The organism is Thorsellia anophelis DSM 18579, from assembly GCF_900111395.1.
Classification (GTDB): Bacteria; Pseudomonadota; Gammaproteobacteria; order Enterobacterales; family Thorselliaceae; genus Thorsellia; species Thorsellia anophelis.
The window spans coordinates 57,672-115,342 of record NZ_FOHV01000001.1 but is presented as its reverse complement, the minus strand read 5'-3'; the positions used below and the strand labels follow the sequence as shown (position 1 = coordinate 115,342).

Annotated in this window: 51 protein-coding genes and 1 riboswitch (2 of these 52 cut by a window edge); of the genes, 24 read left to right on the top strand and 27 right to left on the bottom strand. The window is 36.0% G+C overall.

Annotated features, from left to right (window positions below):
* Positions 1 to 26, top strand: the final stretch of a protein-coding gene (locus BMW37_RS00505; RefSeq protein ID WP_093316585.1) for a YheV family putative zinc ribbon protein. It extends 211 nt beyond the left edge of the window; only the last 26 of its 237 coding nucleotides appear in the window; its start codon lies beyond the left edge, outside the window; the stop codon is at positions 24 to 26.
* Positions 27 to 82: 56 nt separating this feature from the next.
* On the opposite strand, the gene BMW37_RS00500 is transcribed toward BMW37_RS00505, so the two are convergent.
* The 4 genes from BMW37_RS00500 to BMW37_RS00485 all read right to left on the bottom strand — a co-directional run bounded on the left by BMW37_RS00500 (position 83) and on the right by BMW37_RS00485 (position 4,889).
* Positions 83 to 655: a UbiX family flavin prenyltransferase gene (locus tag BMW37_RS00500; RefSeq protein WP_093316582.1), complete on the bottom strand. Its 573-nt coding sequence runs from the start codon at positions 653 to 655 to the stop codon at positions 83 to 85.
* 8 nt (positions 656 to 663) lie between these two features.
* Complete coding sequence (rlmB, locus tag BMW37_RS00495; RefSeq protein WP_093316580.1) at positions 664 to 1,398, bottom strand: 23S rRNA (guanosine(2251)-2'-O)-methyltransferase RlmB; 735 nt, start codon at positions 1,396 to 1,398, stop codon at positions 664 to 666.
* A gap of 106 nt (positions 1,399 to 1,504) precedes the next feature.
* Positions 1,505 to 3,982 (bottom strand): ribonuclease R, encoded by a 2,478-nt coding sequence (rnr, locus tag BMW37_RS00490; RefSeq protein ID WP_093316577.1) that lies wholly within the window; start codon positions 3,980 to 3,982, stop codon positions 1,505 to 1,507.
* Positions 3,983 to 4,235: 253 nt separating this feature from the next.
* A complete protein-coding gene (locus BMW37_RS00485) occupies positions 4,236 to 4,889 on the bottom strand; it encodes a LuxR C-terminal-related transcriptional regulator (RefSeq protein WP_093316575.1) in 654 nt (217 codons plus the stop codon).
* Positions 4,890 to 5,218: 329 nt separating this feature from the next.
* On the opposite strand from BMW37_RS00485, the gene pckA reads away from it, so the two are divergent.
* Positions 5,219 to 6,841, top strand: a complete 1,623-nt coding sequence (pckA, locus tag BMW37_RS00480; RefSeq protein WP_093316572.1) for a phosphoenolpyruvate carboxykinase (ATP) — start codon at positions 5,219 to 5,221, stop codon at positions 6,839 to 6,841.
* Between the two features lie 60 nt (positions 6,842 to 6,901).
* Here the strand turns inward: pckA and plsB are convergent, their stop codons facing one another.
* The 6 genes from plsB to thiI all read right to left on the bottom strand — a co-directional run bounded on the left by plsB (position 6,902) and on the right by thiI (position 15,454).
* Positions 6,902 to 9,358 carry a glycerol-3-phosphate 1-O-acyltransferase PlsB gene (plsB, locus tag BMW37_RS00475; RefSeq protein ID WP_093316940.1) on the bottom strand — a complete coding sequence of 819 codons (2,457 nt, stop codon included), beginning with the start codon at positions 9,356 to 9,358 and terminating at the stop codon, positions 6,902 to 6,904.
* 169 nt (positions 9,359 to 9,527) lie between these two features.
* The gene (gene pyk / locus BMW37_RS00470) at positions 9,528 to 10,970 is read right to left on the bottom strand and encodes a pyruvate kinase (RefSeq protein ID WP_093316570.1); all 1,443 of its coding nucleotides are present in this window, start codon (positions 10,968 to 10,970) and stop codon (positions 9,528 to 9,530) included.
* Between the two features lie 168 nt (positions 10,971 to 11,138).
* Positions 11,139 to 11,669 carry a bifunctional 3-hydroxydecanoyl-ACP dehydratase/trans-2-decenoyl-ACP isomerase gene (gene fabA / locus BMW37_RS00465; protein ID WP_093316567.1) on the bottom strand — a complete coding sequence of 177 codons (531 nt, stop codon included), beginning with the start codon at positions 11,667 to 11,669 and terminating at the stop codon, positions 11,139 to 11,141.
* Between the two features lie 90 nt (positions 11,670 to 11,759).
* Positions 11,760 to 13,502 (bottom strand): AAA family ATPase, encoded by a 1,743-nt coding sequence (locus BMW37_RS00460; protein WP_177168544.1) that lies wholly within the window; start codon positions 13,500 to 13,502, stop codon positions 11,760 to 11,762.
* Between the two features lie 78 nt (positions 13,503 to 13,580).
* Entirely contained in the window at positions 13,581 to 13,982 is a 402-nt protein-coding gene (gene folB, locus BMW37_RS00455; protein ID WP_093316563.1) for a dihydroneopterin aldolase, read from the bottom strand.
* Positions 13,979 to 15,454, bottom strand: a complete 1,476-nt coding sequence (thiI, locus tag BMW37_RS00450) for a tRNA uracil 4-sulfurtransferase ThiI (RefSeq protein WP_093316561.1) — start codon at positions 15,452 to 15,454, stop codon at positions 13,979 to 13,981. Before thiI ends, folB begins: the two co-directional genes overlap by 4 nt.
* 468 nt (positions 15,455 to 15,922) lie before the next feature.
* Here thiI and ribF point away from each other — a divergent pair, with 468 nt between their 5' ends.
* From ribF to BMW37_RS00395, 11 genes are all read left to right on the top strand, one after another.
* A complete protein-coding gene (gene ribF, locus BMW37_RS00445; RefSeq protein WP_093316937.1) occupies positions 15,923 to 16,912 on the top strand; it encodes a bifunctional riboflavin kinase/FAD synthetase in 990 nt (329 codons plus the stop codon).
* A gap of 185 nt (positions 16,913 to 17,097) precedes the next feature.
* A complete protein-coding gene (gene ileS / locus BMW37_RS00440) occupies positions 17,098 to 19,902 on the top strand; it encodes an isoleucine--tRNA ligase (protein WP_093316559.1) in 2,805 nt (934 codons plus the stop codon).
* Positions 19,902 to 20,459 (top strand): signal peptidase II, encoded by a 558-nt coding sequence (lspA, locus tag BMW37_RS00435; RefSeq protein WP_093316556.1) that lies wholly within the window; start codon positions 19,902 to 19,904, stop codon positions 20,457 to 20,459. The genes ileS and lspA overlap by 1 nt, the downstream gene beginning before the upstream one ends.
* On the top strand, positions 20,449 to 20,940 hold the full coding sequence (fkpB, locus tag BMW37_RS00430; RefSeq protein ID WP_093316554.1) for an FKBP-type peptidyl-prolyl cis-trans isomerase: 492 nt from the start codon (positions 20,449 to 20,451) through the stop codon (positions 20,938 to 20,940). The genes lspA and fkpB overlap by 11 nt, the downstream gene beginning before the upstream one ends.
* Positions 20,941 to 20,943: 3 nt before the next feature.
* The gene (ispH, locus tag BMW37_RS00425; RefSeq protein ID WP_093316551.1) at positions 20,944 to 21,897 is read left to right on the top strand and encodes a 4-hydroxy-3-methylbut-2-enyl diphosphate reductase; all 954 of its coding nucleotides are present in this window, start codon (positions 20,944 to 20,946) and stop codon (positions 21,895 to 21,897) included.
* An 80-nt stretch (positions 21,898 to 21,977) separates the two neighbouring features.
* Positions 21,978 to 22,622, top strand: a complete 645-nt coding sequence (adk, locus tag BMW37_RS00420) for an adenylate kinase (protein ID WP_093316548.1) — start codon at positions 21,978 to 21,980, stop codon at positions 22,620 to 22,622.
* A 110-nt stretch (positions 22,623 to 22,732) separates the two neighbouring features.
* Entirely contained in the window at positions 22,733 to 23,710 is a 978-nt protein-coding gene (gene hemH / locus BMW37_RS00415) for a ferrochelatase (RefSeq protein ID WP_093316545.1), read from the top strand.
* Positions 23,711 to 23,901: 191 nt separating this feature from the next.
* A riboswitch (TPP riboswitch) is annotated at positions 23,902 to 24,012 on the top strand.
* Positions 24,013 to 24,080: 68 nt separating this feature from the next.
* Positions 24,081 to 24,713 carry a YkoF family thiamine/hydroxymethylpyrimidine-binding protein gene (locus BMW37_RS00410; protein ID WP_093316543.1) on the top strand — a complete coding sequence of 211 codons (633 nt, stop codon included), beginning with the start codon at positions 24,081 to 24,083 and terminating at the stop codon, positions 24,711 to 24,713.
* Between the two features lie 424 nt (positions 24,714 to 25,137).
* Positions 25,138 to 25,755: an ECF transporter S component gene (locus tag BMW37_RS00405; RefSeq protein ID WP_218139433.1), complete on the top strand. Its 618-nt coding sequence runs from the start codon at positions 25,138 to 25,140 to the stop codon at positions 25,753 to 25,755.
* Positions 25,745 to 27,577, top strand: coding sequence for an ABC transporter ATP-binding protein (locus BMW37_RS00400; RefSeq protein WP_093316540.1), 1,833 nt, complete (start codon positions 25,745 to 25,747; stop codon positions 27,575 to 27,577). Before BMW37_RS00405 ends, BMW37_RS00400 begins: the two co-directional genes overlap by 11 nt.
* The gene (locus tag BMW37_RS00395) at positions 27,561 to 28,358 is read left to right on the top strand and encodes an energy-coupling factor transporter transmembrane component T family protein (RefSeq protein WP_093316538.1); all 798 of its coding nucleotides are present in this window, start codon (positions 27,561 to 27,563) and stop codon (positions 28,356 to 28,358) included. The genes BMW37_RS00400 and BMW37_RS00395 overlap by 17 nt, the downstream gene beginning before the upstream one ends.
* Positions 28,359 to 28,433: 75 nt before the next feature.
* Here the strand turns inward: BMW37_RS00395 and ubiA are convergent, their stop codons facing one another.
* From ubiA to BMW37_RS15380, 13 genes are all read right to left on the bottom strand, one after another.
* The gene (gene ubiA, locus BMW37_RS00390) at positions 28,434 to 29,300 is read right to left on the bottom strand and encodes a 4-hydroxybenzoate octaprenyltransferase (protein WP_177168549.1); all 867 of its coding nucleotides are present in this window, start codon (positions 29,298 to 29,300) and stop codon (positions 28,434 to 28,436) included.
* 55 nt (positions 29,301 to 29,355) lie between these two features.
* Positions 29,356 to 30,138 carry an ABC transporter ATP-binding protein gene (locus tag BMW37_RS00385; protein WP_093316533.1) on the bottom strand — a complete coding sequence of 261 codons (783 nt, stop codon included), beginning with the start codon at positions 30,136 to 30,138 and terminating at the stop codon, positions 29,356 to 29,358.
* A gap of 37 nt (positions 30,139 to 30,175) precedes the next feature.
* Positions 30,176 to 30,892 (bottom strand): histidine ABC transporter permease HisM, encoded by a 717-nt coding sequence (hisM, locus tag BMW37_RS00380; RefSeq protein WP_093316932.1) that lies wholly within the window; start codon positions 30,890 to 30,892, stop codon positions 30,176 to 30,178.
* 54 nt (positions 30,893 to 30,946) lie between these two features.
* Positions 30,947 to 31,651 (bottom strand): ABC transporter permease, encoded by a 705-nt coding sequence (locus tag BMW37_RS00375; RefSeq protein ID WP_093316530.1) that lies wholly within the window; start codon positions 31,649 to 31,651, stop codon positions 30,947 to 30,949.
* A gap of 184 nt (positions 31,652 to 31,835) precedes the next feature.
* A complete protein-coding gene (locus BMW37_RS00370) occupies positions 31,836 to 32,630 on the bottom strand; it encodes a lysine/arginine/ornithine ABC transporter substrate-binding protein (protein WP_093316527.1) in 795 nt (264 codons plus the stop codon).
* Positions 32,631 to 32,914: 284 nt separating this feature from the next.
* Positions 32,915 to 33,664 carry a lysine/arginine/ornithine ABC transporter substrate-binding protein gene (locus BMW37_RS00365; protein WP_143047584.1) on the bottom strand — a complete coding sequence of 250 codons (750 nt, stop codon included), beginning with the start codon at positions 33,662 to 33,664 and terminating at the stop codon, positions 32,915 to 32,917.
* Between the two features lie 343 nt (positions 33,665 to 34,007).
* Positions 34,008 to 35,516: a glycerol kinase GlpK gene (glpK, locus tag BMW37_RS00360; RefSeq protein WP_093316524.1), complete on the bottom strand. Its 1,509-nt coding sequence runs from the start codon at positions 35,514 to 35,516 to the stop codon at positions 34,008 to 34,010.
* Positions 35,517 to 35,599: 83 nt separating this feature from the next.
* On the bottom strand, positions 35,600 to 36,391 hold the full coding sequence (locus tag BMW37_RS00355; RefSeq protein ID WP_093316930.1) for an MIP/aquaporin family protein: 792 nt from the start codon (positions 36,389 to 36,391) through the stop codon (positions 35,600 to 35,602).
* Between the two features lie 373 nt (positions 36,392 to 36,764).
* A complete protein-coding gene (locus BMW37_RS00350; protein WP_093316521.1) occupies positions 36,765 to 38,240 on the bottom strand; it encodes an inorganic phosphate transporter in 1,476 nt (491 codons plus the stop codon).
* A gap of 174 nt (positions 38,241 to 38,414) precedes the next feature.
* A complete protein-coding gene (envZ, locus tag BMW37_RS00345) occupies positions 38,415 to 39,749 on the bottom strand; it encodes a two-component system sensor histidine kinase EnvZ (protein ID WP_093316518.1) in 1,335 nt (444 codons plus the stop codon).
* On the bottom strand, positions 39,746 to 40,465 hold the full coding sequence (gene ompR / locus BMW37_RS00340; RefSeq protein WP_093316515.1) for an osmolarity response regulator transcription factor OmpR: 720 nt from the start codon (positions 40,463 to 40,465) through the stop codon (positions 39,746 to 39,748). The genes envZ and ompR overlap by 4 nt, the downstream gene beginning before the upstream one ends.
* A gap of 332 nt (positions 40,466 to 40,797) precedes the next feature.
* Positions 40,798 to 41,298: a transcription elongation factor GreB gene (gene greB, locus BMW37_RS00335; protein WP_093316927.1), complete on the bottom strand. Its 501-nt coding sequence runs from the start codon at positions 41,296 to 41,298 to the stop codon at positions 40,798 to 40,800.
* A gap of 309 nt (positions 41,299 to 41,607) precedes the next feature.
* Complete coding sequence (locus tag BMW37_RS15380; RefSeq protein WP_425441739.1) at positions 41,608 to 41,769, bottom strand: transposase; 162 nt, start codon at positions 41,767 to 41,769, stop codon at positions 41,608 to 41,610.
* Between the two features lie 471 nt (positions 41,770 to 42,240).
* Between BMW37_RS15380 and BMW37_RS00325 the strand changes: the two genes are divergently transcribed.
* From BMW37_RS00325 to rlmN, 3 genes are all read left to right on the top strand, one after another.
* A complete protein-coding gene (locus tag BMW37_RS00325; protein ID WP_093316509.1) occupies positions 42,241 to 44,574 on the top strand; it encodes a Tex family protein in 2,334 nt (777 codons plus the stop codon).
* Positions 44,575 to 44,889: 315 nt separating this feature from the next.
* Positions 44,890 to 45,315 carry a nucleoside-diphosphate kinase gene (gene ndk, locus BMW37_RS00320; protein WP_093316505.1) on the top strand — a complete coding sequence of 142 codons (426 nt, stop codon included), beginning with the start codon at positions 44,890 to 44,892 and terminating at the stop codon, positions 45,313 to 45,315.
* Positions 45,316 to 45,377: 62 nt separating this feature from the next.
* A complete protein-coding gene (gene rlmN, locus BMW37_RS00315; RefSeq protein ID WP_093316503.1) occupies positions 45,378 to 46,547 on the top strand; it encodes a dual-specificity RNA methyltransferase RlmN in 1,170 nt (389 codons plus the stop codon).
* 7 nt (positions 46,548 to 46,554) lie between these two features.
* Here the strand turns inward: rlmN and matP are convergent, their stop codons facing one another.
* From matP to BMW37_RS14875, 4 genes are all read right to left on the bottom strand, one after another.
* Entirely contained in the window at positions 46,555 to 47,004 is a 450-nt protein-coding gene (gene matP / locus BMW37_RS00310; RefSeq protein ID WP_093316924.1) for a macrodomain Ter protein MatP, read from the bottom strand.
* A 70-nt stretch (positions 47,005 to 47,074) separates the two neighbouring features.
* Entirely contained in the window at positions 47,075 to 47,695 is a 621-nt protein-coding gene (locus tag BMW37_RS00305; protein ID WP_093316500.1) for a TRIC cation channel family protein, read from the bottom strand.
* Between the two features lie 48 nt (positions 47,696 to 47,743).
* A complete protein-coding gene (locus BMW37_RS00300) occupies positions 47,744 to 48,109 on the bottom strand; it encodes a cell division protein ZapB (RefSeq protein WP_093316498.1) in 366 nt (121 codons plus the stop codon).
* A gap of 727 nt (positions 48,110 to 48,836) precedes the next feature.
* The gene (locus BMW37_RS14875) at positions 48,837 to 49,031 is read right to left on the bottom strand and encodes a hypothetical protein (RefSeq protein WP_143047578.1); all 195 of its coding nucleotides are present in this window, start codon (positions 49,029 to 49,031) and stop codon (positions 48,837 to 48,839) included.
* Positions 49,032 to 49,514: 483 nt separating this feature from the next.
* On the opposite strand from BMW37_RS14875, the gene aroK reads away from it, so the two are divergent.
* The 8 genes from aroK to rsgA form a co-directional block, all read left to right on the top strand.
* Complete coding sequence (gene aroK / locus BMW37_RS00295; protein ID WP_093316495.1) at positions 49,515 to 50,063, top strand: shikimate kinase AroK; 549 nt, start codon at positions 49,515 to 49,517, stop codon at positions 50,061 to 50,063.
* A 97-nt stretch (positions 50,064 to 50,160) separates the two neighbouring features.
* Complete coding sequence (gene aroB / locus BMW37_RS00290; RefSeq protein ID WP_093316492.1) at positions 50,161 to 51,258, top strand: 3-dehydroquinate synthase; 1,098 nt, start codon at positions 50,161 to 50,163, stop codon at positions 51,256 to 51,258.
* A gap of 208 nt (positions 51,259 to 51,466) precedes the next feature.
* Positions 51,467 to 53,068: an SPOR domain-containing protein gene (locus BMW37_RS00285; protein ID WP_093316490.1), complete on the top strand. Its 1,602-nt coding sequence runs from the start codon at positions 51,467 to 51,469 to the stop codon at positions 53,066 to 53,068.
* A 49-nt stretch (positions 53,069 to 53,117) separates the two neighbouring features.
* Positions 53,118 to 53,942: a Dam family site-specific DNA-(adenine-N6)-methyltransferase gene (locus BMW37_RS00280; RefSeq protein ID WP_093316487.1), complete on the top strand. Its 825-nt coding sequence runs from the start codon at positions 53,118 to 53,120 to the stop codon at positions 53,940 to 53,942.
* A gap of 17 nt (positions 53,943 to 53,959) precedes the next feature.
* Positions 53,960 to 54,625 carry a ribulose-phosphate 3-epimerase gene (rpe, locus tag BMW37_RS00275; RefSeq protein WP_093316484.1) on the top strand — a complete coding sequence of 222 codons (666 nt, stop codon included), beginning with the start codon at positions 53,960 to 53,962 and terminating at the stop codon, positions 54,623 to 54,625.
* Between the two features lie 25 nt (positions 54,626 to 54,650).
* Positions 54,651 to 55,340: a phosphoglycolate phosphatase gene (locus tag BMW37_RS00270; protein WP_093316482.1), complete on the top strand. Its 690-nt coding sequence runs from the start codon at positions 54,651 to 54,653 to the stop codon at positions 55,338 to 55,340.
* Positions 55,341 to 55,408: 68 nt separating this feature from the next.
* A complete protein-coding gene (locus tag BMW37_RS00265; RefSeq protein WP_093316479.1) occupies positions 55,409 to 56,626 on the top strand; it encodes an amino acid aminotransferase in 1,218 nt (405 codons plus the stop codon).
* A 37-nt stretch (positions 56,627 to 56,663) separates the two neighbouring features.
* Positions 56,664 to 57,671, top strand: partial view of a small ribosomal subunit biogenesis GTPase RsgA gene (gene rsgA, locus BMW37_RS00260; protein WP_093316478.1) — the 5' portion only. The gene runs 42 nt beyond the window's last position; 1,008 of the gene's 1,050 nt are visible here — the first part of the coding sequence; its start codon is at positions 56,664 to 56,666; its stop codon lies beyond the right edge, outside the window.

Sequence of the window (57,671 nt, the reverse complement as noted above, 5' to 3'; positions counted from 1 at the left end):
TTATTGGTCAATTTAAATTAGACTAAGTACTAAAACCCAATCAAACAAGAAGTTAATGAAAGAGTTTTACGACGGGTTTAAACTAAGCGCCCTGCCAACGCTTAAATAAATCGGTGGGCAATTCAATATCTAATTGATCGAGAATTCTATTAACCGTTTGTAGAATCACCTCATCTAATGTCACTGGCCTGTGATAAAAAGCTGGCATAGGAGGCATAATAATTGCACCAAGCTGAGCGGCGCTAGATAATAAACTCAAATGACCGGCATGCAAAGGCGTTTCTCGTACACACAATACTAACCTACGGCGCTCTTTTAAAATCACATCCGCTGCCCTTGTTAATAAATTATCGCTGTAGCTATGAACAATCCCTGAAAGGGTTTTAATAGAACAAGGCAAAATCACCATTCCATCTGTTTTAAATGAACCCGATGATATGCTTGCTGCAATATCACGCACATCATATTGGGTATGAGCTAATTCTTGTACGGATTTGGCTGTATAATCGGTTTCAAGTGCGATTGTCTGCCTAGCGGCATTGCTTAATATTAAGTGAGTTTCGACAAAATCGCATTTCTTTAGCACCTCTAGCAAACGAATACCATAAATCGCACCGCTTGCCCCTGACATACCAACGATAAGCTTTTTTTTCATAATTCTAGTTAACCTAAACGTTGTCTTAATGCTTCAAATAAACAGATACCCGTTGCAACAGAAACATTAAGAGAAGAAACCGTTCCTGCCATAGGGATAGTTAATAATTCATCACAATGCTCTCTAGTTAAGCGTCTCATACCATCACCTTCTGCTCCCATGACAATAGCAATTGGGCCAGTTAGCTTAGCTTGATAAATCGTTTTCTCAACCTCTCCCGCCGTACCAACAATCCAAATCTGTTCTTCTTGTAACATTCTAAGGGTACGAGCCAAGTTAGTTACTCTAACTAAGGGAATGGTTTCACCCGCACCGCAAGCAACTTTTTTAGCAATTGCATTAAGAGGTGCAGATCTATCTTTTGGGACAATAACTGCATTCACACCTGCTGCATCAGCACTACGCAGGCAAGCTCCTAAATTGTGAGGATCAGTGATACCATCAAGTATCAATAATAGAGGATTATTTACCCCTTTGAGTAAATCAAGTAAGTCATGTTCATTCCATTGCTTTCCTTCTTTGACTCTAGCAATGATACCTTGATGTACTGCACCATCTGATTTTTTATCTAGCGTCTGCTTATTTGCTTCTTGAATAACCACGCCTAAATTAGCAAGATTTTTTAACACAGGATCTAATCGCTTATCTTCTCGACCTTTAGCGACAAACACTTCAATAATCCGATGAGGCTCACGCGCTAAAATTGATTCAATTGCGTGAATACCGTAAATCATTTCACTCATAATTATTCCAAAACTTAAAAATGTGATAAGAACAGGGCGCTACGCTAGCAGTTATCGTAATCATAACGCCCTGTGAAATGTGAACAAACATTGTATAAGAAAGAAGCTAATCTTTTTGCTTACGACCTGAGGATTTTTTCACCTCTTTTTTTCCTGAAGGCTTGGAGCTCTCTTTTTTGGTAGTCGCTTTCTTATTCGTTTTTGTTTTTGGTGTGTTTGTCTTTTTTGACGCAGCTTTATTTTTTTTACCCTCTGATTTAAAAACTTCGTTAGGTTCAAAATTAGGATCAGCCGCTAATTTTTTAGCGCTTGTCGCTTTGCCAGCAGAGCGCCTATCCGTTGCTTGAGCGCTTTTTTTAATACGATCTTTCTCTGTCTTACCAGGATTACGTTTACTTCTAGTCGAGGAAATAAGCGTAAACTCAATCCTACGTTCATCCATATTAACTGATTCAACTTTAACTTCAACTGTATCACCTAATCGATAAACTGTCCCTGCATTTTCTCCAACCAATTTTTGTCCTACAGGATCATGCTGATAATAATCATTATCTAATGTAGCAACATGAACGAGTCCATCAATAAATAAGTCGTTTAAACGCACAAAAAAACCAAATGCCGTCACAGCCGAAATAATGCCCGTAAACACTTCACCGACATGATCACGCATAAAATCACATTTAAGCCAGTCTGCCACCTCTCGGGTTGCTTCATCAGCACGCCTTTCGGTCATTGAGCAATGCTCACCTAATAATAAAAATTCATCAAGCGTACCATGATATCCTCCTGTCGCGCTGGCTTTATCTGCATTACCATTTTCTTTAGCAACAAGATATTTAATAGCGCGGTGCAATGATAAGTCAGGATAACGTCTAATTGGAGAAGTAAAATGTGCATATGATTCAAGTGCCAATCCAAAGTGACCTCGATTATCTGGATCATAGACAGCTTGCTTCATTGATCTTAATAGCATAGTTTGAAGCATCTCATGATCCGGTCTATCTGCGATTGCATCCATCACATCGGCGTAATCTTTAGGTGTTGGTTTATTACCACCTTGCATAGTAATACCAAGCTCAGATAAAACACTTCTGACATTCGCTAAACGCTCATCACTTGGCGTGTCATGTACTCGATAAAGAGCAGGTTCTTTCGCCTTACCTACAAATCTTGCCGCAGCAATATTAGCTAAAATCATACACTCTTCAATAAGTTTATGTGCATCATTACGAACAGCAGCTTCAACACGCTCAATGCGTTTCTCAGCATTAAAAATAAATTTAGGCTCATCCGTTTCAAAACTAATACCACCACGTTCTTCACGAGCCTTATCGAGCGTTTTATATAAATTATGTAATTCTTCAATAGGAGTGATGATTGCTTTGTATTGCTGACGTAAAGTCTCATCACCTTGCAAAATCTCCCAAACTTTTGTATACGTCATGCGAGCATGTGAACTCATGACCGCTTCATAAAATTTATACCCTGAGAGTTTACCTTGCGCCGAAATAGTCATTTCTGCCACCATACACAATCTATCAACTTGTGGATTAAGTGAACATAATCCATTAGACAGTACTTCTGGTAGCATAGGAACAACTTGTGATGGGAAATAAACAGAGGTACCACGACTCCTCGCTTCTTTATCTAAAGCCGTGCCTGGTCTGACATAATAACTCACATCTGCGATAGCCACCCAAAGACGCCACCCGCCCCCTTTTTTCTTTTCACAAAAAACAGCATCATCAAAATCACGAGCATCTTCGCCATCTATCGTAATCAGTGGTAATTGTCGTAAGTCCACTCGATTTGCTTTGGCTTTTTCAGGTACGTGTTCTTTAATACCTTCTAGTTCTTTTAAAACTTGAGCTGACCAAACATGCGGGATATCATGAGTTCTAAGGGCGATATCAACAGCCATACTTGTACCCATTTTTTCGCCAAGTACTTCGGTAATCTTACCAATCGCTTTAGAACTGCGTGTTGAACGATGTGTAATTTCAACCACTACCATATGTCCCATTCTTGCACCCCCAACTTGTCCGTCAGGGATAAGAATGTCAAAATGTAACCTACTATCATCTGGCACGACAAATCCGATGCCTGCTTCAGTGAAATAACGACCAACAATCTGTCCTGTTCTAGGGGTCAATACCCTAACAATTCGGACTTCTTTACGGCCTTTACGGTCTTCTCCCATTGGTTGAGCTAATACAATATCACCATGCATGGTTAGTCGCATTTGTTCATTCGAAAGGTAATAATCTGACTTTAAACCTTCCACTCTTAAAAAACCATATCCATCTCTATGGCCTATTACAGTACCACGAACCATATCGATTTTATCTGGTAGGGCATAACATTTGCGGCGAGTAAAAATTAATTGTCCATCTCTCTCCATAGCGCGCAGTCTGCGCCTTAACCCTTCAATTTCTTCTTCAGTTTTTAATTCTAAGGCAATCTCAAGTTCTTCACGCGTGGCAGGTTTTTTGCGTTTTTCTAATAAATCTAAAATATATTCTCTACTTGGAATAGGTGACTCATATTTTTGAGCCTCTCTTTCAAAAAATGGATCATTTGACATCTTGTTTTCCTTTTTGATTATCATATATTGCGTATTTAAAGTAATAAATTCACTACTTGCAGTATAACCAATTAACAGGGCAATAAAAGTATTTTACGCACGATTTATCATTTTTCTGGAAAATTTTGCAATATTTTTACCAAAAATAAATAAATTAGCTCAATACATGAAAAAATATGATCGCATGATTACATTCAATTGTTTGAAATTTTGAAAAAATATACTTTACTTGTCATTTATTGTTTAATGTACATCACACATAAGGATGTGATGACGATAAGTGATAGGCCTCTGCTAAATAATAAGTTTTAATAATTTGCGCTAAATTAGGCGCTTCTAATTTTTGAAAAATATTTGCTCTATGGGTTTCTATCGTTCTTGGAGAAATAAAGAGTTGGCTGGCAATTTCCTTATTCGTTTTACCTTGTACTAAATGGCACAAAACATCTTTTTCTCGTGTTGATAATTTTTGTAGTATCGCTTGCCAGCGGCGTTGGTAAGCAAAATAGTCACAATTTCGCTCGTAGTGAAGAATTGCCTCATTAATTGAATCAACCCATTGTGATGGTGAGCTATGAGTAGTTAAAAATTCAAAAGCACCAAGCTTAAATACTTGTCTGCATAAGTCTGCTGTGGCTTTTTCACTTATGACGATAACCGGCATTAATCTATGATTTAATTTTAGCCACTCTAATGCATTAATATAATTAATAGAAGATTCTACTTGAATGATTAAACAGGATAGTTTTTCAATTAAGCTCGTTTTCTTTAAAGAACATAATTTAACTGCTTGCATATCTGTATAGGTTTGAAATTGCCATTGATTTTTTGATGCAAAAGGACTCAATAGTGTTATTACAGTGTTATGACCATCGACAATTCCTATAAAATTATTTTTAATCATCATATACAATAAAACCCTTCCTTAGGTAAGTTAAAACAATGTAAAATTAACTATATATATTCAATTTAAATCAACATCTTACAAATAAAAGCAATAGCATAATAACTCGTAATTTTTATTTTGCAAGCCAATATCATGAACTCTTTACCCTATTAAAAACCTCAATAAACTTAATTGTTAATTTGCGCTATGTAATCATCATAAAAAAGATACTTTTTTGTTAAATTCGTGATCAATGTTAAAGTAAAATTGTTTAATATCTTACACACTGCTAACGCTTATTTTTTAATCTACCTCACACTCATTTAACAACAAAAATTTAAGGATATTTTATGACACCTCAATCTTTGGATAAGATTAAATCTGCTTTAGCTCAATTAGGCATTACTCAAACTATAGATATAGCCTACAACCCAAGTTACGAACAACTCTTCATTGATGAAACAGCGACACATCTTCAAGGCTATGAAAAAGCTGTGTTAACAGAGCTTGATGCAGTCAACGTTGATACGGGTATCTTTACAGGTAGATCTCCCAAAGATAAATACATTGTTGATGATGAGCTGACACATGATACTTTTTGGTGGTCTACACAAGGTAAAAATGATAATAAGCCCATCAAACAAGAAACTTGGCATGCTATGAAAAATGCAGTAATTAAGCAACTTAACCATAAGAAACTCTATATTGTTGATTGCTTCTGCGGCGCTAATCCAGATACCAGGCTCTCAGTACGAGTCATTACTGAAGTCGCTTGGCAAGCTCATTTTGTCAAAAATATGTTCATTAGACCCTCTGATAAGGAATTAGAAGAGTTCACACCAGGCTTTACTGTTCTAAATGCCGCTAAAACAACTTTTACAGACTGGCAAAAACATAAACTACACTCCGAAAACTTTATTGCTTTTAACATTACTGAGCGCATGCAATTGATTGGAGGGACTTGGTATGGTGGGGAGATGAAAAAAGGCCTTTTTTCAATGATGAACTATTTCTTACCATTAAAAGGGATAGCATCTATGCATTGCTCAGCTAATGTTGGTAAAGAAAAAGGAGATGTCGCACTATTTTTTGGCCTATCTGGTACAGGAAAAACTACGCTTTCAACAGATTCAAAACGATTACTTATCGGTGATGATGAGCACGGATGGGATGATGACGGCGTCTTCAACTTTGAAGGCGGTTGCTACGCAAAAACCATTAAATTATCAAAAGAAGCTGAACCTGATATTTTTAATGCAATTAGGCGAGATGCATTATTAGAAAATGTTGTTGTAGACTCAAATGGTAAAATTGATTTTAATGATGCAAGCAAAACAGAAAATACACGCGTATCTTATCCTATTTATCACATTGAAAATATTGTTAAGCCAAGCTCACGAGCAGGTCATGCAAAAAAGGTAATATTCTTAACGGCTGATGCTTTCGGAGTCCTTCCTCCTGTATCGAAGTTAACACCTGAACAAACTCAATATCATTTTTTATCTGGCTTTACTGCAAAATTAGCTGGAACAGAACGCGGAATTACCCAACCAACGCCAACATTCTCATCTTGTTTTGGCGCAGCATTTTTAAGTTTGCATCCAACAGTATATGCAAAAACATTGGTTAATAGGATGAACAATGCCAATGCAACGGCTTATTTAGTGAATACGGGATGGGATGGTACAGGTAAGAGAATCTCGCTTAAGGTCACACGAGCAATCATTGATGCTATTTTAAGCGGAGAATTAGATGAATCTGAGGATGAAGTTTTACCAATTTTTAATTTAAAAATACCAAAATCTCTTGAAGGTATAGAGAGTAAACTACTTGACCCAAGGCTTAGCTATGACAATCCTAATAAATGGAGCGAAAATGCTAAAATGCTTGGAAACCTCTTTATCCAAAACTTTAATGCCTTTACCGACACTGATGAAGGTAAAGCATTAGTCAATGCAGGACCTAAACTATAATATAGGATATACCCCCTTTAGACTACACTAAAACGGGGTATATTTAAAATTACGTCCCACTTAATGTAAATCAACCATACCAATTTCTTCTTCAGGCGGTTCTTCGTCGACACTTTCTATAGTTGCAATAATCTCAGGAGAAATGAGTTCACCTAAAATATCATAGACAGCTTGAGTGTTTTGGACAATTGCATCGCCATAATCATTAATATAGTTTAACTTTCTAAGTGTATTAACTAATGTACTGAATACTTCCTTATCAAAGAATTCCGGTGCATTAATGCCATGCAAGATAGAAAGTCTTTGCGCAGCTAAACGGCTACTTTTCTCTAATTCATTACGACTAATTTGAGGATCATTAGTGAGTAACGACATCGTAATCGCAAAACGTTGAAGCGTTTCTCTAGAACTGGCTGCAAATAATTGCAATGCCCTAATTCTGGGTAGATGCAAAGAAGAGTGATTATTATCTGGGTTAAGTTTTATCAGACGTTGACGGCTCAACTCTTTTAAAATTGATTGAATGTGCGAGGATAACTCTGATTCTTGTTGAGATAAAAATAACTCAGCCTTAAGCAAAGGGAATAACAGGGTGATTTTTTCTAATAACCGTTGAAATTCAATATTTTTATGATGCAAAATAATGCTCGCAACTAAACTTGGCAGTGCAAATAAATGTTGAATATTATTTCTATAATAAGTCATTAAGACCGCCTGCTCCCTAGGCAAAACAATAATTTTACCCAGGCTGTCTTCTTCAATCACAAATTTTTGCATCGAAATGGCATGCTCGAGCAAAATAGCAGGTGATTCTGTTGGAATCGTCATATCCTTATGATAAGGAACATGTTTGAAAAAATCGATATAAACTGCAATTTGTTCAATTAATTGATCTTGAGCAAGTGCCCTTTGCCTTGATGCTAATAAAGCTGTCACACAAAGATTCATTGCATTAAGTGCAGCGGCATTATTCACACTCACCATAATTCTATCAGCTATAGAAGTGGATACTGGAGTTAACCAAGAAGGTCTTGGCGCATCAAGCGGATCAATATAATCTCTCCAATCAGGTGCTTGTTGATTTAAATAATTGACAAGACTAATTGGTTCTCCAAAATTCACATAACCTTGCCCTAAATTACGCAGCTTTCTAAGACCACTTAACATTGACCAAAACCCTTCCTTAACTTTTGTGGCTCCTCTCAATTCTCGAGCATAAGTGTTCACTTCCATAACATGCTCATATCCAATGTAAACTGGAATGATTGTGATAGGCCTTGAACCGCCCCTGAGCATAGCTTGTATCGTCATTGCAAGCGTGCCTGTCTTAGGATTTAAAAGTCTACCTGTGCGCGATCGTCCACCTTCTATAAAGTACTCAACAGAATAACCACGAGCAAATAATTCACCTAAATACTCACGAAAAACGGTCGAATAGAGTTTATTACCTTTGAAGGTTCTACGGATGAAAAATGCGCCTAATCGCCTAAAAATTGGACCTGCAGGCCAAAAATTCAGATTAATTCCTGCTGCAATATGTGGCAACATCAGCCCTTGATGATAGAGTACATACGACAATAAAAGGTAATCCATATGACTTCTATGGCTTGGAGCATACACAATACTATGACCTTCATGTGCTAATTGTCTTATCCTTTCTGCATTATGAACATTGATACCTTGATATAATCTATTCCAAGTCCATCTCAATACCCTATCTGTTATTCTTGCCATTTCATAGGAAAAATCAGCTGCAATTTCCTCTAACATATCATGAGCAGATTTTCTTGCTTTTTCTATACTGATTTTTTTCTGTTTAGCTTCATCTTCAATCGCTTTTTCAATTGCTTTTGAGGCAAGCAATTTATCAAACATGGCTTTTCTTAAAGGTAGTCTTGGCCCAACTGTTGCCATTTTTTGCCTAGCAAAATGCATTCTTGCGACTCTTGCTAATTTTTCAGCAATTACTTCATCTGTTCCATGCTCATCGGCCATATTGCGTAAAGAAACAGTTTTTGAGAATCTAACGAAACTGTCTCTTCCTAGCCAAATAGTTGCAAAAAACTTTTGAAATCCATTTAATTTCCTAAGTGTTGGTGTAGGTTTCGCGCCTTCTCGACCAGGAGAACGACCAAATAATACAGATACGGGCAACATCTGCACATCTAATTCGCTAAATTCATTATGTAATGAGAGGTAAGCATGAAAAATTTTAGCTGATTGGTTTTTGCTATCAGTTGGAATGAGATTGAGTCCATTTGTAATAAATACAAACCTAGGAAGTATCTGATCCTCTATTTGGTTGTTTTCAAGTGGATCGGGTAATCCTAAAAATTTAGCGCGCTGCCTTAGTGCTAATAAGTCTGTTTTAGAATGGTAGGGTAAGACATATAATATTGGTTTAGATAAATCAATAGATAGTTCGCTAATAGGATTTTGTGGAATGGCTTTGCTTTTAACAAACCAGTTAACAGGTATATTTAATAATCGGTAAAAACTATATTTTTTACCTGTTATAGTTGAAGTTGTCAGTGTTGACATATAAAAGTACCACTAATATAGACTATTGTAAACGATAATTGTCTGCTGAAAAATAGAGATAATCAGCAGACATCAATAAAAATCTCATTTTACTAAAAAACATCAATAGCAGTGCGATGACTGCAAATTTAGTCAAAATTAACTGTTAAACTTGAATGATTCTAAGCGTATTTGTACTACCAATTTGACCCACCTGATCGCCTTGAGTAAATAATAATCTATCACCTAGTTTTATCACATTCAAACTCAATAAATGATTAATAACTGCTTTAGTCGCCTCTACCCCTAAGCCTTTGTTAGGATCATCAAATAAAATTGGCTGAACCCCCCGATATAATGCACAGCAGTTAAGCGTTTTTTCGTGTCGAGAAACTGCAAAAATAGGTAAGCCTGAACTGATTCGTGACATATAACGTGCTGTACTTCCTGATTCGGTTAAAGCAACAATTGCTGTAAGTTGATTTAAATGGTTAGCAGCATACATAGCAGACATCGCTAACATTTCTTCGATTGAATCAAATGTCATATCTAAACGATGCTTTGAAATATTAATACTAGGCACTTTTTCTGCGCCTAAACAGACATTTGCCATCGAAGTGACAGTTTCAATCGGGTAATCACCTGCCGCAGTTTCACCTGAAAGCATTACAGCATCTGAACCATCAAGCACTGCATTAGCTACATCCATAACCTCTGCACGGGTCGGCATCGGGCTACTTATCATCGATTCCATCATCTGAGTTGCAGTAATCACAATTTTATTCAACACTCGGGCGCGGCGAATCAACTCTTTTTGTATACCAACAAGAGATGCATCACCAATCTCAACGCCAAGATCGCCTCTGGCAACCATAATTACGTCAGCCGCATGAATGATATCGTCCATAGCTTCAACAGTCGCAACTGTCTCAGCACGCTCAACTTTCGCGACTATTTTGGTATCAAGCCCAGCTTCTTTTGCCAAACGACGAGCATAATGCAGATCTTCACCATTTCTTGGAAAAGAAACCGCTAGAAATTCAACCCCAATCTTAGCTGCGGTTAAAATGTCTTCTTTATCTTTATCTGTTAGAGCGGCTGCCGATAATCCGCCACCAAGCTTGTTAATGCCCTTATTATTAGATAAAAACCCGCCAACAGTCACCTCAGTATAAACCTTAGAGCCTTCAACTTTTAACACCTTAAGCTGAACACGCCCATCATCTAATAATAAAATATCATCTTTCACGACATCTTTAGGTAAATCTTCATAATCTACCCCAACTTGTTTGTCATCCCCTGCGCCTTTAGGTAATGCTGCGTCAAGTAAAAAGTTTTTACCTTTTTCTAAAAAAACCTTCGAGTCTTTGAATGTTGAAACTCTAATCTTAGGACCTTGTAAATCACCAAGGATACCAACATGCACCCCTAATTTTTTAGCTAATGAACGAACTTGATTAGCTCTTAAAATATGGTCTTCACTTTTACCATGCGAAAAATTTAACCTTACAACATTCGCTCCCGACTTGATAATACCTTCTAAGATACCTGGTTTATCTGTTGCAGGCCCTAAAGTGGTAACAATTTTAGTTCTTCTTAAACGCGACATTTATCAACTCCTTAATAGTAGATTAAAACTGACAGGTCTCCTTAATAAAAAAACAGGAATGTCAGTTTACTCATTGAAGCTAGGGGATAACGGCAACTTAACCAGTAAAAATTAGGCTAAGTTTTTATTAAAAATAATTCTATAACTATTTACCTGCTAACATAGCATTTAAAAATTTTCAGTATCTTTAAATAACCCAACTTTTAGATCAGTTGCTTCATAAATAAGCTTACCATCAACAAATACTTCACCGTCAGCAATTCCCATGATTAACCTGCGGTTAATGACTCTTTTAAAATGAATTTTATACGTTACCTTTTTAGAGGTTGGAAGCACTTGACCTGTAAATTTAACTTCACCCACCCCTAAAGCACGACCTTTACCTTCTCCACCTAGCCACCCTAAGTAAAACCCAACTAATTGCCACATAGCATCTAGGCCTAAGCAACCTGGCATGACAGGGTCATTGGTAAAATGACATTCAAAGAACCATAATTTAGGGTCAATATCTAATTCTGCTTCAATAAAACCTTTATCAAATTTACCACCAGATTCACTCATACTAATTACTCTATCAATCATTAGCATATTACCTGATGGTAAGGGGGGACCATTTTTACCAAATAGCTCTCCACGTCCTGATGCTTCTAACTCTTTTTTATTATACGAACTTTGTCTGATAGGCTGTTGCTCTGTCATTGGATCATTTCCTTATTATTTTAATAAACTAAACGTTATTAGAGGCATTACTCCTCTCGAATGTTACTTTTTTACTTTGAAACTCTATTTTTAACTCAATCTTAATAATCTTTTATACCACGGGGTTTCGTCTACCGTATCAATACTTTGCAAGATGCGTTTTTGCATGAGCGTAATGAGATCTATTTCTGATGATTCTTCCCTATACTTAACTGAGGTCAATAATTCAATTGCTTCACTAGCATGCTCAACAGTCCAGATATGAAATTGACCTTCTTTAACAGCATTAATTACTTCATCATTTAACGATAAATGCCTTTGGTTTGAAGCAGGGATAATGACGCCTTGCGAGCCAGTTAATCCTCGGCGTTCACACACAGTAAAAAAGCCTTCTATTTTTTCATTCACTCCACCTATTGGTTGTACGTTTCCAAATTGGTCGACTGAGCCTGTGATAGCGAGTTGCTGATTAATAGGCACTTCTGAAATGGCACTAATTAACGCACATAACTCAGCTAATGAAGCGCTATCTCCATCAACTTCGGAGTAAGATTGCTCAAAAACAATAGAAGCTGAAAGTGGGAATTGCTGATTTAAATTCAATTCAGATAATAAAAAAGCCTGCATAATCAGTAGCCCTTTTGCGTGAATATTGCCAGCTAATTCAACTTTTCTTTCTATATCATTTACTTCACCATCCCCTAAATGCACGATACAAGTAATACGTGATGGTTCACCTATTGCTCTAGGATGGCCTGGGTAGCTTAAAACTGCAAGACCATTGATCTGGCCAACAACATGATTTTCAGTGTCTATCAATATTTGGTCTAATTCAAACTCATCATAAATACGTTCTAGCAAGTAACTCTCTCGGTATAATTTTGCCTCAGCTCGCGTATCTAAGGCAATTTGATTACAGATATTATCATCTGAAAACAAGCTGACCTCTTTAAAATATCCTTGCCAAAATAAGGGACTTAAGGGTAAGTTTAACTTATCTTCGTTATACCTTGCAGCATGGCGGATTAAAACTGGCCAAGCGTCATCTGCAATCGTCATGCCTGAGAATTTATAGGCAATATCAACTAAATAACTCTGCCATTGTACAAAAGTCGTTTCGTCTATAAGAGTGAGCGAGTGCTCTATCTCACCATAAATTGAAATTTGGTGCAAATCAGGTACCATTTCTTCTAATTCTGCAAGATTATCTCTATCACCGACTATAATAAGTTTTATTTTCATTGGCATCGGGTGAATACAGACAGGAAGAGATCTATTATCATCATTACTTAGCCACTCATATTGACCTGTCTCAATAATTTTAAGTAATCTAAACCACATCAGAGGCTGAGATAAAATAGCGTTTGCACTCAACATTAATATGCCGCCATTAACTTGATGAATGCGGCCAGGCTGAAGATGAACTATTCCATTATGTTGATAAACCGTTCCAAATAAAGAATTCATTTCAATCCATGTATCAAATACTAAATTCTCCGTCGCGTTAAATAATCCATCAATTGTCTTATCAAAACGGTAAACATTTCCCTGACTTACATAATCGCCTTTAAAAGTTACTGGTGGTAGAGATATCTCTTTTGATAATTCTTTAACTAATGATTCAACTAATTGAAATGAAGTATAAGATTCATCGCAATGGGTCAATAAAATATCAAATGGGGAATTTGCATGTAAAAACAACGATAGTGCATTTGTATATCTTGGTTGTAAGTCAACAAGCGAAGTAATTGGTTCCGGGCTTTTTCTTAAATACTGCTCGAAAGTTTCAGTTTCTGGCATTAATTGCTGCCAAGGTAATTTGGTCATTTTCAAAAAAGTGTCTGTATTCAATTGATCTATCTACTATTTAAATGGATATTATCTAATCACATCCAGTAAGTTCAGACGAACCTAACTGCATGAATCGTTTAATCTTAATATGGTAACACCAACTTGATTAGCTGATGCGACCGCTGTCGGTTTACGTACAGTTACTTCTACTGCTGGCAAGTGGTAATTGACTAATAATAATTGAGCAATTTCTTCAGCCACTCTTTCTATCAAAGCAAATTTACCTGCGGAAATATAGTGAGTCACAGCTTCACTGATAGCCGCGTAATTCAAACAGTCAGAAACATCATCAGATAGAGCTGCTTGGCGATTATCCCAATACATAACAATATCTAGTTCTAATCTCTGCTTAATGGTTTGCTCCCAATCATAAACGCCAATAGAGGCAAGCACGGTTAATGATTCAATCCATACCTTATCATGCAATACAAGTTCATTTAATCTATTTAATCCTTTATTCATGATTTTTCCCCAAAATAAACTTTGACATTTTGAAAACCTAATTCATGTAAATATAAAGCTTGCAAGCGACTCATCACGCCTTTTTGACAATAAAGCAAATATGTTTTTGATTGATCCAACGTTTTAAATTCTCGATTTAGCGTATAAAAAGGCATGAGTTTGATTTCAATACCCTCAAGATTCAAAGGTTTTTGTTCTCTCTCCTCTGGTGCTCTGATATCTAGAAGGATATCATTTTCAGCAAAGGTTATAGTACCTTCGACATGGACAACTTCTTTTTCTGCTTCTGACGCTAAAGTTCTGATATCAACGTTTACAGAATGTTTAACTGCCGCATCTAATAGGTTAAAATCAAATTTTGCTTCTTCCAACTCTACATGTGACTTGTCAGCGCACACTGTGGGACTATTAGAAATAACCCCGCAATACTCCGGCATTGTTTTGGCCAAGTCTTCTGTACCTATTTGTCTTGCCAGTGCAATAATGGTTTCTTTATCTTCAGCAATTAATGGCCTTATAACCAAAGTATCTGTTGCATTATCGATGACCCTTAAATTTTTTAACGTTTGACTTGAAACTTGTCCTATTGCCTCTCCTGTTATTAAAGCGCTTACATCATAACGCTCAGTCAATTGAGATGCAGCCCTAACCATCATTCGTTTAAGTACCACACCCATCAAGCCATTATCAATTTTAGTCAAAATTTCTTCAACGACCTCAGAAAAATCTACAGAAATAAACCGAACTCGGTGAGATGAAGCAAATTGAGACCAAAGATAATAAGCAGTTTGCTTGACACCTATTTCATGAGCAGCGCCACCTAAGTTAAAAAAACAATAATGAACTTTACAGCCACGTCTGATTAACTTATAACTAGCAACACTCGAATCAAACCCTCCTGAAATAAGAGAAAGGACTTCATCTTGAGTTCCAATAGGAAAACCGCCTAACCCTTCAAATCTCGCTTTCACTAATCTTAAAATATCATTTTCGATTTCAAGCTGTACTGTCACATCAGGGTGTTTCAATTTAACTCTTGCTGTTTCAACAGATTGATTTAACCCTCCGCCTATATACCTTTCAGCTTCACTTGAACTAAAATTATGTTCTCCTTTACGCTTTACTCTTACACAGAAACTTTTCCCTTCTAGCTGGGATTGATAAACTGATAAAGCAATCTCAAAAATATTATGTAAATCTGTATAGGTATACTCCTCTACTTGAAGAATATGATGTATACCAGGAATACGTTGTAACTGTTCAAGAACAGATTGTTCATCAACTGAAGACAAGATTGGCGCATGATTTTTTGTTCTAATTTCAATATGATCCCAACTTCTTACAACCGCAATATTGTTCGCAAGCGTACCTAAAACATTGCGAATATTACTAGTTAGGATTTTACTAAACCTTTTTCTAACTGAATCGCTTTTCATAACGATTTCAGGAAACAACTTAATAATGTATTTCATAGTGTAATGATTATAATTACATACAATCTTGAAAATGACTCAAAATAATAGGTGCATTCTAAATTGCATTGTGATAAAAAAGAGTAGGTTGCTAGTTAAAATTAATATTTCACCTGAAGTACTCAAATAAGCAACCTGATTATCGCATGACAACTCTGCGAGTTCCGTGATGGCTATCATAACAAAATTTATTGCTATTTTTAGTATTTATCTTTTAAAAATACCTCATAATGTCTTTATTGAGTTATTTTTTGCAAAAAAATGCAAATATGGCATAACACAACAGCAATAAATGATGGCAAAACTCAGAGAACAGTGATTTTGATAAATAACTCTCATTTTAATAGAACAATTTGAGAAAAATTGCAAATTCCACTCTACAAAAAAAGTACAACCGCCTACAATAGCGGTTAAATAGATTAATATCGATATAATGACCTTTAACAACCGGATCACAACACCTGAATGATGCAATTAATTCGAGGCTTTAATAACTGTTTGTCTTTAGCACAATCACCACAATTAAGCGCCCTTAAAAATGGGTGTGCGTTAACAATTGGTAATTTTGATGGCGTCCATCTTGGCCATAAAGCTCTGGTTGATAGACTTAAACAAAAAGCCGGTGATTTACCTTCGGTTGTTATGATTTTTGAACCCCAACCCTTAGAGTATTTTTCACCAGATAAGGCTCCTGCAAGATTAACTCATTTTCGTGATAAAATAACCGCTCTCAAATCATTTAAAATAGACTATGTATTTTGTGTTCCTTTCAATCATCATATTGCCAAGCTAACAGCACAGGAATTTGTTGAGGATCTTTTAATAAATGTACTTAATGTCAAATTTTTACTCATCGGTGATGATTTCAAATTTGGGGCAAATAGACAAGGAGATATGGCTTTTTTGACTCATTATGCTGATAAGCAGCATTTTGTAGTTGAAGCACTTAATACGATTACCTTAAATGAAGAGCGAATTAGCAGCACCTCAATACGCAAAGCATTAATGCTAGATGATCTTGATCATGCAAGCTCTTTATTAGGTAGACCTTACTCGATTTCTGGTCGCGTAATACATGGAGATAAAATTGGTGCGCAATTAGGGTTTCCAACAGCAAATATCTCAATGAATCGCATTAAATCTGCTGTAAATGGCGTCTATGCTGTTCATATTACTGGATCTGATATAGAGCATTTATCAGGAAAATCCACTTTGTATGGTATCGCAAATATTGGATTTAGACCAACTGTAGCTGGCAAAAAACATCTACTTGAGGTCTTTATTTTTGATGAGTCCTTTAATCTCTACGGTAAACATATCACTGTTGTACTCAAGCATAAGATTAGATCAGAACAAAAATTTGATGGTTTAGAGGCGTTAAAATCACAAATTCAATCTGATATTGAGGCAACACGTCGCTACTTTGGCGAAAATGATAAAAATGGCAGCGAAAATTAACACTGCTGCAATTAAATTTAACAAACCTGCTTTAAACCAATAAAATACCAACATCTGGTAGATTCGATATCCGAATTAGGTGGAGCAAGGTTCAAATTTGTTTTAATATAAGTGAAATATTTAGCTAGTACAGCTATTTTGCCCACTTTTGAATCAATTGATTAAACATAAGAGATCTAATACTAATGACTGATTACAAATCCACATTAAATTTACCAGAAACACCTTTCCCAATGCGCGGCGATCTAGCTAAACGTGAGCCCGCAATGCTAAAAGCTTGGCAAGACAAAAAACTCTATCAAAAAATTAGAGAAGCCAAAAAAGGTAAACAATCCTTCATTCTTCATGATGGTCCTCCCTATGCAAATGGTACAATACATATTGGTCATGCGTTAAATAAAATCATCAAAGACATGGTAGTTAAATCAAAAGGATTATTTGGATTTGATTCCCCTTACATTCCAGGATGGGACTGTCATGGCCTTCCGATAGAGCTTAAAGTTGAAGGATTAGTTGGTAAACCGGGTGAAAAAATCAGCGCAGGTGAATTTAGACAAGCTTGTCGAGACTACGCAGAAACGCAAATTGAACTACAAAAAACTGATTTTATTCGTCTTGGAGTATTAGGTGACTGGGAAAATCCGTATAAAACGATGGATTTTAAAACAGAAGCAAATATCATCAGAACACTAGGAAAAATCATTCATAATGGTCATTTACATAAGGGCTCAAAGCCTGTTCATTGGTGCATTGACTGTCGCTCTTCTTTAGCTGAGGCAGAAGTTGAGTATGAAGATAAAACTTCACCTTCTATTGATGTCTGTTTTGACGCTGTCGATAGTGGCGCAGTTGCCTTACTGTTTGGTACCCCATCAATTGGTGAAAAAATCGCGTTAGTGATTTGGACAACAACACCTTGGACTTTACCAGCTAACCAAGCAATTTCTGTACATCCAGAATATCAATATAGTTTAGTTAAAACACCTGGAAAATATCTCATTTTAGCAACTGATTTAGTACAATCAGTAATGGCACGTGCAAAAATTACAGACTTTGAGATAGTAGCAACGGTGCTCGGGAATAAATTAGAGAACGTTCAATTTTCTCATCCCTTTATTGAAAGACAAGTTCCAGCTATCCTTGGAGATCATGTCACTCTAGATGCGGGAACAGGAGCAGTGCATACCGCACCTGCACATGGTGCTGAAGACTTTAGCGTTGGTCAAAAATATCAACTGGAAGTCTATAATCCAGTTGCCCCAAATGGTTGCTATTTACCTGGTACTTTCCCTAGCCTTGATGGCATGCACGTATTTAAAGCAAATGACAAAATAGTGGAAATTTTAACACAATCAGGCCAACTCTTGCATGTGGAAAAAATTCATCATAGTTACCCACACTGCTGGCGCCATAAAACTCCAATTATTTTTAGAGCAACACCACAGTGGTTTATCAGCATGGATCAAAAAGGTCTACGCACACAATCTTTAGAAGAGATAAAAAATGTTCGATGGATTCCTGATTGGGGACAAGCTCGTATTGAGAACATGGTCGCTAATCGCCCTGATTGGTGTATTTCAAGGCAACGTACTTGGGGTGTACCAATGTCGTTATTTGTCCATAAAGAAACTCAAGAATTACATCCAAACACTCCAGAACTAATTGAAAAAGTTGCAAAAAAAGTAGAAGACGCTGGGATACAGGCATGGTGGGATCTTGAACCTAGCGAAATACTAGGCGCGGATGCTGAACATTATGAGAAAATCCCAGATACACTCGACGTTTGGTTTGATTCAGGGTCAACAAGCGCCTCTGTCGTAAATGCTCGTTCTGAATTCAATGGTCATCAAGCTGACATGTATATGGAAGGTTCAGATCAACATCGTGGCTGGTTTATGTCATCGCTAATGATAGGCACTGCAATTAATGGCAAAGCCCCTTATAGGGAAGTATTAACACACGGATTTACTGTCGATTCAAATGGCAGAAAAATGTCTAAATCACTTGGTAATGTGATAAGCCCACAAGAGATTATTGATACTTTAGGTGCAGATATTTTAAGACTCTGGGTTGCATCAACTGATTACACTGGCGAAATGTCTGTCTCACATGAAATATTCAAACGTTCTGCTGAAAGCTATCGTCGTATTCGTAATACTGCAAGATTTTTCTTAGCAAATCTTAATGGATTTGACCCAAAAACGGATATGGTTGCACCAGAAGAAATGGTTGTGCTTGATCACTGGGCTGTTGGTCGTGCATTAGAGGCACAAAATGCAATCTTAGCCGCTTATGAAGCATATGATTTTCATCAAGTTGTCCAACGTATAATGCATTTTTGTTCAATTGAAATGGGGTCGTTTTACCTAGATATCATTAAAGATAGACAATACACTGCCAAAAAAGAGAGTCTTGCAAGGCGCAGTTGTCAAACAGCACTTTACCACATTTCTCATGCTTTAGTTCGCTGGATTGCGCCTATTTTATCCTTTACAGCTGAAGAAATTTGGGCGCTTTTACCTGGCGCTGATAGTGAATATATCATCACTCAAGAGTGGTATACAGGATTGTTTAGCTTGTCTGGTGACGAAACAATGAATGATGCATTTTGGTCTAGAATGCTTGCTGTTAGATCTGATGTTAATAAAGTGCTTGAACAAGCTCGAAACGATAAAATACTCGGCAGCTCACTAGAAGGTGCTGTGACTTTGTTTGTTGATATTGAACAAGCAAAAGAACTTGAGCGATTAGAAGACGAACTAAGATTTGTCTTATTAACATCACAGGTGTCAATTAAACCTATTGAAGAAGCACCATCTGATGCTGTTCAAAGTGAATCAAATATCAAATTGAAAATTCGAGCAATAAAAGCAGAAGGCGAAAAATGCCCTCGTTGCTGGCATTTTGCAGTGCTTAATGGATCAAGTGGACTGTGTAGTCGTTGCGAAACAAATGTATTAGGTCATGGTGAAATAAGGAAGTTTGCATAATGAATTTAAACCTTCATCAAAATGTGAATGATGCGAATAAAATCACAGCAAAGAAAAGTGGTCTTATTTGGCTATGGATAGCTATATTTGTTATTGTCTTAGATCTCACCTCTAAATTTTATGTGCTACATAATTTTATGCTTGGTGAATCAGTGCCTGTCATGCCATTTCTAAATTTTGCTTACGCACAAAATACAGGAGCAGCATTCGGCTTTCTAAGTGAACACAGCGGCTGGCAACGCTGGTTCTTCACCTTAATTGCTGTTTCTATAAGCAGTATTTTAGTTTATTTCATGCGAAAAACTCCTAGTAACCACAAGATGATCAATATTGGTTATGCAATGGTAATAGGCGGTGCGCTTGGTAATTTATTTGATAGATTAGTACATGGATTTGTAATTGATTTTATCGATTTTTACATTGGTAATTGGCACTTCGCAACCTTCAATATTGCGGATATAGCCATTTGTGTTGGCGCTGGATTGATTCTTCTAGATGGATTATTTGTTCACAAACCTAGCCAAAACAAAAACAATGAGGCAAACAATGCAAACTAATACTCATGAGACTATAACCTCAAATTACGCAGTCAACAGCCATAGCACAGTGATGATCCATTTCGACCTAATTTTAGAAGATGGTTCGGTAGCTGAGTCAACTCGTGCATCAGGGAAGCCAACATTATTTCAACTAGGTGATGGAACTTTATCAACAGAGCTAGAGGCGCAGCTTATTGGCTTATCGATTGGTGATACGAAAAATTTCACCCTACCACCCCATGCCGTCTTTGGTGAGATCAACCCTAATTTAATACAGTATTTCACACCAAGGGATTTTATAGAAACAGGTTTACCTACTATAGGCACCATTATGATGTTTAATACAGCAAATGGTAATCAGATGGCAGGGGTTATTAAGGCAATCACTGAAGATTCTATTACCGTTGATTTTAATCATCCTTTGGCTGGTAAAACAGTTGAGTTTAAAATAGAAATCATTGATATAGATCCAATTGATAGACTAGATGAGATAGATTAAACCATGCAAATACTGTTAGCTAACCCACGTGGATTTTGTGCTGGTGTTGATAGAGCCATTTCTATTGTCGATAGAGCACTGGAAATTTTTGGTGCCCCTATCTTTGTTCGTCATGAAGTTGTACATAATCGCTATGTTGTTGATGATCTCCGCAATCGTGGTGCTATCTTTATTGAAGAAATCAGCGAAGTTCCTGATGGTTCAATCCTAATTTTTTCAGCGCATGGCGTCTCACAAAGTGTGCGTAATGAGGCAAAATCACGTAACTTACAAATGTTATTCGATGCAACTTGTCCTCTTGTAACTAAAGTTCACATGGAAGTGGCAAGAGCTAGCCGAAAAGGGACTGAAGCGATTTTAATCGGGCACGCTGGCCATCCTGAAGTAGAAGGTACAATGGGTCAATATAATAACCCAGAGGGTGGCATGTATTTAGTAGAATCGCCAGAAGATGTATGGCAACTGAAGGTTAAAAATGAAAGTAACCTCTGTTTTATGACCCAAACTACTTTATCTGTAGATGATACTTCTGACATAATTGATGCGTTAAGATCACGTTTTAGTCATATCATTGGCCCTCGTAAAGATGATATCTGTTATGCTACCACTAACCGCCAAGAAGCAGTCCGAGAAATGGTGGGGCAAGTCGATTTAGTATTAGTTGTAGGGTCTAAAAACTCCTCTAATTCAAATCGCTTGGCAGAACTCGCTCTTCGGACAGGAAAACCCGCTTATTTGATTGACACACACTTAGACATTAATCCTAAATGGTTTAATCATGTCAAAAAAATAGGATTAACCGCTGGCGCATCTGCTCCTGATATATTAGTTCAACAAGTTATTACCCATCTTAAAGCTCTTGGAGCAACGGATGTCATTGAAATGAGTGGCAGGGAAGAAAATATTGTTTTTGAAGTACCAAAAGCATTGCGTATTGTGACAAATAACTTAGACTAATTGACATGTGACTGACCGCTCTCAGTCGAAGAAAAATAACAATTTAATCAAAAGATTCACTCTTAACTAAGGAGATATTGATGCGTATTATTTTATTAGGCGCTCCTGGCGCTGGAAAAGGCACCCAAGCTCAATTTATTATGGAAAAATATGGTATTCCTCAACTTTCAACAGGAGACATGCTAAGAGCGGCATCTGCTGCAGGAACTGAATTAGGTCTACAAGTCAAGAGCATTATCGATTCTGGACAATTAGTTTCTGATGATCTTGTGATTGCATTAGTTAAAGAGCGTATAAAACAAGAAGACTGTAAGAACGGATTCTTATTAGATGGTTTTCCAAGGACAATTGTTCAAGCAGATGCAATCAAAGCACAAGGCATTAAAATTGATCTCGTCCTTGAATTTGATGTACCAGATGAATTGATTGTTGAGCGCGTTACTGGACGCAGAATTCATAAAGCTTCTAATCGTGTTTATCATATCAAATACAATCCACCAAAAGTTGCTGACGTCGATGACTTAACTGGCGAACCCCTTATACAACGTGAAGATGACACCGAATCAAAAGTAATCGAACGCCTTAGCATCTATCATAATGATACCTCACCACTCAAAGCTTATTATCAAGCAGAAGAACAAGCAGGAACTACTCGTTATGTTAAAATCGATGGTACTAAGCCTGTAATTGAAGTTAGCCAAGATCTTGCTAAAATTTTAGGCTAAGCTAATTTAAGGTGTAGTAACCGAGTTAATGATTTAAAATCTGGCCTCTATATTAAATTAACGTATTTAGTATAGAGGTTTTATTTGTATTAAAATTTGCAGGAGTCGAGATGCAATTATTACCAAAAAAAGGAATTTTATTAGTTAACTTAGGCACCCCAGATGCGCCAACTCCAAGTTCAGTTAGCCGTTATTTAAAAACATTTTTGAGTGATTCAAGGGTCGTAGATCTTCCCAAAATATTATGGCAACCTCTTTTACGTGGTATCATTTTACCAATAAGAAGCCCTAAAGTGGCTAAATTATACCAATCTATTTGGTTAGAGGGTGGTTCTCCCTTATATGTCTACACAAAAGCACAAGCAGAAGCACTTTCAAAAAAATTACCTGATCATGAAATAGCGTTTGCATTTTGTTATAGTGAGCCCACAGTAAATATGGCAATGGATAAACTCCTATCTGCTGGGGTGGAGGATATTTTAATTCTCCCTCTGTACCCTCAATACTCCTGTTCAACGAGCGCAGCTGTTTTTGATGCAGTAGCGAGATCTCTTCAAAAACGTAGGGCAATACCTTCACTTCGATTTATTCGTGATTACGCAACGTTTGAACCATATATTGATGCTTTAGTGACATGTATTAAAAATCATACAAGTGAGCATGGTATCCCTGATAAATTACTGTTTTCATTACACGGTATTCCTGTGCGTTTTGCCAATCAAGGGGATGACTATCCACTTCGTTGTCAAGCAACCACGGCAGCAGTGAATGCTAAACTCGTCAATGAACTTGTCTGGAAAGAGGATATCGTTCAACTCACATACCAATCAAAATTTGGCAAGGAACCTTGGTTAGTACCTGCAACCGATGCAACAGTTGAATCACTTGCTAAGTCGGGCATTAAGCACTTACAAATTATTTGCCCTGGATTTTCATCTGATTGCCTAGAAACCTTAGAGGAAATTTCTATTGGCATTAAAGAATCTTTTATAGAGCATGGTGGTGAAAAATTTAGTTATATTCCTGCACTCAATGCGTCCGATAATCATATTGAAATGTTGGAGAAACTGATCTACCAACACTTTTAGATGTATAATCGCATTACAATAATCATAAGATAGGAATATTTAAATTCATTTCCAAATTTATTTAGCTCAATGCCTAATTCATGACAATCTCATCTATAACGATTAAAAGCAAACAGCTTCACCTCGCTTTTATTTTTATACTATGATCTAGAAAAAGCTTGCAATAAATTACAAAATTAGTAATGATATGGGTAAGTTGTCACGGGAGCTGGGTAAACTCGGCTGAGAGGAAAGTTTTTAATTTTCGACCGTCAAACTTGATCTGGATAATGCCAGCGCAAGAAAGACTGCTCTTGTAGTACCCGTGCCCTCTTTTTAACAATTAATCATGGTTTAGACCATTTACTAATTAATAAAAGGGTACTCATATATGACACAACACTTCATAGACATCAAATCTACTCAATCCATCACTCATAATAATTTTGGTATTGGTGCTCGTTTTACAGTTAATGTAATGAGTGATGATTATATATCAATTATTTTATCTGCTCTTGAAAATACCCCAAAAAAAGATGTCGACGTAATAACAGACCCTGTTAGCACGTATGTCACGGGGAACGAACAAGCAATATGTGAATACATTTGCTCGGTGATTCATAAAATAGCATCAAGTCATCACCATGTTTCAGTTTCTTTAATGCTATCACGTGGATGCCCAGGTGAGGTAACCTGCCAACTACCTGACGATACACTATTCACCTCTAATCAATCTATCACGTTAGCACCTACAGGAATTAATGTTCTTGCACAATGGTCACTCTATCCTCTAATCGATACCATAAAGGACAATTACTCGCATATGACAGATATTTATTCTGCAATAGAATATACAAAACAAAAGAAAATTTATAAACGTTCACATCATTATGTCACTGAACTGCAAGGTGACCTCTCAGCAATTATAGAAACAATTGCATCAGGTTGGTTAATGGTTGGGCGAACCGTACAGCATGTTACAACACATGCAACGATCTCAATTAATAGCCCTTCAAAAAATTAACCTATTTTAAAATAGGCTGACTATAAAGCAGATGCCTTATTTGGAAATCAGTTAGTTTTAGCGAAATGAGTATTTTATTACTAATCGAGTCACCGATAAAACACAGATATGAATACTGCTATTAGTTTAACAATGTTACTTATTGATTTTGCCATAGAAGTCAATTAGCGGTGAGTCATAGTATATAAATCTTTTAATTGCTAGCTTAGGCGTAGTGCCGTTATTGAGTGAAACTCGCTAAGTTTTCAATAAGAGTGCATTTAACCCATATTTGTGTCGAAACTTAAAAAGTTACTTATTAAGATTAAAAAACGATGGGGCATCATAAATTCCCTCTATGTCGCACGACTTGTCAATTAAATAGACTGATTGTTTGAAATAAGACATGCTAATTTATTATTCGAATTATCAATAGGAGCATTAAGTGAATAAAGGTACATTGAAAGATTCAAAAAAATTTAATCTATCAACATGGTCGTTAAAAGAAATCATGTTACTAGTAGTTCTAGGGTCTGTTTTTGGTGTTATCTATTACCTCTTTGTTCAATTATATTTCTTATTACAAATTATGCTTGGACCTTTCGCGGATTTAAGTCAACACATCTTATTTGGTTCTTGGTTAATGGTTGCACCTATCGCAATTGCAATCATCAGAAAACCTTTTTCAGGAATATTTGCTGAAATTATGGCTGCGTTAATTGAGGTTGTGGTTTTAGCATCTCCTTTTGGTGCAACTGTCTTCATTTCTGCAGCAATACAAGGAACGGGAAGTGAATTAATTTTTGCTGCTACTCGATATCGTGTGTTTAGCATGCCTATTTTTATATTATCCGGTTTTTTCGGTGCTCTAATCCCCTTTATCTATTCTGCACTTATCAATGACTGGATAAATACAGATCTATTTTATTATCGCCTAGTACTGCAACTTATCTCAGGGGTAATATTAGGCGGTGTTATATCTAAATATACTGTTGATGCGCTAAGAAAAACAGGTGTCCTAGATAATTTTATTAGTACGAGGCCTCCTGTTCATGACAAATAATCAACTCAATTTTCTCAAAAGCGATAATTCACCTTATGTGATAGCTTCACTCAAAGATATTACAATTAAATGTCTAATTAATAATCGTATAATAGTTTCAAATATCAATTGGGAGATTAAAGCAGGAGAAAAATGGTTAATTATAGGTCCATCTGGCTCAGGTAAATCCACATTACTTCATCTATTGATTGGCCTTATGCCTCATGTAATGAATGCTGAAGTGTCAGGTGTCATTGAAACATTTGGGCAGTCAAATTTAACACGACCTATCATTGAAATCGCTAATAAAGTAGGGTGGATTAATCAAGATCCATTCACGTCAGTTTGCCTCCCTATCGTAGAGCAAGAAATTGCTATGATACTAGAAAATAAAGGGGTGCCTCCCGCTGAAATTGAACAAAAGGTCGTACAAGAATTAGAAAGCGTCGGACTCTTATCTTTAAGGTACAGACAAACGAATACCTTATCTGGTGGTGAATGCCAACGAATTGCCCTAGCTGCGATTCTTGCAGGTGAACCGAGTTTAATACTATACGATGAACCAACAGCCATGTTAGATACGAGATCAATTGTATATATCAGAGATATTCTTCAGTACTCTTTAAATGATAAAACACAAGGAACAATTTTAGTTGAGCATCGTTTAGATGAACTCAGTAGCAATGGAGGTCTGAATCATCTACCTGAAAATCTATTAGTGCTATCCGAACAAGGCACTATTCTGGCCCTTGGAAAAACAGATGAAGTATTAATCGAACACGCTCAAGACTTCCATCAAAAAGGGATATGGCTACCTTTAGAGTTTGAGCTATTTGCACATACAGGATATTTAGGGGGATTAAATGAAAAAGATAACTTATCATTTTTAAAAGAACTTTCTAAGCAAGAACATATCTCTACTCAACAAGAAAAAATAACTGAAAAACATTTAGCTAATAAATTAATACTCTCTAACTCAACTAGCATCGCACCTGAAATTACGTTATCTGTTGACCAGTTAACGATACATAGACTGTTAGATGATATTTCTTATTCAAATCAGTTGGTGAATGATAAGCACGCTATTTTAACTGATGCACAAAAAACGTCCCTAAAAATGCCCATTACAATTCTCAAGAATTTGACTTTTACTGCCTATAAAGGAGAGCGAATTGCCTTATTTGCTAATAATGGAGCTGGCAAATCAACTCTATTATTAGCATTAGCTGGTTTATTGAAAAAACAGCGAGACGTTTTAATTGAAGGAAGTGTTAATACAAATTCAGTTGGGATGATTTTTCAAAACCCAGAGTATCAATTTCTTGCAAATACCGTTCGAGAAGAAATTGCTTACGGCATACCTTCAGGCCATGATGAATTAGTTGATAATCAACTACGAAAATATCGATTAATGCATTGCGCTTCAAACAATCCATACAAACTTTCGGGAGGTGAAAAAAGGCGGTTGAGTATTGCGGCAATGACCATTCATGATAAAGAGGTATTATTAGCTGACGAACCAACTTTTGGGTTAGATAGGCGAGATACATTCAATACAATGTCAGCACTTTGTGAGCTTACAAAGTCAAACAAGACTTTATTATTTTCTTCACACGATCTTAGATTAATCGCAACTTATGCTACGCGAATGTTAATAATCAGTAATGGTGTAATCATTGCCGATGGCACCCCTTTTGAAATATTAAGCGATGAATCACGCTGCCTATCATTAGGTATCATTAGACCACCATTAATACAATATTTAATGTCTCATTACTCGAATGAAGAGGTCATGACTATCCTATTAACCTTGGAATATAAAAGCTATGCAAAATATCGTTAATACTCATCATTGGTTAATGAACCGTAATCCAACCATTAAATTAATCGTATTAATCGCGTCTACTCTCTCGGTTAGTTTTATTTTTGACCCTTGGCGTCCCTTTATTTTATGGTCAAGTACACTGATTTTTTTATATATTATCACTCCCTATTCATTCTGTGAATTGGTGTCACAACAGCGCCCTTTTTTTTGGCTGGCTTCAATCATTTTTATTGTGAACCTTATTACCCGGCATGGAGAAAGCCTCTGGCAATTTGGAATCATCAATATCACAAGAGAAGGTATGAGTGTTGGTATGTCATTGGCATTTAGAGCCTTATATATCGGTCTTTTATCTATAGCATTTATTAAAAGCACTAATCCAGTATCATTAATGACAAGTTTAAACCAGCATGCAAAATTAAGTGCTAAAGTTAGTTATGCAGTTTTAACAGGATTTAGAATGGTTCAGTTTTTGAAACACGACTGGCAAATTATCTTAGCCGCTCAACAAATTAGAAATGATCATCAAGAGAGTAAATCTTGTTTTAAATATTTTAAGAAATCATTAATAGCATTAAGAATGTATCGCAAAGCACTTTTCGCATTACTCGTCAATGCGATAAGACGATCAGAAAGAATTGCATTTTCATTAGAAACAAGAGGTCTCGGTCTCACACCTAGAACTATTTGGCAACCGGTGCCTTTAACAGTGATTGATTGGCTATTTGGTGTATTTACTCTAGTTTTTGTACTGTCTATTATTTTGGGTTATTACCTGATAGTGTCAAACCGATTATAACAATTTGTACATGATTTTATGCTAAATCAATAAAACTCATTAATGATTATGGGTTTTATCATTAATTTCAATAACTCATTGAAAATATAGATCAATGGCGATACCGGCAAATACGACCACACCTACCCAATTATTGTGCCTAAAAGCCGCAAAGCATTTATCCCGTTCTTTTGTTTTAATTAATTGATACTGATAAATAAATAAACAAGATACTAAGGCTAAAGCACAACAAAAAATCCATCCAAGATGGGTTAATCCACCCACAATTAAAAGCATCAAAATACTGATCATCTGCAAGACTGTTATCGCTAATACATCATATTGCCCGAAAAAAATTGCTGTTGATTTTACGCCAATTTTAAGGTCGTCTTCCCTATCAACCATTGCATATTGTGTATCATACGCAACTGTCCAGCTTAAGTTCGCAGCAAATAAAAACCATGCTTCTAGAGGTAACCTCCCATAAATGGCTCCATAAGCCATCATCATTCCCCAGCTAAACGCAGCTCCTAAGACGACTTGAGGAAAGTGAGTATAGCGTTTCATGAAAGGGTAAAAACTAGCAAGTAGCAAGGCAACAAAAGACAGCATAATAGTGAAGGAATTGAGCTGCAAGACAAGCAATAAAGCTAAAATCAATAAACATACAAAAAGAATCTTAGCACCTAGCACTGAAACGTCGCCTGTAATAAGTGGTCGATGTTTTGTACGTTCAACATGCCCATCAACGTGTCTATCGGCATAATCATTAATGACGCAGCCTGCTGCGCGCATAATGATTGTTCCCAAAGTAAAAATAATAAACAGCGCTTTAGGCACCTCACCTTTTGTCGCAAGACATAACGCCCAATAAGTTGGCCACAACAAAAGTAATGTGCCTATTGGTTTATCAAAACGCATTAAGCGCCAATATCCTTTTATCTTTAGGGGCAGTTGTGAAATTAATTTAGGCACGATAACCTTACATTTAAAGCAAATTAGATTCTAAACAATACTGTTATTTTAAGGCACCTGATAAAAACTGCTGTAGCCTAGGGCTCTTAGGCTGACCAAATACTTCATCAGGATGTCCTTGCTCTTCTATCAAACCTTGATGCAAAAAGATAACGTGATTAGAGACATTTTTTGCAAATCCCATTTCATGAGTTACCACAACCATCGTAGTACCTTCTTCTGCTAAATTTTGCATAATTTTTAATACTTCTCCGACTAATTCCGGATCTAGGGCTGAAGTAGGTTCATCAAATAATAAAACCTCAGGCTCCATTGCTAATGCTCTGGCAATAGAAACTCTTTGTTGCTGGCCGCCAGATAAATTCACAGGGTACTTATGAAATGCATTATTCGGAATGCCAACCTTTTCTAAATACTTCGATGCACGTTTAAACGCCTCTTCCTTAGTCAACTTCAATACTCTTATTGGTGCTTCCATCACATTTTGAATAACGGTCATATGATCCCATAAATTAAAATGCTGAAAGACCATGGTAAGTTTAGTTCTGAAAGCTTGTAATTGTTTTGCATCGGTTGCATCTAAATAGCCTTGTGAATTTTTTTTAGTTAAAAGGGCAACGCCATTTAGTCGTATTTCACCTGCTGAGGGCTGTTCTAAAAAATTTATACACCTTAAAAAAGTACTCTTACCTGAACCCGATGAGCCAATGATGCTAATCACGTCACCTTTTTTAGCAGTTAAAGAGATACCTTTTAACACTTCATGTGTGCCATAGCTCTTATGCAAATCGATAACGGCCAATTTCGTTTCTGTTTTATCTATCATAAAAATAACATTCCTAGCTTAGTGTGTATTAACAAATTTAATGCTGTGAAACAGGTTGTAAGTAGCTAAGCCATCTTTTCTCTGCTATTCTAAATAACGCAATTAACGTATAAGAAATCACGAGATAGATACACCCAGCTAGGATATAAATATTGATCGAGTCAAGATATTTAGCATTTATCTGTTTAATCACAGAAAAGAGTTCAGGCACAGTTGCACCGAAAGCAAGACTGGTACAATGTAATAATAATATCACTTCATTCCCGTATGATGGTAAAGATGTTCGTAACGCAGTTGGCAAAATAATCCGTGTGTAAATTTGAAATCTAGACATACCATAAGCCTGTGCTGCTTCAATTTGGCCACTTCCGACATTTTTAATTGCTCCAGCAATAATTTCAGTTGTGTAGGCTGCGGTATTTAACACTAATGCGAGCATTGCACAGTTAAAACCCACTCTAAAGAAATCTTTTAACACGGATGTTTCTTTTACAATCTCTAAAAAGATCACACCGTTATAAATAAGTAAGAGCTGGATATAAAATGGTGTGCCTCTAAATAAATAGGTAAATGTCCAGACGGGCATTCTTAAATAAGCTTTTTTAGAGCTTCTAGCAACAGCTAAAAATACAGATAAAACCCAACCTATCACGGCAGAGAGAATTAGTAGCCATAATGTCATAGCTACACCTGTCATTCTAAACCCATCAGTATAGAGAATATTTTGCCAATACTCACCTAAGATAAGATACATATTACTGTTTGTTATCATCTCAATCATAATAATTTTCGTCCATTTATTCTTTCATCAAAAATGTGATTTTTTTACGCCAGCACTAAAATGGCGCTCTAACCACCAAAGTCCAATTGATGAAATACTGGTAAACAGTAGATATATCCCAGCTGCGACAGCATAGAAAACAAGCTTTGAATCATTAGGTGTAATAGGGGAAGCAATGGCAGTTTTAGTATTTTGTACAATATCATTTAAAGATAATAGTGAAACTAAAGCTGTTGCTTTAAGGACTACCATCCAATTATTTCCAATTCCAGGTAAAGCATAGCGCATCATTGACGGGAACATAATGCGATAAAATACTTGCCAATTAGTCAGTCCAAATGCTCTAGCAGCTTCAATTTCACCTTTATTTACTGATAAAAAAGCTCCCCTGAATGTTTCAGTAAAATAAGCGCCATAGATAATACCTAAGGTAATCACACCTGTTGTAAAGGCTTCCATTTGGAGGGTTTTCCAGCCTAAATATGCCGTTATTGAATTGAGTATAATTTGTAAGCCATAGTATACAATCAACATCAAAATAATATCTGGCACGCCACGCACTAAAGTCGTATAAATATCAAACCAAATGCGTAAAAATCGGCTACCTGATAATTTCGCACTCGCACCAACTAATCCTAATGCAAATGCAATAAGCACCGAAAGGACTGAAAGTTTAAGCGTCATAATTGCGCCATCAAAAATTATCTTTTCAAATCCATATAAGTTTAACATCAATCCTATCTCTTTTTAATTGAGCATAGTTTGCAATTACTAGGTTGATACCGATCAATTGCAAATTATCTCATCTTATCTTTATTTTTTAGCAACACAAAAGCCTAGAGTCTACTATCAAAGCGACAACTAGGCTTAATTATAATAATTTATCTTACTATGTTAATGATATTAAAGGGCCAAATTAGTGGCCATAAACATCAAAATCAAAATAAGGTTTTGCTAACGTTTCATACGTTCCATCAGCAAGCATATCCTTAATAGCTTGATTTACAGCAGATTTTAGTTCATCCTGCCCCTTGCGTAAGCCCATTGCCGTACCAACACCAAAATATTTTTCATCTGCAATAGCAGGGCCTGCAAACGCATACCCTTTACCCATATCAAGTTTGAGGAAACCAAAACTTGCAGCTGCTTCATCTTGGAATATCACATCTAAACGCCCAGCTAGAATATCATCATAAACTAAATCTTGATTTTGGTAAGAGATAACTTCAATTCCCTGTGGTCTCCACATATCAATTGCATAGGCTTCTTGCGTAGATCCTTGCAATACGCCAACTGTTTTGCCTTTTAAGCTTTCAAGTGTAGGCATAATGTCGCTTCCTTCCTCTGCAACTAAACGTGAATTTGCAGCATAAAGTTTATCACTAAAATCGATTTCTTTTAATCTCTGTTCAGTAATAGATAAGGAAGAAATAACAGCATCACTTTTTTGGGATTTTAAACTTGGAATAAGCGCATCAAAATCACTTTCAACCCATTTACACTCAACGTTAATACGTTTACAAATTTCATTTCCTAAATCCACATCAAATCCAGCGACTTGGTTTTGAGGGTTTTTAAAAGAAAAAGGGGCATAGGTTGGATCAGTTGCAATTGTAATTGAAGTAGGCATCTGTGCTAAAGCACTAAAAGTGCTGGCACTAAACAGCACACCAAAAGCGGCGGTTGTTGCTAATTTTAATGATTTTTTCATAAGGTCCTCAGTAAAGTTTAATGGTGGTTGTTTTACTAGGTAATACTCAAAAAGATAATAACAGCATAACTGCACTGCTTATCCACTAAGTTAATAGCAATAAAAATTAATCAATATATTCGATTATAAAAATATAGCATACATATATCACAAAATATCATTAAGGATACATTAAATAAATAGGATTAATGAGATGGACCTAACTTTTTTAACATTTATTAGACCAATTGGATAAATCCTAACCAATCCACCAACAGTGAGATTACATTTCAGTACTAGACATACTAATAGCCATAGATATCAAAATCAAAATATTTCTTAGCGATTTCCTCGTAAGTCCCATCTTCAAGCATTTGTGCAAGTACATTATTAATAGCATCTCTTAATTCTTCATCTTCCTTACGAAGGCCCGCACCTGTACCGGGTCCAAAATAAATATCATCTTTAACTGCTGGACCAGCAAAAGCATGATCTTTTCCTGATTCATCTTGTAAAAAACCATAACTCGCAGCAGCTTCATCTTGAAATGCAGAATCTAAACGCCCTGCTAATAAATCATCGTATACAAGATCTTGATTCTGATAAGCAATAACATCAACACCATTGACTCTCCATTTATCGTTTGCATACGCCTCTTGTACAGATCCTTGAAGTACGCCCACACTTTTACCTTGTAAACTCTCTATTGTAGGCTCTAAATCAGATCCCTTCTCTGCAATTAATCTTGAATTCGCTGAATAGAGCTTATCACTAAAATTAATTTGTTCCATTCTTTGTGGTGTTATAGATAAAGAAGAAATAATGACATCATTTTTTTGTGCTAACAGCCCCGGAATTAATGCATCAAATTCACCCTCAACCCAACTGCATTCGATAGATAATCTTTTACAGATTTCATTTCCTAGATCAATATCAAACCCAGCAACTTGATTATCTGGATTTTTATAAGAAAACGGTGCATAGGCGGGGTTTGTACCCAATCTTAATGTTTCTGGCAGTGCAGCATGCGTAAATGATGCGAAACAAGTAGTCATTGCAAAAGTTAAACCAAACGTAACCTTGGAAAATGATGTATTTTTTTTCATAAAAAAGCACCTCGAATAATGTCGTTATATAGATAAATAGCAGTGTCATACTCAATCAATGAGATTAACATCCAAGTTAAAGTAGATAAATTTGATGTTTGTTACTAAAACGTGTACACATAAAGAGTAATTATGCACTAAATCAGCATAAAAATCCAAAAAAGGAATGAAATATATTTATACGAAATAGACCTAATGTAACAACAACATTAAGTCATGATTATTTATATAACTAAATAGCAAAAAACCCAGCTTTTGCTGGGTTTTTCAGTCATAAGATACTTAAAGACCGTTAATCATGATCTTCCCATGCTTGAACCCGAGCAACGGCTTTTTTCCAACCTCTATAACGCTCATCACGTTCTGTTGTTTCTAAACCAGGTGTAAACCTTTTTTCAATCTCAGACTTACTTCTGACCTCTTCTAAGTCATTCCAAAAGCCAACTGCCAAACCTGCTAAAAATGCAGCTCCTAATGCTGTTACTTCTCTCATAACCGGCTTTTCAACAACCGTTCCTAAAATATCAGATTGGAATTGCATTAAAAAGTTATTACTAACAGCTCCGCCATCTACGCGTAACGACTTTAATCTAAAATTCGCATCAGCTTGCATAGCTTCTAACAAATCTCTTGATTGATAGGCTATAGATTCTAATGTTGCACGAATAATATGATTACTATTTGCACCACGTGTCAAACCAAAAATAGCGCCTCTAGCATACGGATCCCAATAAGGTGCCCCTAAACCTGTAAAAGCTGGTACAACATAAACACCATTTGTGTTTTTAACCTTATTTGCGAAATACTCTGAGTCAGCGGCCTCAGAAATTAATTTTAGCTCGTCACGAAGCCATTGAATCGAGGCTCCTCCAACAAATACTGCTCCCTCTAATGCGTAATTCGCTTCACCTTTTGGTCCACACGCTAACGTTGTCAATAAACCATGAGTGGATTGAACTGGTTTTTCACCTGTATTCATTAATAAAAAGCATCCTGTACCATAAGTATTTTTTGCCATACCTGGTTCAACACACAACTGACCAAACAAAGCTGCCTGTTGGTCACCTGCCATGCCAGCAATTGGAATGCGAGTTCCACCTTTTCCACCTAAGTTCATTTGACCATATATTTCAGAAGAAGATTTTACAATAGGTAACATCGCTCTAGGAATATTCAATGCCTTAAGCATTTTGTCATCCCAATCTAATTGATGAATATTAAAAATCATTGTTCTAGACGCATTCGTGTAATCTGTTACATGAGCACGCCCCTGAGTCATTTTCCAAACCAGCCATGTATCAACTGTCCCGAAAAGTAATTCACCTTTTTCCGCTCTTTCTTGAGCTTCCTCTACATTATCAAGTATCCATCTAATTTTAGTCCCCGAAAAATAAGGGTCAACCACAAGACCTGTATTTTCACGCACATGCTCTTCTAAACCTGCGATTTTTAATTTCTCACAAATTTCAGCTGTTCTTCTGCACTGCCAGACTATTGCATTATAAATCGGTTTACCTGTCTCTTTTTCCCATACAATCGTTGTTTCGCGTTGATTGGTTATCCCAAGACCTGCAATTTCGTCAGAATTAATATTTGCTTTTGCAAGTACTTCAACTAATACAGAACTCTGAGTTGCCCAAATTTCTAATGGATCGTGCTCTATCCAACCCGCTTTAGGATAAATTTGTGTAAACTCTCTTTGTGAAATAGCGATAATATTTGCGTCGTGATCAAAAACAATCGCTCGGGAACTTGTTGTACCTTGATCTAAGGCTACGATATATTTTTTTTGCTTATCCATTGTGTTACCCTTATAGTCAGAAAAAATTTAATATTGAAGTACTCGTTTATTCATAAAATTCACTCATGCACTTTAGCCACAGATTATACAGGCAAATGTTTAGCAATCAGTGTTCGATATATTAATGCCCCAGTGCAACCGCCTAAGATAGGTGCTATAATTGGTATCAGGAAATAGGGGATATCTTGGCCACCTGTGAATGTGACGGTGCCGTAACCTGCAAAGAATGTAAATAACTTGGGTCCGAAATCACGAGCAGGGTTCATAGCAAAGCCGGTTAATGGTCCCATTGATGCGCCTATTGTTGCTATCAATAACCCGATTAATAATGGTGCTAAAGGTCCTCTAGGAAGTCCATTCCCATCGTCAGTTAAGCCTAAAATCAAGCAGACTAATACCCCTGTAATGACAAACTCCACCAAAAAAGCTTGAATGATAGTGATTTTAGGATGTGGATAAGTCGAGAAAATACTAGTGACATCAATACTCCCAACCGAACCACGTGCTATAGAATGGGTTAACTCATAGTCAATAAATAGATTATAATATAACCCGTAAACTAAGGCAGCTGCACAAAACGCGCCGCAAACTTGAGAAATAATATATGGTACAACTTTTTTACGGCTAAAACTTGCAAATACCCACAAAGCAATTGTTACAGCAGGACTCAAATGTGCACCAGAAACACCCGCTGTTAAATACACTGCTAAGGCAACACCTAGCCCCCAAATAATGCTAATTTCCCATTGACCAAAACTTGCGCCCGCTAGCTTTAAAGCAGCAACACACCCCACCCCGAAAAAAATTAACAAGCCGGTACCAATAAATTCAGCAATACATTGCCCCATAAGGCTTGGATTAGATTTACTGCTCATATCATTCCCCTTAGTAAGTAAAAAAGTAAATAAACCATATAGCGTGTCACATGCTCTAAATAAAAGTAAATATAATGTTAATTTTCTTTTTCGAAAAGAAAACAATGTTAAATTTGTGATCCACGCCAAATAAAGAACTATTTCGCTCATAAACGCTCATATAATTATTAAATAATCGGCTGAAAAGGAAAGATAAGGCTATTTTTTTAAATAAAAAGTATGCTGAATTTATTTTATGAATCTCCTAATAGCATGGAATGCAGAGGCAAACACAACCTATCATCTTGATTATTAGAAGAATTAAAAAGACAAAAAAAAGGACTGCATTGTATTAATGCAATCCTTTTTAAATAATTTAAAACGTATTAACGCATTATAAAAGTTTCATCGCTATCCAATAAAGTGAACCAGATAGTAAAATGGTAACAGGCAATGTTAAAACCCATGCCATGAATATTGTTTTAACCGTTTTAGACTGTACACCGCCGCCACCTGCTATCATTGTCCCCGCAACGGCAGATGAAAGAACATGAGTTGTTGAAACTGGCATACCAGTTGAACTTGCAATACCAATACTCACAGCTGCTGTTAATTGAGCGGAAAAACCTTGGGCGTAAGTCATACCAGATTTACCAATTTTTTCACCAATCGTGACAACGACTCTTCTCCAACCAATCATAGTACCTAGTCCTAATGCAAGTGCAACAGAAATGATTACCCAAAGTGGAGCATATTCAACAGTTGTTAAAAGATCATCTTTTCTAATCTTGCTTAGTATTTCTCTATCACCAGTAGAAATTTCAGGGTGTTTTAATAACGCTTTAGCAGACTCATCTAAACACATTAGTGTTCTTCTGACTTGAATTCTATCATCACCAGATAATTCTGAGAAAGAAGGAAGTTTTTCTAATAATTTTAATCCAACAAGCAAATTTTCATTTGGATTTAAATCACAAGTAAACCTAGCATCTTTATTGGTTGAATTAATGTCTGAATGTGGTGTTGAAACTAATGCATTTGGATAACGCTCTACAATTTCTTGAAAAGCATATAATGCATCATGAGTACGCTTAATTTCATAAGCATCAGATGACAAATTAACCACAAAAATAGAAGGAGCAATCGCAATTAAGGACAACATCACTAAACCGATGCCCTTTTGTCCATCATTTGAACCATGGACATAACTTACCCCAATTGCAGAACCGATTAATGAAATGCGCGTCCAAAAAGGAGGTTTTTTCTTGCCATCTTTTTTCTCACGCTGCTCAGGGGTCATATGAATACGCCTACGTTTTTTAGTATTCCAAAATTTCAGCAGTAAAAATAATAATCCACCTGCTAGTAGCATCCCAACAAGAGGTGAAATAATCAAAGAAAGCGCGATACCAATTACTTTTGGTAAGTTTAAAGCAGCTATCATTGAAGAGTTTTCTAAAATTGCATTACCTAATGCAACGCCCACAATCGAACCGATTAAGGTATGGGAACTAGAAGCAGGGATACCAAAATACCAGGTGCCTAAATTCCATGATAAAGCAGCTACTAGCATAGACAACATCATCAAAATACCTTGTTTAGACCCAATATTCAGCAAAACTTCACTAGGAAATAAGTGGACGATAGTATAAGCGACACTGAGCCCTCCTAAAATAACACCTAAAAAGTTAAATATCCCAGCCATAATGACTGCATTATATGGAGTCATCGCCCTTGTATAAATAACCGTAGCAACAGCATTAGCAGTATCATGAAAACCATTTACAGCTTCATAAAACAAAACAAGACCTAATGCTAAGCACAAAAAAATAATTGTTGTTGAATCTAATTCAGAAAGTAATGAAAACATAATATTGAACCTGTTTGTTATAAAATAGTTCTATATTATCCTAAACAATGGGGGTAGATTGAAAGTAATATTTGCATAAATCGCATTTTAACTTATAAATTTACGATAAATGTCACCTTTAAGATTAAAAAACAACCAATAAACTATCAATTAATCTCAAAGCATGATTCAAGTTTACTTACTGCTCGTGATTGAAAGGGGCAAATAGATCCTAATAGAAAATCCATTTCTTACACCTCGACTCACAAAAATTGATCCTTTATGTGACTCAATAATGCGTTTAACAATAGATAAACCTAAACCAGAACCAGATGTTGTTCTAGCAGCCTCTCCACGAACAAATGGTTCAAAAATACGGTCTAAATCCTCAGGATTAATTCCAGGACCATCATCATCAATTTGAATCCAAACTTGCTTAGCTGCACGACCAGAAACCACTTTTATCCACCCATTACCATAATTCTGAGCATTCACAATCAAATTATTAATAACTCGTTTCATTGAAATAGGATCAGCCATAACATCAAGAGGACCATCGTAGAGTTCATATTCTAGTCCTTCTAAATGCTCACTAAAATGAGAAATAACATCAATAAGGAGGGTGTTGATTTCAATTGGTTGTTTTTTTATTTCTTCACCAGTATGCATGAAATCTAAAAATTGCTGCAATATTTTATTGCATTCTTCTACTTCCAAATTAATTGACTCTTGAACAGACATTTCTTCTTCTGGTAGCATTTCACTAATCAATCGAAGGCGAGCAAGAGGTGTGCGCAAATCATGACTCACTCCAGCAATAATTAAACGTCTATCGTCTTCTAATTTTTTAATATCGCTTACCATATGATTAAATGCCCTGACTACAGATCTCACATCTGCAGCACCTTGCTCTTTCACTGGCAAAGGAATATCCCCTTTACCTAAAATTTTTGCTGCACCTTCTAGTTCCATTAATGGTTTATTTTGAAATCTAAAAAATAACCAAGCAATAATGATAGCTAGCAAAATGATAAAGACAGTATATCGCAATATAGCAAATATCCCACCTTGGTGAACCTCAATTAGAGGTACTCGAATCCAAATATCAGGTGAATATTCAGTATTTAACCAAATAACAGGGTGATTTTTGGTTATCTCTAACCTAACATCAGCAGCAACGCCAAGCTGAGCTGACATTTCTTCTGTTAAAAGTTGATACGAGCGCGCCCAACGCAATCCATTTTCCATAGCAGTATCAGCCGAAAACAGCGAAATACCTAACTGATGAAAAATTTCTTTACGCCAAGCTGTTGGGAATTTAACCAAAGAACCATCATCAAGCAGAAGCTCATCAGTCGTTAGCATACGAATCTCATGACCTAATATTCGACTAAAGGGTTCAAGGCTAGGTAAAATCGCATAATTGAGCACAACCCAGTACGTTATTGCAAGAGTGATAAGTGTTAACCCTACGATAAGCAATATTGTATGTGAAAATGAACTGCGCAGTATGCGATTACATAGAATCATGCATCAGTGCCGTCAGGAACAAAGACATAACCTAATCCCCATACTGTTTGAATGTATCTTGGATGAGCAGGATCATCTTCTATCATCCTACGTAATCTTGAGATTTGTACATCAATAGATCGCTCCATCGCACTATATTCTCTTCCTCTTGCTAAATTCATCAATTTATCACGGGATAGGGGCTCTCTTGCATGAGTAACTAATGCTTTTAACACAGCAAATTCACCGCTTGTTAGAATCATTGGCTGATCGTCACAGAACATTTCTCGCGTACCAAGATTCAACTTGAAACGTCCAAAATTAATAACAGAAGTCTCTTGTGATGGTGCACCTGGCAGTTCTAAAGATTGTCGACGCAAAACTGCTCTAACACGAGCTAAAAGCTCACGAGGATTAAATGGTTTAGATAGGTAATCATCTGCTCCAATTTCTAACCCTACAATCCTATCTACTTCCTCACCTTTTGCTGTAACGATTATAATAGGGATTTGGTTATTCATTGAACGCATACGACGGCAAATAGATAAACCATCTTCACCAGGCAGCATAAGATCTAATACAATAAGGTGAAAACTCTCACGAGTTAAGATCCTATCCATCTGTTCTGCATTTGCTGCACTTCTAACTTGAAATCCTTGTTCATTAAGATAACGCTCTAGCAAACCACGTAAACGAACATCATCATCTACTAATAATATTTTATGATTATCTTGCATTCTCATTCCTTTTGATGCTGATAAAGTTTAAAGGTAAACATTTGACTCACTAACCCTGCAAATTAAATTACATATCATTCAAACAGCACATTGAAAAAACAAATATCAAGACTTTATATGTTACTCAATGTGAAACTTAGTTATCAAAAGTTTAAGTTTATAATAAAAACTGCTACCTTATTAGGTACTGCCTATTATACCTTTATTATTGCCTATAATGGGTGTTAATATTTGTATTTTTTTATATATTAAATTGTAACAATTAATTTTAAATTGAAAGAGATACTACATTTTCTGCGTTATTTGTATTATTAAGTTAATATTTGTAAAAATCAGGTTGACTTCACATAATTAATATCAAGAATAAAATAATAAATGCTGCCACTAGGTGTCATAACATTCACTTCATCCCCAACAGATTTACCAAGCAGGGCTTTTGCAACAGGAGAGTCTACTGAAATCCAATTTAATTTAGGATTAAACTCATCAGAGCCTACAATTCTATATATTTCTATTTCACCTGTTTCATTTTCTAAAGAAACAATCGCCCCAAAAAATACTTTTCCTTCTTGGCTTGGGCTGTATTCAACAATTTTCAAAACTTCAAGCCTTTTTGTCAAATACCGAACCCGTTTGTCTATTTCTCTCAGCCTTTTTTTGCCATAAATATATTCGGCATTTTCAGAACGATCTCCTAATGCAGCTGCTTCTGATACAGATTGAGTAACCATTGGCCTCTCTACCCGCCACAAATATTTTAATTCTTGATCAAGCGCATCCCAGCCAGCTCTAGTCACATAAGGACTTTTTTTGACTTCAACTTTTGCGGTAATACTCACCTTCCTCACTCCATCAAATCTGTTTAATTGGTAAACTAGACTAGTTTTAGGAACATATCAATTTTAAGCCTAAGGTTAATTATAACAAAAATAATTGAAATTTTTACCCATTTCACCTTATATCCTAATCCTTCAGGATGGGCATATAAGACGAAACGACGTAGTCGTTATTCTTATGGTGCTCTTTATTGTGCTATGTATCGCTTGATAATAGATTCTGGAGTACCAAAACAAACTAAAAAGTAAGCTCGATATTGACACTTTAGACGGATAATTCATTAACAGGTAAACGTGGTCATGCTCTCAATCAAATTCGATTAATTTTACTTCAAAATCTTCACAGACTTTAGCGAATATTAGCTGCATATCTTCAATCATGGGTTTGGTAAATACATCTTTACGATATTTAGCTGCAAACATCAAGTGAATATAAGTGTTAAAAACACAGTATTCATAGTGTCTAATATCTAATCAAATGCGATGCTCGACTTTTTTAAAATCACAATCCTGAATGTGATTTTAGACTCATTCAACTCAATATTGGAGTTTTAGAGCTCCGTTCCAATCTTCTTTTGAATGTTGTTGAAGTGATTAATGTATTCAGTAAGGGTAGGAGTTAACAATAAGAACCAATCAAAGCGAGTGAATAATAAACTAACCACAGTAGGGCTCCTTTTCCTTTAGGGAGGAGAAAATGTCAAAAAGTAATAATCGCTTTAAAATGAACAAATTTATCTTAACGACTTTAAAGCATAGTACTACAAATTGAACAATCCAAAATGAAAGAAATAAAATTACTCAACTTTGCTAATGCCTAGCTGAGCTTGGCTGTGATAGAATCACAAGATAAGGATTTAACTAAACATAAATATAACCTTTATGAGAAAAATTAGACACTTGTTATTTATCACATTTATGCATTAAAAAGGAAATAGAATGAGTCAAAATATATCATTACTGATTGCGAGTGAAATTAATGCCACAGCAAACCAAGTCGAAGCAGCGATAACCTTGCTTGATGAAGGTAATACCGTTCCTTTTATTTCTCGATACAGAAAAGAAATGACTGGTGGTTTAGATGATACACAGTTGAGATTACTAGAAACAAGATTAATCTATTTACGTGAGATTGAAGATAGAAAACAAGTAATTTTAAAATCTATAGACGAGCAAGGGAAATTAACACCTGAACTCAGTTTAAAAATTAATCAAACTCAAAATAAAACAGAACTTGAAGATTTATACTTACCTTTCAAACCTAAGCGTAGAACTCGAGGTCAAATTGCTATCGAAGCTGGCTTAGCACCACTTGCACATGAACTATGGACAAATAATACAGTCGTACCAGACGAACATGCTAATCAGTATATCAATCCTGAAAAAAATATTCTTACACCTAAAGATGCATTAGATGGCGCACGCTATATCATAATGGAAGAACTTTCTGAAGATGCTGACTTATTAGGTAAAGTACGAGATTATTTGTGGAAACATGCTTTTATTACCGCTTGTGTAATACCTGGAAAAGAGGAAGAAGGCGCTAAATTTAGTGATTATTTTGAACACACAGAATTACTTGCTAAGGTGCCTTCACATAGAGCATTAGCTATGTTCAGAGGTAGAAATGAAGGGATATTAAATTTAACCCTAACCCCTGAACCCGAGGTGGAAATTCAACCTAAAGTTTCTGCTGGGGAAAAACTTATCATCGATCATTTAGGAATAACTTTTGATCAATCTCCAACAGACATTTGGCGAAAAAGCGTGATTAGTTGGACTTGGAAGATTAAGATTTTACTGCACCTAGAAACTGAGTTAATGAGTAGAATCAAGGAAACTGCTGAAGCAGAGGCGATTAATGTTTTCGCTCGTAACCTAAAAGATTTATTGATGGCCGCACCAGCAGGAATGAGAGCAACAATGGGATTAGATCCTGGTTTTAGAACAGGTGTAAAAGTTGCTGTTGTAGATGCGACAGGAAAATTAGTCGCGACTCATACCATTTATCCACACAGTGGTGATGAACAAAAAGCGGCACAAATTATTGCAGCCTTATGCATTAAACATCAAGTAGAATTAGTAGCGATAGGTAATGGCACTGCATCTAGAGAAACAGAACGATTTTATTTGAATGTCAAGAAAGCCTACCCAGAAGTAACAGCACAAAAAGTGATTGTAAGCGAAGCTGGTGCATCGGTTTATTCAGCATCTGAGCTAGCTGCTCTAGAATTTCCTGATTTAGATGTTTCAATTCGTGGTGCGGTTTCCATAGCAAGACGCCTACAAGATCCTCTAGCAGAATTAGTTAAAATTGATCCTAAATCTATTGGCGTTGGCCAATATCAGCATGATGTCAGCCAAAGTGCTCTTGCCACCAAACTCGATAATGTAGTGGAAGATTGTGTAAATAATGTTGGGGTTGATCTCAATACAGCCTCAATCCCCCTATTAGCTAGAGTTGCAGGTTTAAATAAACAAATAGCTCAAAATGTCGTCGCTTGGCGAGACCAACATGGCAGGTTTACCCAAAGAAAAGAACTATTAGACGTTGCAAGATTAGGTCCTAAAGCATTTGAACAGTGTGCAGGCTTTTTAAAAATTTCAAATGGGAAGAATCCATTAGATGCTTCATCTGTTCATCCAGAAGCCTATCCGTTAGTTGAACGGATTTTGCAAAAGCTAGGAAAACCTCTTAATGAGGTTATGGGTAATAGCACATTGATTAATACACTTAATCCTAGAGATTTCATCGACGAACAATTCGGCTTGCCGACTATTTTAGATATTCTTAAAGAATTAGAAAAACCTGGGCGTGATCCTAGACCAGAATTCAAAACCGCATCGTTTACTGATGGGATTGACTCAATAAATGATCTTTCACCCTCAATGATTTTAGAAGGAACCGTGACTAATGTGACAAATTTTGGGGCATTTGTAGATATTGGTGTTCATCAAGATGGGTTAGTTCATATATCAATGCTATCTAATAACTTTATTGATGACCCTTATAGCGTAGTTAAAGCAGGTGACATCGTTAAGGTCAAAGTGATGGAAGTAGATACTGCAAGAAAAAGAATTGCACTTAGCATGAGACTTGATATTGAACCGGATGAAATCATGAAGCAAGGTAGTACAAAAAGTCAATCTGATGCCAATAATAAAGCAAAAATTAGAACACAAACAAAATCAAACTCAAAAGCAACAACGATATCAAGCAGTAATAGCGCTTTTGGAGATGCGATGCTTGCTGCAATGAAAAAGAAATCATAGCGGTAAAATCTTATATGCATTAGTGTTGAGATCCTCCCCCTGCTAAAGCAAGGGGATTCATGCTGAGCACCTTCAATTACATAAATTATCACTCATGCATTCTACATAACACATCAAATAACCTATTAAAGAATGCTTATTGTGAACTATTTGTCATCCTTCCTTAGAGAAAGGGGATATAAGGACAAATGGATAAATTCACTGGGTAATTTGATAAATGCTTTATTTCGGTTACTTGAAATGGCATAATTCAAACCTTTTAGATCCCATCTAAAAGGTTTGAATTTATCTCACTTTTAACCATCAGGAGTAGACATGGCTATTGAACGTACTTTTTCTATTATAAAACCAAATGCAGTTGCTAAAAATGCAATTGGTGCTATTTATTCAAGATTTGAAGCTGCAGGTTTCAAAATAATTGCAGCAAAAATGCTTCACTTGAGCCGTGAACAAGCAGAAGGTTTTTATGCTGAACACAAAGAACGTCCTTTTTTTAACGACTTAGTTACCTTTATGACCTCAGGCCCGATTGTTGTCCAAGTTTTAGAAGGTGAAAATGCAGTATTACGCCACAGAGATCTAATGGGCGCGACGAATCCTGCTAATGCGCTAGCAGGAACGTTACGTGCTGATTACGCTGATAGCTTTACAGCTAATGCTGTTCATGGTTCAGATGCGGTTGAATCAGCAGCACGCGAAATTGCATACTTCTTCGCTGATGATGAAATCTGTCCTCGCTAACCCTATTATTTTGAGCTTGGCAAACAGTTTGTTAAGCTCAATATGTAAATAATTAAAAAAACATGACAACAATGAATCAAGAAGTCACAACTAAAGATACCTCCCCACTACACTCATCCCAAGGTAAAATTAATTTACTCGATTTGACGCGCACTCAAATGCGTGAATTTTTTATCTCCCTAGATGAAAAACCATTCCGTGCAGATCAAGTCATGCGTTGGATTTATCATTATTGCTATGATGACTTTGATTTAATGACTGACATCAATAAAGTGTTACGAGAAAAATTAAAAAATGTTGCTTATATTGATGCACCTAAAGTTGCAGAAGAACAAAGAGCAAAAGATGGCACCATTAAATGGGCGTTTACAGTTGGTGATCAACAAGTTGAAACGGTATATATACCTGACTCGGATAGGGCAACCTTATGTGTTTCCTCACAAGTTGGATGCGCTCTTGAATGTACATTTTGCTCGACTGCACAACAAGGATTTAATCGTAACTTAAGAGTATCGGAAATAATAGGGCAAGTATGGCGAGCAGCTAAAATCCTTGGTGCTGCAAAACTATCTGATAATAGACCTATTACTAATGTTGTAATGATGGGTATGGGTGAACCCTTACTTAACTTGAATAATGTAGTCCCTGCAATGGAATTAATGCTAGATGATTTAGGCTTTGGTCTATCAAAAAGAAGAGTAACCTTATCGACATCTGGTGTTGTGCCTGCACTTGATAAACTTGGGGATATGATAGATGTTGCCTTAGCTATTTCTCTACACGCTCCAACAGATGAACTTAGAAATGAATTAGTTCCAGTCAATAAAAAATATAATATTGAAGCATTTTTAGCTTCAGTAAGGCGATATTTAGCAAAATCTAATGCTAATCATGGGCGTGTAACGGTTGAATATGTCATGCTCAATAATATTAATGATAGTATTGAGCAAGCCCACCAACTTGCCGAATGCCTAAAAGATACGCCAGCAAAAATTAACCTTATTCCATGGAACCCTTTTCCAGGTGCACCATATGGACGTAGCTCTAATACACGTATTGATAAATTTGCAAAAGTGCTTATGGAGTACGGTTTTATTACTATTGTACGTAGAACCCGTGGAGATGATATAGACGCCGCTTGTGGACAACTAGCAGGGGATGTGATTGATAGAACTAAGCGCACCCTAAAAAAGAAACAGCGTGAAAATAGCATAATTTTAAATAGACTTTAATTCATATTTAATTTTTCAAAATATCTTCTATATCATTGCGAAGCGTGTTGATCCGCTTCGCATATTTATCTTTCTCTTCTGCGTCTTCTATGAGTTGAATTATAGTTTCAGATAAGGTTTTTTCTCGTCGCTTTGATAGTTTAGATAACCTTTGCCAAACAGAGTATTCTAAATCAATAGATTTTTTTCTAGTTGTTTGGTGCTCTGCGTTAAAAAATCGCTTTCTTCTCGCCCTGATAGCTTGATCAAGTTTAACCACTAAATCTGGGCTCAGATGTTCACTTATCCACTCATTAATTAATTCAGGTTGATTTTCAATGGATTGCAGTGTATTTGTTAGGTGTTCATCTTCACTTTTAACTTTATATTTAGTGATAAAATGGCCTTCATGTGATTTTTTCATCAAATAAAGCCATTTCCAGCCTGCTTCTAGATTTTCAAGTTTTTTATATTTCATATAACACTCAGTGATGACAAGCTCAATTAAAGAGCTATCATAAAATCCCATCTATTTATTTGTATGTTATTTAAGCACTATTATCTAACGCGAAAGTTGGCAATTGTAATTTCCACCTAATCGCTGTCAGTCTAATCAATAAAGTCACTGTAATGCCAAGCAACATTGCAATTGATTGCGCAACATCGAAATATACATGACTCACTGCATGGGTAGCCCCACCAAAAATACAAGCAGTCGCATACACCTCTTTTCTCAAAATCATAGGGATTTCACGAGCGAGGGTATCTCTTATCATTCCCCCACCCACACCGGTGATAACGCCCATACAAATCGCAATAAGAACATTGACTTCTTGCCCTATCGCTTTATTAACGCCAATACCAACAAAAACAGCAAGACCAATAGCATCTAGCACAGGTAAAAGCCACCTAGGTAGTTTAGCTGGGGCTCTGACCAAAGCAATCGTAACAAAACAGGTCAATATAGCAATAACAAGATCTGTCGAATCAACAATCCAAAAAACTGGTACATCTAAAAGTAAATCTCTGATCGTACCACCACCAATTGCAGTCACAGTGCCTAATACCAGCACACCAAATGGATCCATTTTTAACTTACCAGCTAATAAAACACCTGATATGGCAAACACAGCCGTTCCTAAAATATCTAACCAATATAAGAATTGCATAGAAAGACCCCAAGCAAAATCAAGTATGCTAATATAACATTAACAAGATCATAATAATGTTTGTTGTCTTTCACTCACTTCATCTGATACAGGTGAAAAACCAGTATCGACTTGATAGTGTTCAACATTAATTGTCGGTTGTGTCGTAGAGTCATCTATTTGAACGGAATTAACTTTAGACATATCAGGCTCAGAAACTTCATCAATGCGCCCTAAAAGATGTCTTAATCGATTTTGCCATTCAACTTGCTCTAATCTAATTTTAGCAACCTCAGCTTCTAAATTCTCTGACTTTTGCGCCTGCTCAAGCAACTGCGCATTTTTATCGGTAAGCTCATCAATTTCCATTTGCATTAAGCTCATATTGTCTAATAACTGTAAGATGCGTTGTTCTAATTGTTCTAAAATTTCCATAATTGCCTTTTATCTATTTTAAAGAGTAAATCATTATTCAAGTGAGTGATTAAAACCAAGCCCTATATTACTACTTTAACGTTAAATTTCTATCGAAATCCTAAAAAATTATTAAAAATACTGAGATAAGATTATATTTAATTGTAATCTTGCTCGCTTATCTGCTCACATTTATTATGTTCAATTAGGAATTAGATCATTGTTTATAAAAATGAAATCAAACTTAATACTTCTTAGGAGTAAATGAATTTGGATAAAAAATGATGGTCTTTTTGAAAAAACTATCAAATTTAAAAGCAAAAAATAAATTAGGTTCATCTGCTTTAAATACTTTTAGTCCTCTGTTCACTCAAAAAAATTAAGAATCCAATCAATCACTAATCTTACCGCTAGCATTTCACAATTCTAACACTAAAAATTAAGTCTGCATGAAATACAACAAACTAATCATTTTACTATGTTTATACCCACATTGATAAGATGTGTCAAAATGACAAAAAAATTTAATATATTAAAACATAAACCTATCTATCATTAGAGGCATTTGATTTAAATATTTAAATTCAACTAAATATCCTCTGGCGAATTCAAGTCACAAGTGCATAGTCCTCAAAAAATTTTCTTTGGTTATGCCTGTTAGTTCCTCTAATACGTCATAGGATGATCTATAATCCAAGCATTTTCTTGGTCTGCTATTTTAGTTTATCAATAGCATGATAGCGGTAAATTAATCCTCAGTTGGTAAACGGTAACCAGCTACTTGTGATTCAAAACATACATCAGAATTGTTAGTCGCGGTAGTATGCAGTATTTGATTTTCAATTGTCATTGATGAAAAAGTATTGGGCCAGAATCTATTTGGAAGTGTTAAAGCATAACCGTAGGTGTTTAGTGATGGATAAGTCGCACATGAAATTGACAATAATTTAGCAAATATTAAAAATGACAAACAAAAGATGGACTTAATTACGACGTTCAACCCTGGAATAAAAACAAAATAAATCAATAATTTGTAATAAAAGCATATAAAGAGGCATCTTTAAATAGTAACATATGCTCAGTTAATAAATAGCTTGCTAAAGCTTAGGTCTATGTTTTAATCTGTTTGCAATAGAATAAAGCTGATATCATAATACAGATTGCAGTTTATCTATTTATAATGTTGTTTTTTACGCAGATAAAAATATCGCATAAATCAGAGAAATTTTAATTTACTATACTAGCTAAATAGCGATATCCACAGGGAAATAATTACAGAATTAACAATTCTACTTATTATAAGTTAGATCTCCTCATTACACTTTACTAGGTAAAAAGAACGAATATGGGCAGAGTTTGTCATGATATATCTCATCGAAACCCAGTAGATAATAAAATTTTTTTCATAACTTACAGATGATTTTATATGAATACACATAACGGTACTAAGGTAAAAAATATCATATTGATAGGTCCTATGGCTGCAGGAAAAACAACTATAGGAAAACACCTAGCTAAACAACTTAATCGTCCTTTTTATGATTCTGATGAAGAAATTGAAACCCGTGCAGGAATTAATATTAGCTGGATATTTGATGTAGAAGGTGAAGCTGGATTTAGAGTAAGGGAAGAAAAAATAATTGCTGAGCTCTGCCAATTAGACGAAATAGTCCTCTCTACTGGTGGTGGTGCCATCAAGTCTGAAAAAACACGAAAGTTATTAAAAGAAATGGGGATCGTTGTTTATCTTTCTACTTCAGTGGAAAAACAACTCCAAAGAACACGTAATGATAGTAAAAGGCCATTGTTAAAAAATGCGCCCTCTAAAAAAATCTTGTTAGAACAATTAGCATTAGAAAGAAATCCGTTATATATAGAGACTGCACATATCATCATACAAACTGATATCTACAAGCCCAAAACAGTAGCAAATATGATAATCGAAGAAATCAATACTCTTAACTTAAAAACATAATGATTTTAAATATTAAATGACTAATCGCTAAAATTGTTTTAGTCTAAAAACAAAAAATCAAACAATCATTTTTTATTTTAATAACAGGATAAATCACATGGAAAAACTATTAGACCCAGCACTCACTGTTAAGTTAGGAGACAGGAGCTACCCGATTTATATTGAACAAGGTCTATTTGCTAATAAGCATATTTTTGATTCAATTAAATCAAACCAAAAAGTGATGATTATTACTAATACAACTATTGAACCATTATATCTTGAAAGTATCAAAACTTGCCTAAAAGATAAAACAAATAATATTCAATCTCTTGCCATACCAGATGGTGAACAATTTAAATCACTTGAAACATCAAACACCATATTTACAAGCCTACTTGAGCAAAATTTTTCTCGAGATTCGATTCTAATTGCATTAGGTGGTGGGGTAATTGGAGATCTTGTTGGTTTTGCTGCCGCTTGCTATCAAAGGGGTATCGATTTTATCCAAATCCCAACAACGCTCTTATCACAAGTAGACTCATCAGTTGGAGGCAAAACAGCTGTTAACCATCCTCTTGGAAAAAATATGATTGGTGCATTTTATCAACCTCAATCAGTAATTATTGATATCAATTGCTTATCCACATTGCCAGCGAGAGAATTTTCAGCTGGTATTGCAGAAGTGATAAAGTATGGCATTATTTTCGATTCTGATTTTTTTAATTGGCTAGAAAGGCATATCGAAAAACTTATGGCCCTTGACCCGGTATCACTTAAATATGCAATAAAACGTTGCTGTGAACTAAAGGCAGAAGTTGTTGAGCGAGATGAAAAAGAGCAAGGAGATAGAGCACTGCTTAACCTTGGGCATACATTTGGGCATGCAATTGAAGCTCAAATGGGATATGGTAATTGGTTGCATGGAGAGGCTGTATCAGTCGGTATGTTAATGGCTTGTGAAACAGCAATACAGTTAGGCTGCATGAAAGATGAACAAAAAGTGCGGATTCAACAATTACTAGCCAAAGCTAAATTACCGATTAAAGCACCAGATACCATGCCAATAGAGTCCTACATGCCTCATATGATGCGAGATAAAAAAGTACTCGCAGGAAAATTACGGCTTGTTATTCCGATTGGTATTGGTCAAGCTACCGTAAAACAAGAAATTAACCAAGAAATTGTTATAAAAGCAATAGAGTCCTGTCTTTAAAAGATGACTTCTTTTTCAACATTGAATCGCTCACATAGGCTATAATCAGTCAATCGCGGCTTTTAGTCAGTTTTTAAATAATATAGATAGGTACTTATCTAATACTAAGTACTTATCATTATAAAATGGTTACCCAATACATCAGATAATCTTGGATAATACTAGATGTTATTGGAACATTTTTAAAGATAGAAAGAGGTTTTTAAGTATGGATAATTTTGAAATAGACAAACCAGAACGCATTATTAGAAGACATGGTGCAGCATCAAAACCTAAAAATAAATTAGGCTTTTATCTGTACATGAGTGCTGGTTTCATCATTTTAGTTGCATTACTCACTGCGATTTGGCTGTTACTAAAAGATCCTGAAATTCCTCAATCAGCAATATATTCAAATTCATCAAATGAGCCAGATATTTTAGCGGCAGAAACAAATGGTGTCTCAGTGCCTCTTAACATCAATACTCAGTCTATATCAGAGACAACCAATGAAGGTACAGGCATATCTCAAGAAATACAAATTCCAGTTGAAAATGAAATTGAATTAACACCTATTAATACAACTAGCAGCGCCAGTACAACAACAAATGAAGTAACACAATCACAAGGAGCAATTTCCAGCCTACCGCTTGATTATGCATTAGCTGGAAGTAAACCTATCACAAAATCAAATTCTGCTAACCAATCATTAGAAACAGCTCTAAGCTTAGAAAGTGCAAAAATTGATTTAAATAATAAAACCAGCAATGCTTCACAGACAATTACCCAACAGCCATCAGTTGAAGCGCCAAAAACAGAAAAAGTAATTCAAACAACTAATATTGTTCAAAATCAACTAAACAACGCTGCAGTACAACTTACGCCCCAAACTCCAAGTGAAGATTTATCTAAGGTTGCCCCTCAAACTTCCACAGAGCGGACCAATACACCACCACCGTCTAGCAGCAAAAATAACCCTGGTTTAATTGAATCGGCTAAAGCACCAACTAAAGTTCAACCTGCACAAGAAAGTATAGTCAGTCAAACTTCAACTGACTACACAAATGTACCTCCACCAGCTAATAATAAAAATAATCCTGGTGTGATTGAACCAGCTAAAACACAAGCCAAAGTTCAACCGGCACAAGAAAATGTAATCAGCCAAGCCTCGACTGACTACACAAATGCACCTCCGCCAGCCAAGAGCAAAAATAACCCTGGTGTAATTGAATCGGCTAGTTTAAAAACTAATGAGTCGCAATTAACGTCAAGCCAAGCAATTGTGCCTACACAAAAATCGTTAGAACCGATAAAACAATCTCAGCCTCAGAATCCCGTTGAGGCCACTAATCAGCAAAAAACAGTTACTCCTCAAACAGCTGTCATAAATAACTCAATACCTGAGGGACAAACCATTCCTCGTCCAGCTGCACCAAACACAATTACGACACCTGTAAACAATCCTACAGTGCAAGAATCAGCAAAATCTTTACAATCTCAAGAGAAACAAACTACTAGCCAAGAAACAAGTAGTCAGATAAAAACAAATCAATCTAACCAGATTAGTAATACTAATCAAAGAATTGATAATGGTCGCGGTGGTAATATTTCTATACAAGTAGCTTCTGCCTCTAGGCCAGAAGGTTTGCGTAAACTTGCCGTAGAACAAAATCTAACAACTGGCAGAGTAATTGAAACTGAGCGTAATGGTTCTAAATGGTATATTTTAGTAACGGGCCATTATGCTTCTCGAAATGAAGCTCAAAGAGCAATCAGTACGCTTCCAGCCCCATTACAAAAAAATAATCCGTGGGTGAGAGAAGCACCTTAACTATTTCATTATTGAATATTCCATTAAGAAAGAGTAACAATAATACATTATGAAACCTTATGATAAAAAAAGACCTTTCCTAAAATGGGCAGGCGGAAAATTTAAAAGCTTAGATATTATTAAACATCATTTACCTGACAGCGACTGTTTTATTGAGCCGTTTGTGGGAGCTGGCAGCGTATTTTTAAATACTGACTACCCAAACTATATATTGAATGATATTAATATTGATTTAATCAATTTGTTTAAAGTTGTGCAGACAAAACATGAAGATTACATCAAAGATGTGAGGGATTTATTCAAGCCAGAAAATAATAAGAAAGAAACATACTATCATTTACGAGAAAAATTTAATGCAAGTCGAGATGATTACGAACGTGCTTTGATTTTTTTATACCTCAATAAATTTGGGTTTAATGGATTATGTCGCTATAACTCAAAAGGAATTTTTAATGTTCCTTTTGGTAAATATAAAGCAGTGGGTTTTCAAGAAGAAAAAATTATCAATTTTGCTGAAAAAGCTCAAAATGCCACATTTTATTGTGAAGATTTTACTAAAATATTTAAAATAGCACCCAAAAATGCTGTTATTTATTGTGATCCGCCGTATGTCCCTTTGAATGATACATCGCTATTTACAAGCTATCATACAGATGGGTTTAGTCATGCAGAGCAAAGACGCTTAGCTGAATTAGCTATCGAAGGGGCAAAAACAAAACAGCAAACTGTGCTTATTTCAAATCACGATACTCTAGAAACAAGACAATGGTATAATTCTGCCCATATTGAAACTCTCAGTGTTAGAAGATTAATCAGTAGTAATGGCGACAGACCACAAAAAAATGAGTTATTAGCCATATATACCCCAAGCTAATCAAATAGGAATTTTTTATGCAACCAATTGTTATAGCTCCTTCTATTTTAGCCGCTAATTTTGCTAGATTAGGAGAAGAAACGCATAATGTGCTTAATGCAGGCGCGAACTGGATTCATTTTGATGTTATGGATAATCATTTTGTACCCAATCTCAGTTTTGGGCCAATGATCTGTGAAGCATTGAGAAAAGATGGTGTTACTGCCCCTATCGATGTTCATTTGATGGTTTCTCCTGTTGAGACTATGATTAGAGACTTTGCTAAAGCAGGGGCAAGTTCAATTACCTTTCACCCAGAGGCAACATTACATGTCGATAGAAACATACAGCTCATCAAAGATTTAGGTTGCCAAGCTGGATTGGCTCTCAATCCAGCTACACCATTAAATTGTTTAGATTATATATTAGATAAATTAGACCTTATTCTTGTTATGTCTGTGAATCCAGGTTTTGGTGGTCAAAGCTTTATTCCATCAGCATTGACTAAAATTAGAGACATACGCAAAAAAATAAATGAGACAGATCTCCCAATCCGTTTATCTGTAGATGGCGGTGTGAGTGAAAAAAATATAGCCTCAATTTATGAAGCAGGTGCTGACACTTTTGTTGCTGGCTCTGCTATTTTTGCAAAACCAGATTATAAGCACGCTATCGATTCAATGAAACAGGCCGTTTCTCTTTAAAAGGCGCCTAATTTGAGAGGTTTTTATGTATAACCAGACTCATATGATTAAAGCCATCGCATTTGATCTAGATGGTACTTTAGTAGATAGTTTACCAGGCCTCCACTCTGCATTAAATTCCGCATTACAGGATCTTAATTTGCACCAGGTCACTGCATTAGATGTAAAGGGGTGGATTGGAAATGGAATTGACGTATTACTTAGCCGAGCAATTCACTCAATTTTGCCAAATGATACATTGACGAGTGAAGAAATTAAATCACTTCGTTCTAGTTTTGATCTTCATTATGAGACTACTATGATATCTGGCACACACCTATTTGACGGTGTAATTAAGACACTTAATGAATTGAAAAAAAGTCAAATAAAATTAGCAATAGTCACCAATAAACCCTCACAATTTCTACCGGGTATCTTAAACGATCTAGGCCTAAGCAATTTTTTTTCAATTGTACTCGGTGCTGACGATGTGACCGTTAAAAAACCTCATCCTGCACCTCTTTACTCAGTTTTAAGCCAATTTGGGTTTTACGCTCAAGAATTATTATTTGTTGGCGACTCAAAAAATGATATTCAGTGCGCAAAATCAGCAGGATGCTTATCAGCAGGTTTAACTTATGGATATAATTACCATGAACCGATTGAAGCATCGAATCCAGATTTCTTACTAAATGATTTTCCAGCATTACTTAACATAGATAAACTGATGAAATAGATAAAGTGCAATCATAGTTAATGCACATTATATTTCACCAAACCATGACCTAATTTTAAGGAATTACTATGACTGAACGTTCATTATTTCAAAATATAGATGCTTATGCAGGTGACCCTATTTTATCTTTGATGGAAACCTTCAAACAAGATGCAAGGCCAGATAAAGTTAATTTAAGTATAGGGCTTTACTATAATGATGATGCCATAGTTCCCCAGCTCGAGTCAGTGGAAAAAGCAAAAAAAATTCTGACAGCTAATCAACAAACAGAAGCTTCCCTGTATTTGCCTATGGAAGGATTAGCATCTTACAGAAATGCGATTGCACAGTTGCTTTTCGGCGAAAAAAGCCCAAATATCAGCCAAAAGCGTATTGCGACTGTTCAAACTGTTGGTGGTTCAGGTGCTCTAAAAGTAGGTGCTGATTTCTTAAAACGTTATTTTCCTAAATCAGAAGTTTGGGTCAGTGATCCAACTTGGGAAAATCATGTTGCTATCTTTGAAGGTGCAGGGTTTGTCACCCATAAGTATCCTTATTTTGATAAAAAAACAGGCGGAGTGAATTTTTCAGCCATGTGTGAGACCCTACTTAGTCTACCTCCTCAAAGCATCATTTTACTCCATCCATGCTGCCATAACCCAACAGGCGCTGATTTAAGCGAAGAACAGTGGGATAAAGTGGTTCTAATTCTGAAAGATAAACAACTTATTCCTTTTTTAGATATTGCTTATCAAGGATTCGCAGAAAGCTTAGACCAAGACGCTTATGCGATAAGAGCAATAGCTAAAGCTGATATTAAGTGCTTTGTTAGCAATTCGTTTTCTAAAATTTTTTCACTGTATGGTGAACGAGTTGGTGGCCTTTCTGTATTATGCGATGATAATGAAACTGCCGAACGAGTATTAGGACAGTTAAAAGCAACCGTTAGACGTAACTATTCAAGCCCACCAAGTTTTGGTGCAAATTTAGTCGCTTACGTGCTTTGCAATCCAGAACTGAAACAACAATGGCAAAATGAAGTAAAATTGATGAAAAATCGAATTATTAGTATGCGTCAAGCACTGGTTGATGCATTAAAGCAAACTCTCCCTGAAAAAGATTTCAATTTTTTACTCAACCAACGTGGTATGTTCAGTTATACTGGCCTAAGTACAAGACAAGTAGATAGATTACGTGATGAGCACGGTGTTTACTTAATATCAAGTGGCCGTATGTGTATGGCTGGGTTAAATAATCAAAATGTAGAACGTGTTGCATCAGCAATTGCAGCAGTTCAAGAGCTATAACTAACCGTTATATAATCCGATTTAACATGAGTATTGAATGAGCAAAAAAAAATTATCCATTAGCCAGCGTCGACGTGTTGCTGATAATCAAAAAAAACGCCTAGATAGCGCAAATCATTCGTCAGTTTTAGAAGATGCACAATTTGGAGACCCTGTCGAAGGAATTGTCATAAGTCGCTTTGGCAAACAAGCCGATGTTGAATCCCCTAGTGGTCAAATTTTTCGTTGCCATATTCGCCGAACTCTGCCGGCTATTGTAACAGGCGATCATGTTGTCTGGAGGCCTAGCCAGAATATTGCAGTGCATGCAACTGGTATTATTGAAGCTCTGCATCCTAGACGATCTTTACTTTCTAGACCCGATATTTATGATGGTTTAAAACCAGTTGCTGCGAATATTGATCAAGTCTTTATTGTTTGCTCTCCCATTCCTGCGCTATCGTTAAATGTCATTGATAGATATTTAATTAGTTGTGAAGCTATGCATCTAGAGCCTATCATTTTATTAAATAAGATTGATCTAATCGAGGACCAGCAGCTATCTGAATATGAAACGATGCTCTCTATTTATACCAAAATTGGTTACAAAGTCATTTACGCTTCTAGTCACACTGAAGAAGGACTATCTACTATAAAACCGCTGTTAAACGATAAAGTCACTATTTTTGCCGGTCAATCTGGTGTTGGTAAATCAAGTATTCTCAATGCCTTACTGCCTGACCTAGATAACCCAATCTTAGTAAATGAGGTATCTGATATTTCTGGCTTAGGGCAACATACAACAACAAGTTCAAGATTATACCGACTCGAAGGAAATGGGAGTGTGATCGACTCACCAGGCATTAGAGAATTTGGGTTATGGCATTTAACTCGTGAAACCATTACTCAAGGATTTATTGAATTTCATGACTATTTAGGCGGCTGTAAATTCAGGGATTGTAAGCACTTAGACGATCCAGGATGCCTAATAACAGAAGCTGTCAACTCTGGAAAAATTAGTGAAATACGGTTTGAAAATTATCACCGTATTTTAGAAAGCGCCAAA

Bases quoted from the DNA above. Each gene is read 5' to 3' on its own strand.
- BMW37_RS00500 (WP_093316582.1), bottom strand. From the start codon at position 655: ATGAAAAAAAAGCTTATCGTTGGTATGTCAGGGGCAAGCGGTGCGATT.
- rlmB (WP_093316580.1), bottom strand. From the start codon at position 1,398: ATGAGTGAAATGATTTACGGTATTCACGCAATTGAATCAATTTTAGCG.
- rnr (WP_093316577.1), bottom strand. From the start codon at position 3,982: ATGTCAAATGATCCATTTTTTGAAAGAGAGGCTCAAAAATATGAGTCA.
- BMW37_RS00485 (WP_093316575.1), bottom strand. From the start codon at position 4,889: ATGATGATTAAAAATAATTTTATAGGAATTGTCGATGGTCATAACACT.
- pckA (WP_093316572.1), top strand. From the start codon at position 5,219: ATGACACCTCAATCTTTGGATAAGATTAAATCTGCTTTAGCTCAATTA.
- pyk (WP_093316570.1), bottom strand. From the start codon at position 10,970: ATGTCGCGTTTAAGAAGAACTAAAATTGTTACCACTTTAGGGCCTGCA.
- fabA (WP_093316567.1), bottom strand. From the start codon at position 11,669: ATGACAGAGCAACAGCCTATCAGACAAAGTTCGTATAATAAAAAAGAG.
- folB (WP_093316563.1), bottom strand. From the start codon at position 13,982: ATGAATAAAGGATTAAATAGATTAAATGAACTTGTATTGCATGATAAG.
- thiI (WP_093316561.1), bottom strand. From the start codon at position 15,454: ATGAAATACATTATTAAGTTGTTTCCTGAAATCGTTATGAAAAGCGAT.
- ribF (WP_093316937.1), top strand. From the start codon at position 15,923: ATGCAATTAATTCGAGGCTTTAATAACTGTTTGTCTTTAGCACAATCA.
- ileS (WP_093316559.1), top strand. From the start codon at position 17,098: ATGACTGATTACAAATCCACATTAAATTTACCAGAAACACCTTTCCCA.
- lspA (WP_093316556.1), top strand. From the start codon at position 19,902: ATGAATTTAAACCTTCATCAAAATGTGAATGATGCGAATAAAATCACA.
- fkpB (WP_093316554.1), top strand. From the start codon at position 20,449: ATGCAAACTAATACTCATGAGACTATAACCTCAAATTACGCAGTCAAC.
- ispH (WP_093316551.1), top strand. From the start codon at position 20,944: ATGCAAATACTGTTAGCTAACCCACGTGGATTTTGTGCTGGTGTTGAT.
- adk (WP_093316548.1), top strand. From the start codon at position 21,978: ATGCGTATTATTTTATTAGGCGCTCCTGGCGCTGGAAAAGGCACCCAA.
- hemH (WP_093316545.1), top strand. From the start codon at position 22,733: ATGCAATTATTACCAAAAAAAGGAATTTTATTAGTTAACTTAGGCACC.
- BMW37_RS00410 (WP_093316543.1), top strand. From the start codon at position 24,081: ATGACACAACACTTCATAGACATCAAATCTACTCAATCCATCACTCAT.
- BMW37_RS00400 (WP_093316540.1), top strand. From the start codon at position 25,745: ATGACAAATAATCAACTCAATTTTCTCAAAAGCGATAATTCACCTTAT.
- BMW37_RS00395 (WP_093316538.1), top strand. From the start codon at position 27,561: ATGCAAAATATCGTTAATACTCATCATTGGTTAATGAACCGTAATCCA.
- BMW37_RS00385 (WP_093316533.1), bottom strand. From the start codon at position 30,138: ATGATAGATAAAACAGAAACGAAATTGGCCGTTATCGATTTGCATAAG.
- hisM (WP_093316932.1), bottom strand. From the start codon at position 30,892: ATGTATCTTATCTTAGGTGAGTATTGGCAAAATATTCTCTATACTGAT.
- BMW37_RS00375 (WP_093316530.1), bottom strand. From the start codon at position 31,651: ATGTTAAACTTATATGGATTTGAAAAGATAATTTTTGATGGCGCAATT.
- BMW37_RS00370 (WP_093316527.1), bottom strand. From the start codon at position 32,630: ATGAAAAAATCATTAAAATTAGCAACAACCGCCGCTTTTGGTGTGCTG.
- BMW37_RS00365 (WP_143047584.1), bottom strand. From the start codon at position 33,664: ATGACTACTTGTTTCGCATCATTTACGCATGCTGCACTGCCAGAAACA.
- glpK (WP_093316524.1), bottom strand. From the start codon at position 35,516: ATGGATAAGCAAAAAAAATATATCGTAGCCTTAGATCAAGGTACAACA.
- BMW37_RS00355 (WP_093316930.1), bottom strand. From the start codon at position 36,391: ATGAGCAGTAAATCTAATCCAAGCCTTATGGGGCAATGTATTGCTGAA.
- BMW37_RS00350 (WP_093316521.1), bottom strand. From the start codon at position 38,240: ATGTTTTCATTACTTTCTGAATTAGATTCAACAACAATTATTTTTTTG.
- envZ (WP_093316518.1), bottom strand. From the start codon at position 39,749: ATGATTCTATGTAATCGCATACTGCGCAGTTCATTTTCACATACAATA.
- ompR (WP_093316515.1), bottom strand. From the start codon at position 40,465: ATGCAAGATAATCATAAAATATTATTAGTAGATGATGATGTTCGTTTA.
- BMW37_RS00325 (WP_093316509.1), top strand. From the start codon at position 42,241: ATGAGTCAAAATATATCATTACTGATTGCGAGTGAAATTAATGCCACA.
- ndk (WP_093316505.1), top strand. From the start codon at position 44,890: ATGGCTATTGAACGTACTTTTTCTATTATAAAACCAAATGCAGTTGCT.
- rlmN (WP_093316503.1), top strand. From the start codon at position 45,378: ATGACAACAATGAATCAAGAAGTCACAACTAAAGATACCTCCCCACTA.
- matP (WP_093316924.1), bottom strand. From the start codon at position 47,004: ATGAAATATAAAAAACTTGAAAATCTAGAAGCAGGCTGGAAATGGCTT.
- BMW37_RS00305 (WP_093316500.1), bottom strand. From the start codon at position 47,695: ATGCAATTCTTATATTGGTTAGATATTTTAGGAACGGCTGTGTTTGCC.
- BMW37_RS00300 (WP_093316498.1), bottom strand. From the start codon at position 48,109: ATGGAAATTTTAGAACAATTAGAACAACGCATCTTACAGTTATTAGAC.
- aroK (WP_093316495.1), top strand. From the start codon at position 49,515: ATGAATACACATAACGGTACTAAGGTAAAAAATATCATATTGATAGGT.
- aroB (WP_093316492.1), top strand. From the start codon at position 50,161: ATGGAAAAACTATTAGACCCAGCACTCACTGTTAAGTTAGGAGACAGG.
- BMW37_RS00285 (WP_093316490.1), top strand. From the start codon at position 51,467: ATGGATAATTTTGAAATAGACAAACCAGAACGCATTATTAGAAGACAT.
- BMW37_RS00280 (WP_093316487.1), top strand. From the start codon at position 53,118: ATGAAACCTTATGATAAAAAAAGACCTTTCCTAAAATGGGCAGGCGGA.
- rpe (WP_093316484.1), top strand. From the start codon at position 53,960: ATGCAACCAATTGTTATAGCTCCTTCTATTTTAGCCGCTAATTTTGCT.
- BMW37_RS00270 (WP_093316482.1), top strand. From the start codon at position 54,651: ATGTATAACCAGACTCATATGATTAAAGCCATCGCATTTGATCTAGAT.
- BMW37_RS00265 (WP_093316479.1), top strand. From the start codon at position 55,409: ATGACTGAACGTTCATTATTTCAAAATATAGATGCTTATGCAGGTGAC.